Origin of the sequence: uncultured Campylobacter sp., from assembly GCF_938041645.1 — a bacterium.
Lineage (GTDB): Bacteria > Campylobacterota > Campylobacteria > Campylobacterales > Campylobacteraceae > Campylobacter_B.
In genome coordinates this window covers 1-57,671 of sequence record NZ_CALIST010000033.1, presented here as the reverse complement: position 1 = coordinate 57,671, position 57,671 = coordinate 1, and the positions used below count along the sequence as shown (strand labels likewise).

54 protein-coding genes, 1 tRNA gene and 3 pseudogenes (1 of these 58 running past the window's edge) are annotated in these 57,671 nt (G+C 47.3%); 33 read left to right on the top strand and 25 right to left on the bottom strand.

The genetic code is table 11. The features are described from left to right. Positions 1–601, top strand: partial view of a response regulator transcription factor gene (locus Q0600_RS05415; protein ID WP_298757816.1) — the 3' portion only. It extends 62 nt beyond the left edge of the window; 601 of the gene's 663 nt are visible here — the last part of the coding sequence; its start codon lies beyond the left edge, outside the window; its stop codon occupies positions 599–601. Continuing rightward, positions 594–1,766 (top strand): HAMP domain-containing sensor histidine kinase, encoded by a 1,173-nt coding sequence (locus tag Q0600_RS05410; protein ID WP_298757813.1) that lies wholly within the window; start codon positions 594–596, stop codon positions 1,764–1,766. Before Q0600_RS05415 ends, Q0600_RS05410 begins: the two co-directional genes overlap by 8 nt. Positions 1,767–2,010: 244 nt before the next feature. Here the strand turns inward: Q0600_RS05410 and Q0600_RS05405 are convergent, their stop codons facing one another. After that, positions 2,011–2,634 carry a hypothetical protein gene (locus tag Q0600_RS05405; protein WP_298757810.1) on the bottom strand — a complete coding sequence of 208 codons (624 nt, stop codon included), beginning with the start codon at positions 2,632–2,634 and terminating at the stop codon, positions 2,011–2,013. 158 nt (positions 2,635–2,792) lie between these two features. On the opposite strand from Q0600_RS05405, the gene Q0600_RS05400 reads away from it, so the two are divergent. Then, positions 2,793–2,969, top strand: coding sequence for a hypothetical protein (locus Q0600_RS05400; protein WP_298757808.1), 177 nt, complete (start codon positions 2,793–2,795; stop codon positions 2,967–2,969). 185 nt (positions 2,970–3,154) lie between these two features. Here Q0600_RS05400 and Q0600_RS05395 read toward each other — a convergent pair whose 3' ends face one another. After that, positions 3,155–4,387 (bottom strand): acetate kinase, encoded by a 1,233-nt coding sequence (locus Q0600_RS05395; RefSeq protein ID WP_298063249.1) that lies wholly within the window; start codon positions 4,385–4,387, stop codon positions 3,155–3,157. Further along, positions 4,387–5,985 carry a phosphate acetyltransferase gene (gene pta / locus Q0600_RS05390; protein WP_298757805.1) on the bottom strand — a complete coding sequence of 533 codons (1,599 nt, stop codon included), beginning with the start codon at positions 5,983–5,985 and terminating at the stop codon, positions 4,387–4,389. The genes Q0600_RS05395 and pta overlap by 1 nt, the downstream gene beginning before the upstream one ends. 113 nt (positions 5,986–6,098) lie before the next feature. Here pta and Q0600_RS05385 point away from each other — a divergent pair, with 113 nt between their 5' ends. From Q0600_RS05385 to Q0600_RS05360, 6 genes are all read left to right on the top strand, one after another. Next, on the top strand, positions 6,099–6,818 hold the full coding sequence (locus Q0600_RS05385; protein ID WP_298757802.1) for a helix-hairpin-helix domain-containing protein: 720 nt from the start codon (positions 6,099–6,101) through the stop codon (positions 6,816–6,818). Positions 6,819–7,273: 455 nt separating this feature from the next. After that, positions 7,274–8,968, top strand: coding sequence for an acetolactate synthase large subunit (locus Q0600_RS05380; RefSeq protein WP_298757799.1), 1,695 nt, complete (start codon positions 7,274–7,276; stop codon positions 8,966–8,968). Position 8,969: 1 nt separating this feature from the next. Next, a complete protein-coding gene (gene ilvN, locus Q0600_RS05375; protein ID WP_298757796.1) occupies positions 8,970–9,440 on the top strand; it encodes an acetolactate synthase small subunit in 471 nt (156 codons plus the stop codon). A gap of 32 nt (positions 9,441–9,472) precedes the next feature. Further along, positions 9,473–10,423: a UDP-3-O-(3-hydroxymyristoyl)glucosamine N-acyltransferase gene (gene lpxD / locus Q0600_RS05370; RefSeq protein WP_298757793.1), complete on the top strand. Its 951-nt coding sequence runs from the start codon at positions 9,473–9,475 to the stop codon at positions 10,421–10,423. Positions 10,424–10,806: 383 nt separating this feature from the next. Then, on the top strand, positions 10,807–11,427 hold the full coding sequence (locus Q0600_RS05365) for a Type 1 glutamine amidotransferase-like domain-containing protein (RefSeq protein WP_298757791.1): 621 nt from the start codon (positions 10,807–10,809) through the stop codon (positions 11,425–11,427). A gap of 137 nt (positions 11,428–11,564) precedes the next feature. Beyond that, positions 11,565–12,143 (top strand): NAD(P)H-dependent oxidoreductase, encoded by a 579-nt coding sequence (locus Q0600_RS05360; RefSeq protein WP_298757789.1) that lies wholly within the window; start codon positions 11,565–11,567, stop codon positions 12,141–12,143. 90 nt (positions 12,144–12,233) lie between these two features. Here the strand turns inward: Q0600_RS05360 and Q0600_RS05355 are convergent, their stop codons facing one another. After that, the gene (locus tag Q0600_RS05355; RefSeq protein WP_298757786.1) at positions 12,234–13,139 is read right to left on the bottom strand and encodes an AraC family transcriptional regulator; all 906 of its coding nucleotides are present in this window, start codon (positions 13,137–13,139) and stop codon (positions 12,234–12,236) included. Positions 13,140–13,365: 226 nt separating this feature from the next. Here Q0600_RS05355 and Q0600_RS05350 point away from each other — a divergent pair. Both Q0600_RS05350 and Q0600_RS05345 read left to right on the top strand, forming a co-directional pair. Then, positions 13,366–14,390 (top strand): annotated as a pseudogene (locus tag Q0600_RS05350) (alpha/beta hydrolase). A 54-nt stretch (positions 14,391–14,444) separates the two neighbouring features. Beyond that, the gene (locus tag Q0600_RS05345) at positions 14,445–14,861 is read left to right on the top strand and encodes a cyclophilin-like fold protein (RefSeq protein ID WP_298757783.1); all 417 of its coding nucleotides are present in this window, start codon (positions 14,445–14,447) and stop codon (positions 14,859–14,861) included. Positions 14,862–14,949: 88 nt separating this feature from the next. Here Q0600_RS05345 and Q0600_RS05340 read toward each other — a convergent pair whose 3' ends face one another. The 7 genes from Q0600_RS05340 to Q0600_RS05310 form a co-directional block, all read right to left on the bottom strand. Then, on the bottom strand, positions 14,950–16,668 hold the full coding sequence (locus tag Q0600_RS05340) for a proline--tRNA ligase (RefSeq protein WP_298757780.1): 1,719 nt from the start codon (positions 16,666–16,668) through the stop codon (positions 14,950–14,952). Then, positions 16,658–18,211: a glutamyl-tRNA reductase gene (gene hemA, locus Q0600_RS05335; protein ID WP_298757777.1), complete on the bottom strand. Its 1,554-nt coding sequence runs from the start codon at positions 18,209–18,211 to the stop codon at positions 16,658–16,660. The genes Q0600_RS05340 and hemA overlap by 11 nt, the downstream gene beginning before the upstream one ends. Next, the gene (locus Q0600_RS05330; RefSeq protein ID WP_298757774.1) at positions 18,211–19,203 is read right to left on the bottom strand and encodes a polyprenyl synthetase family protein; all 993 of its coding nucleotides are present in this window, start codon (positions 19,201–19,203) and stop codon (positions 18,211–18,213) included. The genes hemA and Q0600_RS05330 overlap by 1 nt, the downstream gene beginning before the upstream one ends. A gap of 1 nt (position 19,204) precedes the next feature. Next, positions 19,205–19,450, bottom strand: a complete 246-nt coding sequence (locus Q0600_RS05325; RefSeq protein WP_291936998.1) for a DUF2018 family protein — start codon at positions 19,448–19,450, stop codon at positions 19,205–19,207. 593 nt (positions 19,451–20,043) lie between these two features. Continuing rightward, positions 20,044–20,259, bottom strand: coding sequence for a hypothetical protein (locus Q0600_RS05320; protein WP_298757771.1), 216 nt, complete (start codon positions 20,257–20,259; stop codon positions 20,044–20,046). A 127-nt stretch (positions 20,260–20,386) separates the two neighbouring features. After that, positions 20,387–21,301, bottom strand: coding sequence for an HAD family hydrolase (locus Q0600_RS05315; RefSeq protein ID WP_298757766.1), 915 nt, complete (start codon positions 21,299–21,301; stop codon positions 20,387–20,389). Continuing rightward, the gene (locus tag Q0600_RS05310) at positions 21,302–21,661 is read right to left on the bottom strand and encodes a hypothetical protein (RefSeq protein ID WP_297882019.1); all 360 of its coding nucleotides are present in this window, start codon (positions 21,659–21,661) and stop codon (positions 21,302–21,304) included. Between the two features lie 191 nt (positions 21,662–21,852). Between Q0600_RS05310 and Q0600_RS05305 the strand changes: the two genes are divergently transcribed. The 7 genes from Q0600_RS05305 (at position 21,853) to Q0600_RS05275 (ending at position 27,872) form a co-directional block, all read left to right on the top strand. Next, entirely contained in the window at positions 21,853–23,124 is a 1,272-nt protein-coding gene (locus Q0600_RS05305; protein WP_297881994.1) for an aminotransferase class I/II-fold pyridoxal phosphate-dependent enzyme, read from the top strand. Beyond that, positions 23,124–23,537 carry an Rrf2 family transcriptional regulator gene (locus tag Q0600_RS05300; RefSeq protein WP_177387438.1) on the top strand — a complete coding sequence of 138 codons (414 nt, stop codon included), beginning with the start codon at positions 23,124–23,126 and terminating at the stop codon, positions 23,535–23,537. The genes Q0600_RS05305 and Q0600_RS05300 overlap by 1 nt, the downstream gene beginning before the upstream one ends. A gap of 9 nt (positions 23,538–23,546) precedes the next feature. After that, entirely contained in the window at positions 23,547–24,461 is a 915-nt protein-coding gene (gene cysK / locus Q0600_RS05295; RefSeq protein ID WP_298757764.1) for a cysteine synthase A, read from the top strand. Positions 24,462–25,161: 700 nt separating this feature from the next. Further along, complete coding sequence (locus Q0600_RS05290; protein ID WP_298757762.1) at positions 25,162–26,364, top strand: replication-associated recombination protein A; 1,203 nt, start codon at positions 25,162–25,164, stop codon at positions 26,362–26,364. Further along, positions 26,361–26,717 (top strand): MmcQ/YjbR family DNA-binding protein, encoded by a 357-nt coding sequence (locus tag Q0600_RS05285; RefSeq protein WP_298757759.1) that lies wholly within the window; start codon positions 26,361–26,363, stop codon positions 26,715–26,717. Before Q0600_RS05290 ends, Q0600_RS05285 begins: the two co-directional genes overlap by 4 nt. Before the next feature lie 115 nt (positions 26,718–26,832). Beyond that, positions 26,833–27,267, top strand: coding sequence for a hypothetical protein (locus Q0600_RS05280; RefSeq protein WP_298757756.1), 435 nt, complete (start codon positions 26,833–26,835; stop codon positions 27,265–27,267). 53 nt (positions 27,268–27,320) lie between these two features. Next, entirely contained in the window at positions 27,321–27,872 is a 552-nt protein-coding gene (locus Q0600_RS05275) for a hypothetical protein (RefSeq protein WP_298757753.1), read from the top strand. Positions 27,873–28,134: 262 nt separating this feature from the next. Here Q0600_RS05275 and Q0600_RS05270 read toward each other — a convergent pair whose 3' ends face one another. The 5 genes from Q0600_RS05270 to lolA form a co-directional block, all read right to left on the bottom strand. After that, positions 28,135–28,899 carry a hypothetical protein gene (locus Q0600_RS05270; RefSeq protein ID WP_298757751.1) on the bottom strand — a complete coding sequence of 255 codons (765 nt, stop codon included), beginning with the start codon at positions 28,897–28,899 and terminating at the stop codon, positions 28,135–28,137. A gap of 94 nt (positions 28,900–28,993) precedes the next feature. Beyond that, positions 28,994–29,923: a hydroxymethylbilane synthase gene (gene hemC / locus Q0600_RS05265; protein ID WP_298757748.1), complete on the bottom strand. Its 930-nt coding sequence runs from the start codon at positions 29,921–29,923 to the stop codon at positions 28,994–28,996. Beyond that, a complete protein-coding gene (locus Q0600_RS05260) occupies positions 29,920–30,372 on the bottom strand; it encodes an FxsA family protein (RefSeq protein ID WP_298757745.1) in 453 nt (150 codons plus the stop codon). The genes hemC and Q0600_RS05260 overlap by 4 nt, the downstream gene beginning before the upstream one ends. A gap of 65 nt (positions 30,373–30,437) precedes the next feature. Then, positions 30,438–30,998, bottom strand: a complete 561-nt coding sequence (locus Q0600_RS05255; RefSeq protein WP_298757742.1) for a low molecular weight protein-tyrosine-phosphatase — start codon at positions 30,996–30,998, stop codon at positions 30,438–30,440. A 6-nt stretch (positions 30,999–31,004) separates the two neighbouring features. Continuing rightward, a complete protein-coding gene (lolA, locus tag Q0600_RS05250; protein WP_298757739.1) occupies positions 31,005–31,517 on the bottom strand; it encodes a LolA-like outer membrane lipoprotein chaperone in 513 nt (170 codons plus the stop codon). Positions 31,518–31,637: 120 nt separating this feature from the next. Here lolA and secA point away from each other — a divergent pair, with 120 nt between their 5' ends. The 14 genes and pseudogenes from secA (at position 31,638) to Q0600_RS05180 (ending at position 45,104) form a co-directional block, all read left to right on the top strand. Next, a complete protein-coding gene (gene secA / locus Q0600_RS05245; RefSeq protein ID WP_298757736.1) occupies positions 31,638–34,256 on the top strand; it encodes a preprotein translocase subunit SecA in 2,619 nt (872 codons plus the stop codon). A 9-nt stretch (positions 34,257–34,265) separates the two neighbouring features. Then, complete coding sequence (locus tag Q0600_RS05240; RefSeq protein WP_298757733.1) at positions 34,266–34,493, top strand: hypothetical protein; 228 nt, start codon at positions 34,266–34,268, stop codon at positions 34,491–34,493. Positions 34,494–35,018: 525 nt separating this feature from the next. Next, positions 35,019–36,209, top strand: coding sequence for an ABC transporter permease (locus Q0600_RS05235; protein WP_298757730.1), 1,191 nt, complete (start codon positions 35,019–35,021; stop codon positions 36,207–36,209). A 355-nt stretch (positions 36,210–36,564) separates the two neighbouring features. Then, on the top strand, positions 36,565–36,699 hold the full coding sequence (locus tag Q0600_RS05230; RefSeq protein WP_297917552.1) for a hypothetical protein: 135 nt from the start codon (positions 36,565–36,567) through the stop codon (positions 36,697–36,699). Positions 36,700–37,000: 301 nt separating this feature from the next. Then, complete coding sequence (gene folD, locus Q0600_RS05225) at positions 37,001–37,858, top strand: bifunctional methylenetetrahydrofolate dehydrogenase/methenyltetrahydrofolate cyclohydrolase FolD (RefSeq protein WP_298757727.1); 858 nt, start codon at positions 37,001–37,003, stop codon at positions 37,856–37,858. Continuing rightward, a complete protein-coding gene (lepB, locus tag Q0600_RS05220; RefSeq protein WP_297882772.1) occupies positions 37,859–38,704 on the top strand; it encodes a signal peptidase I in 846 nt (281 codons plus the stop codon). Positions 38,705–38,713: 9 nt separating this feature from the next. Continuing rightward, positions 38,714–38,881 (top strand): annotated as a pseudogene (locus Q0600_RS05215) (RpiB/LacA/LacB family sugar-phosphate isomerase); the annotation flags it as partial. Positions 38,882–39,187: 306 nt separating this feature from the next. Continuing rightward, a pseudogene (locus Q0600_RS05210) lies at positions 39,188–39,433 on the top strand (RpiB/LacA/LacB family sugar-phosphate isomerase); the annotation flags it as partial. A 626-nt stretch (positions 39,434–40,059) separates the two neighbouring features. Beyond that, entirely contained in the window at positions 40,060–40,302 is a 243-nt protein-coding gene (locus Q0600_RS05205) for a hypothetical protein (protein WP_297882774.1), read from the top strand. Then, positions 40,299–40,847: an adenine phosphoribosyltransferase gene (locus tag Q0600_RS05200; RefSeq protein WP_298757723.1), complete on the top strand. Its 549-nt coding sequence runs from the start codon at positions 40,299–40,301 to the stop codon at positions 40,845–40,847. Before Q0600_RS05205 ends, Q0600_RS05200 begins: the two co-directional genes overlap by 4 nt. A 2-nt stretch (positions 40,848–40,849) precedes the next feature. Further along, positions 40,850–41,473 carry a DedA family protein gene (locus Q0600_RS05195; RefSeq protein ID WP_298757716.1) on the top strand — a complete coding sequence of 208 codons (624 nt, stop codon included), beginning with the start codon at positions 40,850–40,852 and terminating at the stop codon, positions 41,471–41,473. Next, entirely contained in the window at positions 41,442–42,902 is a 1,461-nt protein-coding gene (locus Q0600_RS05190; protein ID WP_298757714.1) for a leucyl aminopeptidase, read from the top strand. The genes Q0600_RS05195 and Q0600_RS05190 overlap by 32 nt, the downstream gene beginning before the upstream one ends. Beyond that, positions 42,903–44,006, top strand: coding sequence for a redox-regulated ATPase YchF (gene ychF / locus Q0600_RS05185; protein WP_298757712.1), 1,104 nt, complete (start codon positions 42,903–42,905; stop codon positions 44,004–44,006). It begins immediately after the preceding gene. Positions 44,007–44,654: 648 nt separating this feature from the next. Next, a complete protein-coding gene (locus Q0600_RS05180; protein WP_298028485.1) occupies positions 44,655–45,104 on the top strand; it encodes a hypothetical protein in 450 nt (149 codons plus the stop codon). 513 nt (positions 45,105–45,617) lie between these two features. Here the strand turns inward: Q0600_RS05180 and Q0600_RS05175 are convergent. The 9 genes from Q0600_RS05175 to murA form a co-directional block, all read right to left on the bottom strand. Beyond that, positions 45,618–48,668 carry a TonB-dependent receptor gene (locus Q0600_RS05175; RefSeq protein WP_298757709.1) on the bottom strand — a complete coding sequence of 1,017 codons (3,051 nt, stop codon included), beginning with the start codon at positions 48,666–48,668 and terminating at the stop codon, positions 45,618–45,620. 576 nt (positions 48,669–49,244) lie between these two features. Further along, a complete protein-coding gene (locus Q0600_RS05170) occupies positions 49,245–49,832 on the bottom strand; it encodes a hypothetical protein (RefSeq protein WP_298757706.1) in 588 nt (195 codons plus the stop codon). 313 nt (positions 49,833–50,145) lie between these two features. Continuing rightward, positions 50,146–50,772, bottom strand: coding sequence for a dTMP kinase (tmk, locus tag Q0600_RS05165; RefSeq protein ID WP_298757703.1), 627 nt, complete (start codon positions 50,770–50,772; stop codon positions 50,146–50,148). An 818-nt stretch (positions 50,773–51,590) separates the two neighbouring features. Beyond that, positions 51,591–52,694, bottom strand: coding sequence for a hypothetical protein (locus Q0600_RS05160; protein WP_298757700.1), 1,104 nt, complete (start codon positions 52,692–52,694; stop codon positions 51,591–51,593). Positions 52,695–52,767: 73 nt separating this feature from the next. Continuing rightward, a complete protein-coding gene (coaD, locus tag Q0600_RS05155; RefSeq protein WP_298757697.1) occupies positions 52,768–53,244 on the bottom strand; it encodes a pantetheine-phosphate adenylyltransferase in 477 nt (158 codons plus the stop codon). Beyond that, entirely contained in the window at positions 53,244–53,798 is a 555-nt protein-coding gene (locus tag Q0600_RS05150; RefSeq protein ID WP_297987790.1) for a UbiX family flavin prenyltransferase, read from the bottom strand. Before Q0600_RS05150 ends, coaD begins: the two co-directional genes overlap by 1 nt. 76 nt (positions 53,799–53,874) lie before the next feature. Next, positions 53,875–53,949: transfer RNA gene (locus Q0600_RS05145), tRNA-Gly, on the bottom strand. A gap of 61 nt (positions 53,950–54,010) precedes the next feature. Then, positions 54,011–55,192, bottom strand: a complete 1,182-nt coding sequence (locus Q0600_RS05140) for a molybdopterin molybdotransferase MoeA (protein ID WP_298757693.1) — start codon at positions 55,190–55,192, stop codon at positions 54,011–54,013. 236 nt (positions 55,193–55,428) lie between these two features. Continuing rightward, on the bottom strand, positions 55,429–56,697 hold the full coding sequence (gene murA, locus Q0600_RS05135; protein ID WP_298757690.1) for a UDP-N-acetylglucosamine 1-carboxyvinyltransferase: 1,269 nt from the start codon (positions 56,695–56,697) through the stop codon (positions 55,429–55,431). 125 nt (positions 56,698–56,822) lie between these two features. On the opposite strand from murA, the gene Q0600_RS05130 reads away from it, so the two are divergent. Then, the gene (locus Q0600_RS05130) at positions 56,823–57,458 is read left to right on the top strand and encodes an NlpC/P60 family protein (RefSeq protein WP_005870540.1); all 636 of its coding nucleotides are present in this window, start codon (positions 56,823–56,825) and stop codon (positions 57,456–57,458) included. The last annotated feature ends 213 nt before the right edge of the window (positions 57,459–57,671 follow it).

Genomic DNA, 57,671 nt, shown 5'->3' with positions numbered 1-57,671 from the left:
AAAAGACGCGGGCTTTGACGTATGCGTTTGCAGCGACGCTCAAAGCGCCGCGGATCTTGCTTATGAACAAAAATTTGATCTTTTTATCTTTGACGTAAAAATCCCCAAAGGCGACGGATTCTCACTTTTAAAAGAGCTACGCAAGAGCGGCGATCGCACCCCTGCGATATTCGCCACGTCGCTAAATACGCTTGATGATCTTGAGGTTGGTTTTAAAAGCGGCTGCGATGATTATCTCAAAAAACCATACGAGCTAAAAGAGCTGTTGCTGCGCGTTAATTCTCTCATAAAGCGAAACTTCAGCCACAATTTTGATGATTTTGTAACTATTGACGACGAGTTTAAATTTTACTTTGCAAGCAAAGAGCTACGCAGATCGGGCGTGCCCGTCGCGCTTTCAAACAAAGAGCGCGAGCTGCTGGCACTTTTTTTACAAAATAAAAACAGGCTTTTAAGCAAGGATGAAATTTTCTCCGCGATCTATACATTCGATGAGACGCCGAGCGAAGAGGCGCTGCGAACTTATATCAAAAATTTGCGCCGCGTTCTAGGCGAAGAGCACATCATAAATCGCCGTAACGCAGGGTATCTGTATGTCTGAAAAGACTGCTTTAACGCTTAAAATTCTATCTTTATATCTCATTTCAAGTGCGTTGTTTTTGGGATATTTTTTCAAGATAAATTACAGGATGAACGAAGCCGCGCTACTTTCGCACAGGATAAAAGAGCTAAAAGAGATCAAAATGATGATCTATATGAAAGCAAGCATGGACGGGCTGGAATCGCTAGCGGACTTTGAGCGCGAAAAGGGCGTGAGTGCGTGTATATTTAAGCCAAACTCTGATGAAATTTACGGCTGTGACGGCGAACTTGGCGCACTTGATAAAGCGAAGCTAAAGGCGGAATTTATAAGTGGCGGTAGGCTAGGAATTTATGAGAATCTGCAAAATATGGAGGAGCGAAACGCCTTTTCCAAGGCTAAAATCATTCTGCTTGGAAGTAGCGTGCAGGGCGAAATTTTAACGCTTCGTATCAAAACCGCAGCGATGATGATAGCGCTTTTGGGCGTGATATTAGCCGTGGCGTTTTATCTGGTGCGGCTAGGCACAAAGCCGCTTTACGACAAGATAGACACGCTAAATCGCTTCATTAAAGATAGCACCCACGAGATCAACACTCCGCTTAGTATTATTTCTATGAGCGTCGAGACAATGCGGCACGCAGAGCTTGGAGAATACAACGCCAAGCGCGTCGCCAATATCGATCTTGCCGCTAAGACGCTTTCGCGCATCTACGAGGATCTCGTGTTTTTAACCTTCGGTATGAATAAGGAGGGCGAGATTAGCTCGATCGATCTAAAAAGCCTCGTCGCTTCGCGCTGCGAATATTTCGCGCCGTTTATCCAAAAACGCAGACTAAGCCTTAAAACCGATCTTTCGGATGCGAGCATGAGCGCGAACGTTTATGAAATTTCGCGCCTGATCGACAATCTGCTAAGCAACGCCGTAAAATACGCCGATGCAGGCGGCTACGTGGATGTGCGGCTAAGGCACGGCGAGCTAGCGATCTCAAATAGCGGCGAAGGGATCGACAGGAAAAAGGGCGACGAAATTTTCAGGCGCTTTGCGCGCTTTAACTCAAGCGAGGGCGGCTTTGGTATCGGGCTTAGTATCGTAAGCGAGGTCTGCAAAAAATACTCCTTTTCTATCTCCTACGATAGCGTGCCGGGCGAGATAACGACCTTCCGCCTTACGTGGCGAGAGTAAAATTTTAAAATTTAGTGAAATTTTAAAATTTAAAAGCGACCGCCTGCGGTTTAAATTTAATCGTCGCTTGCTCGCTTAAATTCCGCGCAAAAAGGGTCTAATTGCCGGAGCATTTAAATTTAATCGTCGCTTGTTTTTGTTCTAAAACGGAGCGCGGAATTTTATCAGTCGTTCGCTTTGCGCTCGTAAAATGACCCTAAAAGTTATGGGTGCGGAATGTTATTCGTCCGCGATTTTATAAAATTTAGCTTTTATTTCTCGATAGATATATCCAGTGGACTATATCGCTAAGCGAAATCACGACAAGCATACTCATAAACATCGAGGTGGCTGTGAAAAATGATATCCAGCCAAATAGGCTCTCTCTGCTCGCAAAAGTAGGAAATATCCGTCCGCTGCCTACTCTGTGTGGGATGCCGTTTATGGCAAAATCGGCGTAGAAATAATTGTTTAATGCCCAGTAAGCAAAAGGTATAGCGAGCAATATCACAAATAGCTGCGTCTTGACGGCGGGAAGCTCTTTTTTGTATAAGAATGTGGCGATCGGACAATACGCGCAGCTTAACGCGAAAGCCGTTAAAATAGGTACCCACAATGCCGCGACGTAAAATTCCGCAAGCTGCGTATGCGGGCTGATTTTGCCGATTGCGGCGATGTTTGGAAAAAACCGCTTCATAAATCCAACGAAGTCCGCGCATGCCGCGCTTACGTCTAAAATTTTTTCGGGTAGCACGAATATGCTAAGCGCCGTGATCGCAAACAGCGCAAAAACCGCCGCGTAAAGTCGTCCAAAAAATTTAGTGAATTTCGTATCGGGATACGGCGTATCTTGCTCTTGCGCGCCTTGTGAATTTAGCAAATCGCTCATCGTTCGCTCCTTTAATAAAATTTGCGCCTCAAAACCCGACTCGCGCTAAATTTTAAAATTTTATGCCTTATTATCCGGTAAATTTCACAATAAGGACCTGTTTTGGAATTTTGCGGTCAAATTTGAAATAAAATTTATTAAATTTAACCAGCAAAGCTTTGTTTAAAAATAAAATCTCGCCGCTTCTAACGCGTAGTGATCTAGGCGGGGTTTGGGCGGTAGACCTGCTTGCGGTTGCTAGCCGAGGCAAAGTAAAAGGGCGCTTCGCAAGTATAGCCCCTTCCGCTCCGCCTCTTCCGAGCAAGAATTTAAGCCTTATCGGAAGCGACAAATAAAATTTAAACCCGCGCGTAGCGTAGCAATTTCTCGTATCGTCTTAGCCAGAAAGCCTCTAAAATAAAAGGCTCTTTCATTTCGCGTAGACTTGCAACCAAAGCCTAAAATTTAATTAATTGCCTAACGAAAAAGGCAGTTGGTATCGCTGCTCGCAAAATAACCGCGGAATCCCGCTAGATCAAATTTAAAATTCCGAGTATTTCTGATAGTCGATCTGCGCGGAGTTTTTGTTGATCGTATCGACCGTAGCTTCAGCGATCGCAAGTTCCTCGTTGGTGGGGATTACGAGTGTTTTGATTTTACTATCCGCCGCGCTTAAATTTCTAATCGAGCCGGTATTTTTTGCGTTTTTTGTCGCATCGATTTCGATGCCGATATGAGCGAGCTTCTCGCAGACATTTTGTCTAAAATGCGGCGCATTTTCGCCGATACCTCCGGTAAAGATCAAAGCGTCCACGCGCCCAAGCACGGCGTAATACGCTCCGATCATCTTAACGACGCTGTACACGAGCATCTCAAACGCTAGTTTCGCGCGCGGCTCGCCACCCTCCATCTTTTCATATACCTTTCGCAGATCACTTGCGCCGCAGATGCCCAAAAGTCCGCTTTTTTTGTTCATTATGACGTCCATATCCTGCGCGTTGTAGCCCGCGACGCGCTCGATGTATGGGATGATCGCAGGATCGATCGAGCCGCATCTGGTGCCCATGATGATCCCCTCAAGCGGCGTTAGCCCCATCGAGGTGTCGATGCACTTGCCGTTTTCTATGGCGCTCACGCTCGAGCCGTTGCCGAGATGTAGCGTAATGGCGTTGAAGTTTTCGTATTTCTTACGTAAAAATTTCGCCCCCATCGTCGAGACAAACCAATGCGATGTGCCGTGCGCGCCGTAGCGGCGAACCTTATATTTTTCGTAGAATTCATACGGCAGCGCGTACATATACGCATACGGCGGGATGCTTTGATGAAAGATCGTATCGAAAACCGCGACATTCGGAATTTTAGGAGCGATCTTTAGGCAGGATTTGATGCCTGCTAAATTTGCGGGATTGTGTAGCGGTGCAAGCGGCGCAAGCTCGGCGATTTTAGCCATTACGTCCTCATCTATGAGCGCGGGAGCGTCGAAATAATCCGCACCCTGAACGATGCGGTGTCCGATGCCGCCTACTTGAGTTAGATCTTTGATTACTCCGCTTTGTTTTAAAAGATCAATCGCGATTGCGATCGCGGTTTCGTGATTTGGAATTTGCTCGTTTTCAACCTTTATGCTTCGTCCGTTGGCGCAATTGATGCTTCCGCTTGCGTGCGTCGAGCCGATCTCCTCGATGAGCCCACTTGCGATGCAGGCGTGATTTAGCATATCGTGGAATTTAAATTTAACCGAGCTCGAGCCGGAATTTATGACTAGGATATCCATTAATTCTCTCCTGCTTGAATGGCGCTGATAAGTATCGTGTTTACGATATCGGCGACCTTGCAGCCGCGGCTTAGATCGTTTACCGGCTTTTTTAAGCCCTGCAGAATCGGCCCGATCGCCACGGCGCCTGCGGTGCGCTGCACGGCTTTGTAACAGATATTTCCGCAGTTAAGATCGGGGAAGATAAATACGTTCGCGCGCCCTGCGACCGCAGAATTCGGCATTTTTTTCTTGGCAACCGCCGGATCGACCGCAGCATCGAATTGTAGCGGTCCGTCGATAAGAAGCTCGGGCGCCTTTTCGCGTGCTTTTTGTGTCGCCGTTTTGATAAATTCCACGCTATCGCCGCTGCCGCTATCGCCGCTGGAGTAGCTTAACATCGCCACACGCGGCTCAAACCCGAACGCCTTTGCGGTCGCGGCGCTTGAGATCGCGATACCCGCCAGATATTCCGCGCTCGGGCTCGGCGCTACGGCGCAGTCGGCAAAAAGCAGAGCCTGCGTATCCAGGCACATTATAAACGCGCCGCTAACGGTTGCGATGCCCGGCTTGGTCTTGATGATCTGAAGCGCGGGGCGGATCGTCTCCGCAGTAGTCGTGCTGGCACCGCTTACCATCGCATCGGCTAGCCCCTCATACACGAGCATCGTGCCGAAGTAGGTGCGATCGCGCACTAAATCGCGCGCCTGCGCCTCGCTCATGCCCTTTGCCTTGCGAAGCTCATATAGATCGCGCGCAAATTTTTCTAAGCTCGCATCCGTCTGCGGATCTAAAATTTTAACGCCGCTTAGATCGAGACCTAGCTTGCTTGCGCTTTTTTGCACTTCATCCTCGCGCCCCAGAAGGATCAAATTTGCCGCTCCGCTTTGCTTAATGATCGCAGCCGCGCGCAGAATTCTCTCGTCATCGCTTTCTGGAAGCACGACGGTTTTAACGTTCGCGCGAGCCTTGGCGTAGAGCTTGCTTTCAAATTTCAATGGGGTTAGAATTTCACAGCGCGTGGAGTTTGCGGCGTCCGTGAAGTAGCTTTTGTCGGCAACGACTTTATCAAGTTCTATCGCGCCGCTTTGGCAAGCGGAATTTTCGTCGTGAAATTTTGCGCCCTTTTCGCAGGCGGAATTTTTACCGCAAAGCTCCGATTTTTTAGAATTTGCACCCTCTTGTGCAGATCTTAGCACGGAAAATGAAATTTTATCCTCATATATGCTGGCAAAGCTTACCGCTTTTGCTGCGGTGATCAAGCGCGTGCCGATGCGCGCGGCAATTTCGTTAGGATAAAATCCGCAAACAGGGATATTTAGATCCTTTGCGATTTGTAAATTTAGCTCGCGCAGATCAGCTCCCGCTACGCCGCGAACCAGCACAAAATTACACTGCTCTAAAATTTGTGCGAAGCGCTCTATCGCCGCCTTTCGCACGCGCTCATCTTGCCCGTTTGCGAGCGCTTTTTCAAGTTCGCTCCTGCTAAAAAGGGCATTATCGCCAGCGATGCAAAGTTGCAAAACGTTGTGAAAGCTCATGGATAAAATTTTATCTAGTTTTTTTAGCTCGGATTGGTAGGCGGCTGGTTCGTCGCATAGGAGCAAAATTCCGTTCATCGGTTGATCCTTTTGAAATAAGATAGGCAATTGTAGCAAAATTTTGCTTGCGTGTTAATCAAAGATTTATCGTGAGGGTTTAGAATTTGGTAACTTCCAACAAAGGAGCGCACATGAAAAATTTAGTGATTTTGGCTCTTTTAGTGAGCCTCGCCGCGGCGAAAATCAACATAAATGAAGCTAGTCGCTATGAGCTGATGACGATCGGCGGACTTGATGCGGGTAGGGCGGATATGCTTATGCAATACCGCCAAAAGCGCGAAATTTCAAGTGCAGATGAGCTAAAGGGCATCAACGGCTTTGCAAGTTACGATACCGCCAAATTGCAGAAGAGCTTTGAAATATCGCCTAGAGCTAATGTGCAGCAGCCGGTGCAGCCTGAGCGCGATATAGTCGTGGTCGAAAAGACCCGCACCCGCACGGTTTACGGAGGCTCTACTTACAGACGCGTTGAAAATTACGGCAATGGCATCACGATCACAGAAACCGGCACTTTACCGCCACCTCCTCCGCGAGGATATGGTAGGCACGGCGGCATGATGCCGCCTCCTCCCCCACCTCCTGGCGGTATGCCACCACCTCCGGGAGGTATAAAACCACCTCCTCCGCCACCGCCACCTCCGCGCGATGATTATTCTCGCAAGAGAAGTTCTAATAGTATGAGCGATAGCGAAATCGGCGGAAGCTCGCGCCGTAACATGCCGGTGCCTATGCATATGGGAACGATCCGCTCGAAAAGATCCAGCAGCGTCACAAGCTTCGGCGACTGCGATCCGCAAAGCGGTAACTGCGCTAGCGTAGGCGTAGGCGTGCAGGTAGATAGAGGGTTTTAAAATTTAATTTTACGTGGGCGGAATTTTAGAATTTTATAATCGAGATTCCGCCCGCCCTAAATTTACGGCTAAATTTTAAAATTTTGTAGCGATGGAATTTAAAATTTACGCTGGCATCGCTCTGCGCTACGATAAAATTTCAAAGAATTTTGTAAATTTAATCGAGCCTAGCGTGGTAAAATTTCAATCTAAAATTCTATGTTAAAACTGATGCGCTGTGTTTTGTCAAGATAAAATCTGCACTTTAAAATTTTAAATCCGAACATCCCGTCCGTTTTAAATTTATGACTAAATTTTAAATTTGCCTTTTCCACTCTCGCTAAATTCCAAAATTTTGCTTCGTCTACGCCGCTATTAAATTTGAAATTCGACCCGATTTAGCGCCTTAAATTCGTGAAATTTAATTTACAAAATAATATAATCACAAAATTATTCCAACTAAACAGGATGGGCGTATGAAAGAAATTAGCGGATCGCAGATGATCGTGGAGGCGTTGCGGCAGGAGGGGGTCGAGGTTGTTTTCGGCTATCCCGGCGGCGCGGCGCTGAACATATACGATGAAATTTACAAACAAAAATACTTCAGACACATTTTGGTGCGCCACGAGCAGGCCGCAGCGATGGCTGCGGACGGATACGCGCGCGCTAGCGGCAAGGTCGGCGTGGCGTTCGTCACAAGCGGTCCTGGATTTACAAACGCGCTTACGGGGCTTGCTACGGCGTATAGTGACAGTATCCCGATCGTGCTTATCAGCGGACAGGTGGCGACCTCGCTCATCGGTACCGACGCCTTTCAAGAGATCGATGCGATCGGAATTTCACGCCCCTGCGTCAAGCACAACTATCTGGTAAAAACGATCGAAGAGCTGCCTAGAATTTTAAAAGAGGCTTTTTATATCGCTCGCAGCGGCAGACCGGGGCCCGTGCATGTCGATGTGCCGAAGGACGTGACGGCAAAGCTAGGCATTTTTGAATATCCTAGCGAAATCAAGATGCAGACTTACAAGCCGAATTATAAGGGCAACGCTAAACAGATCAAAAAAGCCGTCGAGCTAATCGCAAGCTGCAAAAAGCCTATTCTTTACATCGGAGGCGGCATTATCAGCGCGGGCGCAAGCGAGTTGGTGCGCGAGCTTAGCGAGTTTGCGCAGATCCCGGTCGTTGAAACCCTTATGGCACTAGGGGCTATGCGAAGCGATGATAAAAACCGCCTCGGCATGGTAGGAATGCATGGCAGCTACGCCGCAAATATGGCGCTTAGCGAGTCGGATCTGATAATTTGCCTGGGCGCGAGATTTGACGATCGCGTCACCGGCAAGCTTAGCGAATTCGGCAAAAACGCAAAGATCATCCACGTCGATATCGATCCTAGCTCGATCTCAAAGATTATAAACGCGGATTATCCGATCGTGGGCGACGTGAAGTCGGTGCTAGAGGAGATGCTGCCGCGCATTAGAAGCGAGGTCAGCCCTAAAAATTTCGAGCAGTGGCGCGAGCTCATCCGCAAATACGATGAAATTCACCCGCTTAAATTTAACGACAGCGATGAAATTTTAAAGCCGCAGTGGGTTATACAAAGTACCGCAAAAATCGCGGGCGAGGACGCTATTATTGCTACGGACGTGGGGCAGCATCAGATGTGGGTCGCGCAGTTTTATCCGTTTTGCAAGCCGCGCACTCTGCTAAGTAGCGGAGGGCAGGGTACGATGGGATACGGCCTGCCCGCGGCATTGGGCGCGAAGGCTTATGCGGGAGATAGACCCGTTATAAATTTCAGCGGCGACGGCTCGATTTTGATGAATATCCAAGAGCTGATGACTGCGAGCGCGAGCGGTCTAAACGTCGTAAATATCGTCTTAAACAACAATTTCTTGGGCATGGTGCGGCAGTGGCAGAGCCTATTTTACGGGCAGCGTTTCTCATCGACCGATCTTAGCTCGCAACCTGATTTTGTAAAGCTTGTCGAGGGCTTCGGCGGCGTGGGCTTTAGTGTTAGCACCAAAGCGGAATTTGAAGATGCGCTGAAGCAGGCTCTTGCGAGTAAGAAAGTAAGCATCATCGAGGCTAAGATCGATCGTTTCGAAAACGTCTGGCCGATGGTGCCCGCAGGCGGCGCGCTTTATAATATGATTTTTGAGCAGGAGTCGTAGGATGAATAGCATAAGAAGAATAATCTCGGTCGTCGTTACTGATGAGCACGGCGTTTTGTCGCGGATCTCGGGGCTTTTCGCGGGGCGCGGCTATAATATCGACACCCTCACTGTTGCGCCGATCCCAAACACCGGTCTATCGCGCCTTAGCATCGTCACTTCGGGCGACGAGCGCGTTATAGAGCAGATTACTAAGCAGCTTCATAAGCTGATCCCCGTCTACAAGGTCATCGATGATGCAAAATTCGTCGAAAAGGAGATGGTTTTGGTAAAGATCGCGCTGGGCGAAAATTTAGCGGGGCTCGATGCCGTTTTAAAAGCCTACAACGGCAGCATCGCAAACAGCGACGACAGCAAGATCGTCATTATGGCGTGTGACGACGCAGACCGCATCGACGGATTTTTAAAGACGATAAAAAAATACAATCCGATCGACATCGTCCGCGGCGGCAGCGTCGCGCTGGATATGTAAGCGGCGATAAAAATTTAATCAAAGGAGCGCAAATGAAATTATCAAAAATTGCCGAAATTTTAAACATAGAGCTTAGCGGAGCGGATGCGGAGATTACTGCGATAAATTCGCTTCAAAACGCAAGGCAAAGCGAGCTAAGCTACTGCGACAGCGACAAAAACGAGAAATTTTTATTCGCCACCAAAGCGGCCGCCGTATTGGTAAAGTGCGGCACCGCAGTTCCAAACGGCGTGCGAGCGCTGGAGTGCGAAAACCCGCATCTAGCCTTTGCGATCTTAAGCGCGCATTTTGCCAAGCCCCTCATTCGCAGCGGCGCGCCCGCAAAGATTGCCGCCAGCGCGCAGATCGGGCAGATCGTGCATATCGGCGTAAATTCCACGATCGGCGAGGATTGCGTCATTTTAAGCGGCGCGTATATCGGTGATGACGTGCATATCGGAAGCGGCTGCATAATCCACGCAAACGCCGTCATCTACAATGACACGATCATCGGCGAGCGCTGCATAATCCACGCAAACGCCGTCATCGGAAGCGACGGCTTCGGCTACGCGCACACCAAAACGGGCGAGCACGTTAAAATTTATCATAACGGCAACGTCGTACTGCAAGACGAGGTCGAGATCGGCGCATGCACGACGATCGATCGCGCGGTATTCGGCTCGACGATCGTTAAGCGCGGCAGCAAGATCGACAATCTCGTTCAGATCGGGCACAACTGCGAGCTAGGGCAAAACTGCCTCATCGTCTCTCAGGTGGGGCTTGCGGGCTCGACGACGCTCGGGCGCAACGTCGTGATGGGCGGACAGAGCGGCAGCGGCGGGCACGTAAGCGTGGGCGATTTCACTCAGATCGCGGCGCGCGGCGGCATAAGCAAGGACTTAGCGGGCGGTAAAAACTATGCGGGACAGCCTATAATGGAGCTTAGCGAGTGGTTCAAGCTGCAGGCTAAGATCGTTAGATTTTTTAGAGATAAAAAGCACTAGCCGTTTTGCCTTAGCTAACTTGCTTTGATCGGTTAGATTGATCGGCTTAATTTGATCATTTTGATCGTTCGCTCTGATCGACTCCTCTAGCCAGCTTAATCTAGCAGGCTCGCGTCGTTTCAGTGAAGTTTGAAATCGCCAGGCAGTTGGCGATTGTGGAGTGATTTGCGCTGCGTTCGGTTTTTGCATAGTTTGCAAACTGCTGCGGCGGTAAATTTTGCCCTTTTATCGACAGAATTCCGCCCGCGCCGTTTTTTGTCGTGCGCTTGCTTTGTGGGCGCGGTAGAATTTACTCTGCTAGTTTGGGTCGCATTGCTCGCAGTCATGACGCCCGAGCTTTACGAGCGCTTTAAATCAGCGCAAATTTAATTAAAGGAAAAACTATGATAGAGATGTTTTTATGTTCCTATTTTGCGGGTGCGGCGACGCTTTTTGAGGACTATGCGAGGCAAAATATCCGCGCCAAAGAGGTGCTTTTTATCCCGACTGCGGCAAACATAGAGGAGTACCGAGACTACGTGGACGAGGCGAAAGAGGCGTTTGCTAAAATGGGCTTTGAGGTTCAAATTTTAGACGTTTCAAAAGCGAGCGAGACCGAAGCGAAGGCAAAGATCGGCGCAGCGCAGGTGCTTTACGTAAGCGGCGGCAACACCTTTTATCTTTTGCGCGAGCTTAAAAAGAAGGATCTCGCAGGTCTGATTGCCGAGCGCGTCCGAAGCGGCGAGCTCGTGTATGTGGGCGAGTCGGCTGGCGCTATGATCGCAGCTCCCAGCGTGGAGTACGCAGCCATGATGGATGATGCGAGTGGTAGTGAATTAGTATCAGCGCAAACCGGGCTAGATCTTGTTAAATTCTATCCAGTAGTGCACTACGGCGAGGAGCCTTTCGTGCAAAGCACGGCTAAAATTTTAAAAGCTTACGGCGGCAAGCTAAATTTGGCGCCGATAAATAACGCCGAAGCGATCGCGGTGCACGGCGATAAATTTGAAATTTTAGGGCGGTAAACTGCGGCGTGAAAGCAAAATTTAGTAATTAAACGCTTCATAAAATTTACGCTTATATTTTCGCATAGGGCTGCGAGGTGGAATTTGAACTTAGGCGCGGTGAGTCGCTAACGAATAAATTTAATCAAAGGATCAAAATGAAAATACTACTTATTAACGGTGGGGCACCTTTTAACGGCAAAGGCGGCAAGCTAAACAAAACTTTGCACGAGTTAGCCAAAAAAACGCTACAAGCCCTAGGGCACGAAACGCGCGAAACTACGATACATGAGGGCTACGATATAGAGGGCGAGGTAGAAAAATTTCTATGGATGGATGCTGTGATCTGGCAGATGCCCGCGTGGTGGATGGGCGAGCCTTGGCTAGTCAAAAAATACGTGGACGAGGTGTTTATGGGCGGCATAGGCAAGATAGTGGCAAACGACGGGCGGCACAGCGCGAGTCCAAACGACGGATACGGCACAGGCGGGCTGATAAAGGGCAAATCGCACATGCTAAGCGTTACTTGGAATGCTCCGCTTCAGGCGTTTGAGAAGCCGGGCGATTTTTTCGAGGGCGTGGGCGTGGACGGCGTTTATTTGCATTTTCATAAGGCAAATGAATTTTTAGGCACGAAAAGGCTGCCTACTTTTATGTGCAACGACGTCATTAAAAATCCCGATATGGAGCGCTTTATGAGGGATTACGAAGCGCATTTAAAAAGGGTTTTCGGCTAAATTTAAGCAGACTTTAGCGCAAATTTATAAGCTAGACAGTAGAAATTTTACCCTGCCCTTTGTGCCGTTAAATTTGATCTAAATTTAAACTCACGCCACGCCGGAGCGTAGAATTTCGCTGTGAATTTTAGGCGGTACGCCAAACATCCTGGTGTATTCGCGGCTAAACTGCGACGCGCTCTCGTATCCTACGTCAAAGGCGGCCTGCGCAACGCTGATATTTTTAGTCGCGAGCAGATTTTTTGCCTCTTCTAGGCGGATCTTTTTTTGAAAAGCGATAGGACTTAGCGAGGTTACGATTTTGAAGTTATGATAGAACGACGACTCGCTCATATCGCAAGCGCGCGCGACCTCTTTCATATTTAGCTTTTGCGAAAATTCGTTTTTTATCTTTGCGACGGCATGCAAAATTTTATTAGAAACGCTTCCTTGCATAGCAAATTTATTTAAAAAGTAGCCGCTTTTATCGCTTGTTACAAGGGTGTAAAGTATCTCTTTTTTAGCAAGATCTGAGAGAAATTTGATCTTCTCTTTCGGCTTTTCTAGCAACCAAACAAACCTCAAAATAGGCTCTAGTATCTCCTCCGTAAGATCGCCGAAAAATACCCCCTTTTGGCTCTTTTGCATGTTATCTTCTTTTATCTCGACGTTTTTTAGCACTTCATAAATTTCATCCATGCTAAAATTAAGGGTAAGCGAGATATATGGCCTCTCTTTTGAGGCGTCGGTTAGGCTCACTCTTAGAGGCATATATGTAGATGTGAGCAGATACCTTTGCTCGTTGTATCCGCTCATCTCATCGCCAAAGCCCACCGACTTTGCCCCCTGCAAGATAATACACAAAGACGGGTTGTAGATGACATTGATAAAATCATGCGTCTTTTCACTGATGTAAAAATCAAGCGAGTCGATGTCGCTTTGAACAAGGCCGTTTACGCCGTATCTATTTAGTAAAAACTCTTTTGTCTGCTCTTTTAGTAAATTTAGCTCACTCATCTTGCTCTCCGCCTCAAATTTTATGAAATTATGCTCCTTTTTAGAAATTTTGCAGAATTAGGCATGAAATTTGGAGGATCGTTCTAACGCAAAATTTAAAACCCTGCTAGAATGCACATTACAAAACAGCTTGTAAAGCTAAATCAAAACCGAAAGGACAAAGATGTATCTTAAGAAATTTGCGGCGGCGCTTATAGCGTCAAGTTTTATTTTAGTAGGCAATGCAATGGCAGGTGCAAACGTGGCAAAATCACCGCTAGAGGCGGTTTCTATGGTTAGCGAGTGGGATAAAATTTTCGCCAAAAGCGATAAGGTAGATCACAAGAAAGTCAAATTTAAAAATCGCTACGGCGTGGAGCTAGTAGGCGATCTTTATACGCCTAAAAATTTAAAAGGCAAAGCAGCTGCAATCGCAGTTAGCGGGCCTTTTGGCGCGGTAAAGGAACAATCAAGCGGACTTTATGCGCAAACGCTAGCTGAGCGCGGTTTTATCACGCTTGCCTTTGATCCAAGCTACACAGGCGAGAGCGGCGGCGTGCCGAGGAATTTAGCAAGCCCAGAGATAAATACCGATGATTTTAGCGCGGCGGTTGATTTTCTAGGGCTTCAAGACAATGTAGATCGCGAACGTATCGGCATTTTAGGCGTATGCGGCTTTGGCGGTTTTGCTCTAATCTAAATGCAGCTCTTAGCGATCCTCGCATAAAGGCAGTTGCAACCAGCACGATGTATGATATAACGCGAGTGGCAGCAAAAGGCTACAACGATAGCATAGGCGTGGATGAGAGATATGAAAATAAAAAGAAGCTAGCCGAGCAACGCTGGGTCGATGCTAAAAATGGCAAACCGGCACTTACTGGTGCGATAAACGTTGATCCAAAAAAGATAGACGCAAGCACGCCACAGTTTATAGCTGAATATGCGGACTTTTACCGCACGCCGCGCGGATATCACAAACGCTCTGTAAATTCAAACAGCGGAGAGAGCGGCTGGATCGTTACAAATCTTATCTCGCTTACAAATATGCCGATCCTTGCTTACGCAAGCGAGATGAGAACTCCGACTCTTATCGTAGCTGGCGAAAAGGCGCACTCAAGATACTTTAGCGAAGACGCTTTTAAATCGCTTGGCAACAAAAATAAAGAGCTAGTTATCGTCCCTGGCGCCGTGCACACAGATCTATATGACAATAAAAACAACAAGATCCCATACGATAAATTTGAGGAATTTTTCAAAGCAAATTTGAAATAAACAAGCAGCCCCTGCGCTTTGCAGGGGTAAATTCGAGAGATAAGGAAGGTAAAAATGAGAAAAATTTTAGCCATCTTTATGCTTTTTGCAGGGCTAAATTTAGTGGCTGGGGAGAAAATGCGTAATTTAAAGATAGTTTTAAAAAGCTCTAGCGGCGAAGCCACTGCTGTCGTAGACGACACGGCGGTGGCTAGGAGCTTTGCCGCACAGCTACCGCTAACGCTAAATTTAAGCGACTACGGCGGACACGAAAAGGTCGCCAAACTGCCAAAACCGCTTGACGTAAGCGGCGAGCCAAAAGGATGCGATGGCAAAAAAGGCGAGATCTCGTACTTTGCTCCGTGGAATAACTTCGTCATCTACTACGGCTATCAGCCCTATTACGAGGGCATCGTGCGTCTAGGCGTGATAGATGGCGATGTGAGCTTGGTCGCAAAAGACGGGCAGATCAGGATAGAGCCAGCAAAATAAATCCGCCGTAGCCGCAAAAGCGGCTCGCAAATTTTCAAATATGGCGGCAAAATTTAGCCCAAATTTAGGGCTAAATTCCATACGCTTACTAATTTTTCTCGGCTAATTTTTTCTCGATAAGCTTTAAAATTTCATCCGTGCTTACGCTCTGCCGCTTTAGACCTGCACGGGTGATAAACTCGACGCTTCCCTCCGCTAGGGCTTTGCCCGCGAGCACCGCATACGGAAAGCCCATTAGCTCAAAGTCGTTCATCTTCACGCCGAAGCGCTCCGCGCGATCATCGAGTAGCACGCGGATGCCACGCTCGCGGCACTGCTCGTATAGTTTCTCGGCAAATTCTACCGCAGCCGCGTCTTTGTGATTTGAGATGATGATCTCAAGCTCGAAAGGCGCCAGCTCGCGCGGCCACACGCAGCCTCGCTCGTCGTGGCTGCTTTCGATCGCCACGGCGATGAGACGGCTTGCGCCGATACCGTAGCAGCCCATAAAAAACGGCTGTGCCTTGCCGTTTGCGTCCAAAAATCGCGCTCCCATCGGCTCGGAATAGCGCGTACCGAGCTGAAAGATATGACCCACCTCGATGCCTTTTGTGATGCCAAGCTCGCCGCTGCAGCATGGGCACGCATCGCCTGCGCCCACGGCCGCGAGATCCACAAAGCGCGATTCGTTAAAATTTATCACGCTTGCACCAACGTAGTGGTAATCCGGCTCGTTCGCGCCCGCGATCATATTGCGCGCTCCTTTTAGCTCGGCGTCGATATAAAATTTCGCTCCCTCGCCGAGCCCGAAAGGTCCGCAAAAGCCCGCCGTAAAGCCAGCTCGCGCGATTTCATCTTCGCTGGCATCGACTAGCTCAAGCGCGCCTGCGGCATTTTGCGCCTTGGTCTCTTGCAGCTCGTCGCAGCCGCGGATAAAAAACGCTATGATCTCGCTGCGATCCTCGTATAGCGCTTTTTTGATCACCGCCTTGATGGTGTAGAATTTATCCACTTTGAAAAATTCCGCCACCGCATCGATCGTTTTCATCGCGGGAGTTTTAAATTTCATCATGCCATCGGTTTCGGGCGCGGCGGCGTTCGTGGTTTTGGGCGCGCGGCGCGCAGCCTCGATGTTTGCGGCATACTCGCAGCGCTTACACACGACGATATCGTCCTCGCCGTTATCCGCTAGCACCATAAACTCTTTGCTGCCGCTGCCGCCGATCGCGCCGCTGTCCGCATCGACCGCGCGAAAATTTAACCCAAGTCGCGTAAAAATCCGCGAGTACGCCTGCCTCATCACCTCAAACTCGCGCTTCATATCCGCAGCGTCTGCGTGGAAGCTATAAGCATCCTTCATCGTAAACTCGCGTCCGCGCAGAAGCCCGAAGCGAGGGCGCGCCTCGTCGCGGAATTTCGTATTGATCTGATAGATATTTAGCGGCAGCTGCTTGTAGCTCGTGATCTTATCCGCTACCATCAAAACCGCCGCCTCCTCGTTGGTAGGGCTTAGCACGAAGTCGTTATCCTTGCGGTCTTTGAAGCGCAACAGCTCCTTGCCGTATTTGGCGTAGCGACCGCTTTTTTTCCACGCATCAGCGGACGTCACGACGCTAAAAGAAACCTCTTGCGCGCCCGCAGCGTCCATCTCCTGCCTGATGACGGTGCAGATCCGCTCTAGCACTATCTTTCCTAGCGGCAAAAAATTATAAAGCCCGCTGCCCAGCTGCTCGATAAATCCCGCGCGGATCAAAAGCGCGTGGCTAGGTAGTACCGCGTCTCTGGGAGCCTCTTTTAGGCTCGGAGCGAAAAGCTTGCTAAATTTCATTCTGTCTGTCCTTTTTCTCATTTTCTTGATTTAAAAATTTTTCGTAGCTTTCTTGCAGTTCAAAAATTTCGACCAGCGCGTTTACCGCGTTATCGGCATTATCTGCGTCGCCGAGGTTTTTTAAATTTACCGTCGGAGCATGCAGAAACGCTTTAAAAACCTGATGGATCAGCCTGCGCGCCTCCTCCGCATCGCTGTGCTTTAGATAGCCCTTTTTAAGCGCCTTGGCTAGCTCTAGCTCGGCTACTTGTTTAGCGTTTTGGCGCAAAGCCTTGATGATCGGCGTGGATGCCGCTGCCTTGAGCCATTTGAAAAATTCATTCGTGCATTTCGCCACGATGGAGTAAGCGATCTGCGCCTGCTCCTCGCGAAGGATCAAATTTTTCTTTACGATCTCTTCCAGATCATCGACGCTGTAAACCTCGACGTCCTCGCTCTGGCTAAGCTCTACGTCGCGCGGCACGGCTATATCGAAAAAATATCGCTTAAAGCTTTTGGGCTCAAGCAAGCTATCGGTAATGATCGGCTCTTGCGAGCCCGTAGCGCTGAAAAATAGGCTATTTACGTTTAGATATTTTTTGAGATTATCCAGCGCGTCGGTCTTGATGCGAGCCGCGTAGCCATTTGCGCCGCCTCTTAAATTTGCGCCGCTCGCGTTATCGAAGCTCGCACGGCTGCCCGTCGTAGAAATTTTATTCGTAGCCGCGCAGCTGCTCGCGTCGCCGTTTGAGCCAGCTTCCGCGCAGTTTAAATCTGCGCCGGCGTCTAAATTTACGCCACAGTTCGCACTTGCGTTATTTAGATTAACATCCGCGCGATTTAAATCCGCACTATTTTCCGAATTTGCGCCGGACTCCGCGCTGATCAAAGAATCCGCCAGCCTTCGCGCGCCGGCTAAATTTCGATTTAAGATCGTGATATTAGCGCCGTTTGCGAGCAGGTGTTTGCACGCTAGCTCGCTCATCTCTCCCGCGCCCACTACCACGGCGTCCGCGCCCTGCAAGGAGCCCAGTCTATCCTTTGCCATTGCCACGGCGACGCTTGAGACCGAGATCGGATTTTTTGAAATTTCGGTTTGGTTGCGGATGCGCGCCGCGCACTTTAGCGCTTCATCTATCGCTCTTGCGATCTGCGCGCCGGCGCGAGCGTTTTGCATCGCGAATTTATAGGCGTCTTTGAGCTGGCCTACGATCTGAGTTTCGCCCACTACGAGGCTATCAAGAGAGGCTGCGACGGCGAAAAGGTGGTGTATCGCGCCGTAATCTTCGTAAATATCGGCACGCTCGGCTAGCTCGTCGTAGCTCACGTCGCTAATGCGCGAAAGTGCCAAAAGCACGAACTTTTGCGCTTCATCAAAGTCGCTTACGACGGTAAAAATTTCTACGCGGTTACAAGTGCTTAGCACCAAACACTCCTCTATCGCGGAGTTTGAAGCCAAAAGGCGCAAAATTTCTTTCTTGCGCACATCGTTTGAAAACGAAAGTTTCTCGCGAACCGTGATATCCGTGTTTTTGTGGGTGAAGCTCACGCTCATATACGCCATCAAAACTCCCTATCTATCATATCTCGCACGATTTGCTCCAGCTTGTCGTTTTTAAATTCCGCCACGGCTTCGAGCGCCTTTTGCCCGTAGGCACGAGCTTCGTTTATACAGCGCTCGATGATGCCGTGCTCGCTAAGCTTCGCTTTGATCCATGAAATTTCGCTCTCGCGCAACTGCTTTTTAAAAAACGATTTTAGCTTTTGCCGCTCGGAATCATCTAAATTTTCGTATAAATAGATGTAGGGCAGGGTGGTTTTACCCTCCGCAAAATCGCTCAGGCTCGGCTTACCGAGCGCTTCTGAGCTTTGCGTGACGTCTAAAATATCGTCGATGATCTGAAACGCAAGCCCAAGGTTTTTGCCGTATTCGCCGAATTTTGCGCTCGCGCTTGAAATTTTATCGTGATCTTTCGCGGCTTTTGGATTCCTGTCCTCGTTTTTTGCGCCGTTAATATCTGAAATTTCGCCACGATTTTCTGCGCCGCCGAATTTTAAAAACGCCCCGCAGCGCGCGACTTCTTCGATCAAAGCGGAGGTTTTTAGATAGATCATTTGCAGATATTTGCTCGCATCGTCGTTGAAATCATTGCTTAAGCTCACGTCCATCAGCTCGCCCACGGCTAGTTTCGTGACGGCGAGTGAAAGCGCGGCGGCGATGCGGCTTTCAAATTTGCTAAGCTCAAAATACGCCTTGGAATAGAGTATGTCGCCCAGCATCACGGCGTTTTTGGAGCCGTAAGTGGCGTTGATCGAGGGTTTGCCGCGGCGCACCGAGCTTTCGTCGATGACATCGTCGTGCAGCAGGCTTGCGGCTTGAATGAGCTCGATGATCGCGCACAGACGCAGCGATTTTTCATCTTTTTGCGCGATGTTTAGTAGCAGTTTGGAGCGCAGTTTTTTGCCGGGGCTTAGCCTATCAAACATCTCGTTAGCGGGCTCGTAGCCGCAGTCTGCGATGAAGCTTTTCATAATTAAATCAATTTGATCTAGCATTTTACTCGTCGTTACTTAGGATATTTCCGCTTATTTGCAAAAATTTGTCGTTTAGCTCGTCTTGTAGATCCTGCTGCGCGATGAAGCTTTCGATCTCGCGCTCGCTAATGCCGCGCGCTTCGCAGAGCCGCTCACAGGCGATGAGGCGGATTAGAGCTTCTTCGATTTCGTTTTGCACCAAAGTAGGGCTTGCAGCGGATAAAATTTCAAAAAATTTCTCTCTTGGGCTGCCTTCAAAAATATCCATTTACCTTCCTTAAAATTTCGCGATTATAGCAAATGTAAAATTTAATTTAGGTTAGGGCGCGGCAAACTATCGGGGGTTTTAAACAGGAGCGATTGCGCATATTTTGCGCTTGCGTGCGGTAAATTTTAAGCTTAAGCGTGGATTTTGGGCTTTTAGATTTCGCAATTTTAAAATTTTACTTGTTTGCGAGATAGGCAGAGCGAGCGGAATTTAAAAATTTAATCTTGGTCGCGTGGCGGATTAAACGCAAAGCTTTGCAGATAGGTGGAATTTTAAATTTACAGATAAGCGGCTTGATTTTTTGCGGAAATTTTAAAATTTTGTGGCGCGAGTGAAATTTTAGATTTCGATTGAGTGGATAGAATTCCGCTTGGCTTGAGCGCTAAAATTCTTGAATTTCGCGCAGGCGGAGATAGTTTTCGCTTTGCTTGTGCGGTAAAATTTTGATTTCTGCGTGGCGGATAAATTCTATTCTCACAAAATCTAATCGTGTGCATAACACAGATCAGGCTTTTTAAAATTTTAAAATTCCGCCGCTTTGCGAGAATTTGAAATTTCATGGATGCGGTAGAATGCTAAAATCGCGTTTGACATTAAATTTTAAGTCTGGCTTTCGAGGCAAATTTTAAATTAAGCCGCGAGAGGGCGTCTTTAAATTTTAAAATTTCGTCACCTTTTACAGATAGAATTTCATTTTTCACGCAGATAAAATCGCGCACTACAAAAGCTACTTTTAAAATTTTAAATTCCACTCGCGCAGATGAAATCCCGGTTTCTCGTGCTAGTGGAATTTTTCGCGCAAGGATCATTTTTAAATTTTAATTTCGCTTGCGTTGCACGCGAAGATGGAATTCGCTCCGGTTTAAGAGCCTAAGCGTGATTTTACCCTGCTACAATACTACTTTTAATTAGCTATGCCTCAAAAGCCAGGCTACTTTAAATTCCGCCGATGATTTCGCGCGCTTGCGTGATGCTTAGGGCATTGCGACTTAGTTCGCTAGGCTCGCCAAACCCCCAGCATACCTGCAAATACTCAAGTTTTGCGCTTCTTAGATCTGCCAAGTTTGCCTGAAAGCATCGCGCTGCAGCAGCTTGTGCCTCCTTTGTCGCTTCTGCTTTTGCGGAAATTCTGGCGCCTTTAAAGCTTAGGGTTGCCGCCTCGCCAGCGTCCGAGTCGTTAGGGCGGAATTTTTCATCTGCGTTAAGATTTTCGCCGCAAGAGCTTAAGCTTCCGCTGCTAGCGCTGAAATTCTTTCTATTAGTGCCACGGCTAGCATTTAAGCTCTCGCCGTCATTGCCACCTTGAAATTCTAAATTTTGTAAGAATTCTGCGCCGCGGAGTGCGGCTAGCTCATCTTTTTTGCTATCACCTAAAAAAATCGCGTTTTTGTGCGGTGAGCGCGCGATTACGTGTAGCAGCATCGCAGGGTTGGGTTTTGATGGCATCTGCTCGTTCGCGCCTACGACCAGATCAAATAGCCTGCGCACCCCCGTTTTTTCTAAGATCGCACTTAGGGTATAGGAAGGCGCATTGGAGGCGACTGCAAGAAAAAATCCTGCTTTTTTGCATGAGTGCAAAAGATCTTCGATACCTTCGTAAAGCACGGCGAAATCGCGGTAATTGCTTACGAATTCCTTCTCGAAAAAAGCAAGCTCTTCAGCGCTTGCTTCGGTTTTGCCGTAAAATTCCAAAAAGGCGTTTTTGCTTGGATCGTTGATGGTGCGGACGATGAAATTCTTTTGCAGCGGTGCTAGACTGTAGAGCTCGCGGCGAGTGTTATTGACGCTGATTTCGATCGCGCGCGAGGAGTCAAGCAGCGTGCCATCCATATCAAAAATCACGGTTTTCATCTAATAATCCTTTAAAAAATCGATTTTGTGCTTGTCTTTTTTGTAACTCTTATTATTTTTGAGCTTTTGCAGAGCGTTTGCTTCATGCTGTAGCGCTGATCTAAACGCGGCATCGCTGATCTGTCCTGCCTCGCTAGCATCAAGGACGTTTTTAGCAAAGCTCTCAAGCGCCTTAGTGTAGGGACTATCTAAATTTACGGCGGCCGCTTTAGATAAAATTTCGTAGTTTTTAGCTATTCGCTTCGCAAAAAGCTCTGCGTCGAAATCCTCGCGCTTTAGCAGTGCTACGGCGGATTTTACGAAGCGTTCTAACGCGCGGATATATTTAACGCGCTCATCTTTTTCTTTGATTTGCATAATTTTTCCTTAATTAAAGCGCGCATTATAGCAAAATTCGAAATTTTGGTAAAATTACGCATATTATAAAACTATATTTTAATAACATTTTTTCTATAAATCCTGTATTATAGGCATTTTAAAATCATATAAAAATACTTGACTTTATTTTAAAATTTAGCTATTATTCGCCAAATTTTTTACAAAGGATAAAAATGCAAAAAGAAACCCTTGCAACTCATTTCGGTTACGACTCCGTCGCAGGCTACGGCACGATGGCAGTTCCCATTTATCAAAGCACCGCGTTTAACTTCGGTTCTAGCAAAAAGGCCGCCGATCGCTTCGCACTGCGTGATCTAGGGCCGATTTATGGGCGTTTGACAAATCCTACTACTGATGTTTTTGAGGCGCGACTTGCGGCGCTGGAAAATGGTAAAGCCGCAATCGCGGTCTCTAGTGGGCAGGCGGCAATATTTTTTGCGGTGGCAAATTTAGCCGCAGCGGGCGAAAATATCATCATCGCGGAGAAAATTTACGGCGGCGCAACTACGCTTTTGGCGCATACGATCAAGCGTTTCGGCATCGAAGCTAGGGTTTTTGACTCCGAAACAGCAGATAATTTGGAAGGTTTAATCGACGATAAGACTAGAGCGATCTTTTTTGAGACGCTTTCAAATCCTCAAATTTCGGTTGCAAATACCGCTAAAATCGCTACAATCGCAAATAAGCACGGCGTAGTAACGATTGCGGATAACACGATCCCAAGCCCTGCGCTTTACAATCCGCTTGATGACGGCGCCGATGTCGTAATCCACAGCGCTAGCAAATACATAAGTGGGCAAGGTCTTAGTATCGCTGGTGCGATCGTTTCGGGCAAAGGATTAAATTCCAAACTCAAAGGCAATCCGCGTTACGCACATTTCAACGAGCCCGATGAGAGCTACCACGGCTTAGTTTATGCGGATTTAGTAGATAATTTTGATATTTATACGCTTAGGATTCGTTTGTCCTTGCTTCGCGATATTGGTGCGACTCTATCGCCGTTTAACGCGTTTCAGCTCATCCAGGGACTTGAAACACTGCCGCTTCGTATGCAAAAACACTCGCAAAACGCGCTAAAGATCGCGGAATTTTTGCAAAATCATCCGAAGGTAAAGCAGGTCAATTATCCGGGGCTTGCAAGCTCGCCGTTTAATGCCGCGATTAAAGCGAAATTTAAAAACGGCTATGCAAGCAGTCTGATGAGTTTCATCGTAGATAGCGAAGAAACAGCGCTAAAGGCGGTTAGCAAGGTTAAAATTTTCTCTGTCGTAGCAAATATCGGCGATACTAAGTCGATCATCACTCATCCTGCGAGCACGACGCATTCGCAGCTAAACGAGGAGCAACTAAACCGCGCTGGTGTGCCTGCGAGCCTAATCCGCCTAAGCGTGGGTATAGAGGATGCGAACGATTTGATTTCCGATCTTAGCGAGGCACTGAAATAATGGCACTTTTAAGCACAAAGGGCGTTTATGGGCTGGCTGCGATTTTGCAGATCGCCAAAGCTAGCGAAGTAGCGCCGATAAGTATAAAAGAGATCGCCGAGCGCACGGGAGTTTCTAAGAATTATTTGGAGCAAATTTTAAATACCCTTAGAAACGAAAAGCTAGTGTGTAGCATCAAAGGTAAAAACGGCGGTTATCACCTAGCCAGAGATGCTAGCGAGATTACTTTCGGTGAAATTTTTACCGCTCTTGAAAAGGATCTGCGGATGACTAGCATTCAGATGAGTGATCCCGGACTGCGGGCGTTTTTTGAGAAATTCGACGTTAAGCTGGCAGAGATATTTAACGAGCCTCTAAGCAGCTACGAGGAGATGATGGCGCGAAGCGTCCAGTATTTAAATTTCAGCATTTAAAGGAAAAATATGAAAATAGCAAACGATGTTACGGAGCTCATAGGTAATACTCCGTTAGTCAGAATCAATACGTTTGGCAAAAATGCCCTTATCCTAGCCAAGGCGGAATTTTTAAATCCAAGCCACTCGGTCAAAGATCGCATCGCGTGGCAGATCGTAAAAGACGCGCTAAGCTCGGGCAAGATCGACAAAAATAGCGTTTTGATAGAGCCTACCAGCGGAAACACGGGCGTGGGGCTTGCAATGATCGCGGCAAAGCTCGGTATGAAGCTAATTTTAACGATGCCAAGCTCGATGAGTATCGAGCGCCAAAAGCTCATCGCCGCATTCGGCGCTAAAATCGAGCTGACCGATCCGAAATTCGGAATGAAAGGCGCGGTAGATAGGGCAAATGAGCTGGCTGCGAGCACTCCAAATAGCTTCATTCCGAGCCAGTTTGATAACCCGAGCAATCCAAAGGCGCATTTTCAAAGCACTGGACCTGAAATTTGGGAGCAAAGCGGCGGCAAAGTAGATATTTTAGTCGCGGGATTTGGCACCGGTGGTACGCTCAGCGGTACGGCGAAATTTTTAAAATCTAAAAATCCAAACCTCAAAGCCTACGGCGTGGAGCCTGCTAGCTCGCCGCTTCTTACGTGCGGTAGCGCGGGCGGGCATAAAATTCAGGGCATCGGCGCAAATTTTATCCCTGATAATCTTGATAGAAGCGTCATCGACGGCTTTTTGAGCGTTGAGAACGACGATGCGTTTGCGGCAGCTAGACAGCTGGCACAAAAAGAGGGCTTGCTTGTGGGCATCTCAAGCGGTGCGAACGTTTACGCAGCCGCACAGATCGCCGCCAAGGCCGAAGACAGGGGCAAAGTGATCGTTACGGTCCTCTGCGATACCGGCGAGAGGTATCTTTCTACCGAGCTTTTTAAATAGACAGCAGTTTTGCGCCAGTGAGGCGTTAGCGCGGTAATTTTACGCATTTTACGCTGGCGTACAGCTTCGCGAGATTAAATTTTATGCTGGCGCCGAAATTGGCACGACGAGTTTTGCGCGATCGCGCGGGTTATTGCAACGATTGAGCGACCATATTTTACATTTTCGCGTTACGTAGGCGCGAGAATTGATACGATAGTTTCTCTGCGCGAGTGAAGCGATAGTCGCAATGATTGCGCAATGATTTTATGAGAGCGAAACGATTTTTAACTTTGCTGATTTTGCGTTTATTGATTTGCTAATTTAGCGGCTCGTCGCGAGATAAAATTTAGTCCCAAAATAGGGCTAAATTTTAAAATTTTATCTTACGCGCCGAGCTGATTTTTTTGGGGAGGGGGGCTATGTATGACGGTGCGACCGCGAAACGCAGGGCATTAAATTTAAAGCCGCCAAGCTCGCCAAATCTGCGCGATCCGTTCTTGAAGCAAAATTTTAATCGCCGTCCGTACGCGCGGCACAAAATTTTAAAATCCTACTGAAATTTTTAAGCTCGCTTTCGCGGCTAAAATTCCAAATTCGCGCCGTGCATAAATTTCAAATCCTCGCCGTATAAAACCCAAACCGCTCTTTAAATTTAGCCGAATTTCAAAATTTAATCATAAAAACGCTATCATCGGGGCAAAATTTTTAAGGTTGCAAAATGAGTTTGAGCTTAAAATTTCGCCCCAAAAGCCTTGATCAAATCGCGGGGCAGGGCAAGATCGTAGCGGTTTTTAAAAAATTCGTCGCCGCAGGCAGCATTCCGCACAGTATATTTTTCGGCGCCGCAGGCAGTGGCAAAACGACGATGGCGCGCGTGATCGCAAGCGAGCTGAATTACGATTTTTACGAGCTTGACGCCACGAGCCTGAAGGTCGAAGATATCCGCAAAATTCTATCCTCGCACGCAGGCTCGCTCATCAAGCCGCTCATTTTTATCGACGAGATCCACCGCCTCAGCAAGACGCAGCAGGAGGTGCTGCTCATCCCGATGGAGAACTACGCCGCGATCATCATCGGCGCGACGACGGAAAATCCGCAGTTCGTACTAAGCAGCGGCATCCGCTCGCGCTCGATGATCTTTGAGTTCGAACCGCTTAGCTATGAGGATTTGGAGTCGCTTTTGGCGCGGGTGCAGGGCGAGATCGGCTTTGAGATGGACGAGGAGGCGCGAAAATACCTGCTAAACTCCAGCAGCGGCGATGCAAGGAGTATGCTAAATCTGCTGGAATTCGCGCTTTTGGCAGACAGTGCCATTACGCTGGATACGCTTCGCACGCTGCGTGCAAATGCCGTAGCTGCGGGCGTTAGCAGCGACGATCTGCATTACGAGCTTGCCAGCGCAATGATCAAAAGCCTACGCGGCAGCGACGCCGACGCCGCGCTGTATTATGTCGCGAGGCTGATAGATGCGGGCGAGAGCGCGGATTTCATCGCACGCAGGATGGTGATCCTAGCTAGCGAGGACATCGGCAATGCCAATCCAAACGCCCTAAATATCGCCGCCAGCACGCTAAGCGCCGTCAGCAAGATCGGCTACCCCGAGGCTCGCATTATCTTGGGGCAATGCGCGATCTATCTGGCGCACAGCCCCAAATCAAACGCCGCGTATTTGGGCATCAACGCCGCTTTGAAGTTCGTCCGCTCCGCCGCTCCGCTGCCTACGCCGCGCTATCTCATCAACTCCGACAAGCAGATCGCAGACTACAAATACCCGCACGACTTTGGCGGCTGGGTCGAGCAGGCCTATATGAGCGAGGCGGCGAAATTTTACGAAAGCAAGGGGATCGGCTTTGAAAAGACGCTGGATGAGTGGCTGGCGCGATTGCGCAAAGAAAACATCGATATTAAGGAACGAGAATGAACTTCAGCAGCGTCCTAAAACTAATGAAGCAGCGCTACGGCGCGGATGGCGAGTATCTGTGGGATGGATATCCGAATTTTGCGGTTTTTCGTCACGCAGGAGGGAAGCGCAAGTGGTTTGCGCTTTTGATGCGCGGGCTTGCAAACGAAAAGCTCGGTCGCGCACTTCCTGGCTCAAGTGACGTGATAAATTTAAAAGTTTCGCCCGATTTGGCGGCAATTTTGCGTGACGAAAAAGGAATTTTTGCAGCCTATCATATGAATAAAAAGCACTGGATTAGCGTCTGCCTTGATACGGTGCCGCGCGAGCAGATTGAGGATCTAATCGAGCAAAGTAGGGAGCTTACGAGGTAGAATTTGCGCCTGGGCTCGGTTTAAATTTGCGTGCGAAAGAGGCTAAATTTGAACCGAGAGCGCAGATTTTAGCGGCTCGTGGGCTTAAATTTAAAAATATCCGCAAGGAGCGCGAATGAATGAGCAAAATTTGAAATATATCGCAAATTTAAAAGCGCAGGACGTGCCGTGGAGTAGGCTCACGACCGCTTACGGCAGGGCGAGCGGATTTGTTGAAATTTTTGAAAAACTCGCGCGGGCAATCGAAGCTTGTGATGCGGCGCGCGGCTTGGGCGGCGAGCAAAATTTAGACAGAGTGTTAAATTCAACAACCGAGTCCAGCGCAGGGCAAAATTTAAAAAGCGAACCCGGTTGCGGGCAAAATTCTACGGATGCGGCAAGATGCGGCGCGGCGCAAAATTCCATAAATTTAGCGCAAAAGAGTGAGTCTAAATTTAAAAAGGCAGATAGCGAGGCGGAGAAATTTAAAAAGGGCGGAGAGACGGAGCTTAAAACAGACGCGGCGAAGTGCAGCGAGGCAGAATCTAAAAGTGCGGATAGCCGGCGATAAAATTTAAAGCGAGCCAGGCGAGTAAATTTAAAGCGAGCGCGGCAGATAAGGACTTGGATGCGAGCGAGCGAGAGAAATTTGGCGCCAAAACTATCCAGGGCGCGCTTAGTAAGATTTTTAACGAGATAGAGCATCAAAGTACGCTTTGGCACGTAACCCCTTTTGCGCTGCTGTTTTTGGCGCGCATCTTTATGCGGGCGCGGGCGGCTGCGGGCAAAAACGCGAATAAAAATAATCAAAACGCCGCGGCAGACGAAATCGACGGAAATAATCAGAACGCGGCGGATAGAAATGCGGATAAAAGCCGGCAAAATGATGCGGCAGGCTTTATCGCGGCTCGGCTCAGTGGATTTTTTGCGTTTATGATTGAGATTTGCGATGATGCCGATAAGATCTCGCACGCAGCGCCGCTGGCGAACTTTTCGGATATGCTTGCGGAAAAATATCTGTGGCCGCAGAGCGATGAGAATGACGAGGAGCGCTGGGAGGAGCATTTTTACGACGATGAGCTATTTTACAGCCTCTATTTTTATTCGCGGATGGTTTTGGACGCGACGGGAGTGGACTTTGCGCAGTTTAAGTCTAAGCCAGACCGGCGTTTTTAGGTGCATCGTTTGAGCGCTATGTTTAAGCCTCTTTCGCCGCCATGTTTAAATTTATCGCGGCGTGCTTTGGCGACGCTTTGTTTAAATTTAGACTTCAAAAAATTTTAAAATTCTTTAAAAATTTACGGCGTGCGGAATTTACAGATCGTCTTTTTAAATTTAAAATTCGCGTGATTTTTGATCGGCGGTGTGGTTAAGGCGCGGGTAACGCTTTTAAATTTAGATCGCCGCGAAGCTTCAAACTCGCTTGTGGCAGGGTTTTTTATGTGGTTTTAAAAAGATACCAATTCGGCGCAATTTTTTCTATCATTATAAACTCGCTAGGACTCATTTGCGGCAGATCCGCCTCGTCTTGCACCCGCAAAAAGCCCACGGAATTATCGGTGATTCCGCCGATAAGTAGTATAAATCTTTTGCCCTCCGTCTCGGCGTGAGAGAGATGCAGGCTTTTGATCTCCGCCTTTGCGCGCTCGGACTCGCCGCCGGCGTAAAGCTCGTAAATTTTTTCAAATGCCGCTAAGTTTTGTTTCCCAAACTCCATAAGCTCTTTATCGGGCGCTAAGATTAGCTTTAAATTTAGGGTATCTGCATCGGTTCTTTGCTCAAATTCGCGTTTTTGCGCCTCGCTAAATTTTTCATATTCGCTTACGATAGCCTCAATAATGGCGGTTTGCGCTAAAACTCGCACGGCGTAGATCCCGTCCTCTTTAGTATAGACGTAAAGATCGAAGTGCTTCTTTTTAGAGCCCAAAAATACGTGAAAAATCTCGCTAAATTCGCTGCTGCGTCCAAGCGGAGCAACCGTGATTTCGCTATAATTATCCGCCGCGTAGAATTTGCGCTTTAAATAGCTTCTCATCTCGCCTTTAAAATAAAGATTTTTATCGAAGTTTGCGTCGCTAAATAGCGAGCGGACGAGCTCTTCATTAGAGCTCGCGTTTAGGTTTAACGCGCAGCTTGCACAAAGTATGAGCGAGGCAAAAATTTTTGAAAATCCCGCTGTTTTAAAAAATCTAAATAAGCTCAAAATTTAACCTTTGGAAATTTTATAAATTTAAAAAGTCCATAAATTCTAGAAATTTCAAAATTTTGCAAATTTTAAAACTCCGTAAATTTCGTTTTTATAGGCTCGCCATCTCCTCAGCGCGCGCGAGAAGCTGTTTTGCGCCCTTTTCGATAAAAGCGCGCGCGAGCTCCGTGCCTACGCTTCGGTATTGCGATTTTTGCGCGACGATGCTTTGGCGGATGCTTTCGCTGCCGTCGGGTAGACCTACGATCGCGCTGATATGGATATTTTCGCCGTCAAGGCGCGCGTTGATGCCGATCGGCACCTGGCAGCCACCCTCTAAAACTCTGACGAAATCCCGCTCCACGGTCGTTTCGATAATCGCGCGCTCGTCTTTTAGAAATTCTATCGCGCGCAGGATTTGCGGCTCGTCCACCGCCTCGATGCCGAGTGCTCCTTGCCCCATCGCAGGGATCATCTGCGAGACCTCAAAGGGCGCTACGTGTCTAACTTCGGCGCGTAAATTTAATCGGTTGATGCCCGCCATCGCTAAGATGATCGCGTCGAATTCTCCGTCTTTGAGCTTTCGCAAGCGGGTTTGGACGTTGCCGCGCAAGGAGATCACCTCTAAATCAGGTCGCATGCTAAGCAGCTGCATCTTGCGGCGAAGGCTCGTGGTGCCGACTTTTGCGCCGCGAGGTAGCTCATCAAATTTAGAGTATTTTTCACTGATCATCGCATCGCGCGCGTCCTCGCGCGCACAGATCGCCGCTAGCACGAGTCCTTGCGGAAACTCCACGGGCACGTCCTTTAGACTATGCACGGCGATATGTGCTTCGCCGCGAAGCATACTCTCCTCAAGCTCCTTTGTAAAAAGCCCCTTGCCGCCGATCTTTGCAAGCGGCGTGTCTAAAATTTTATCGCCTTTAGTTTTCATACTTTTTAGCTGCGCTTGGATGCCATGCGCTTCAAGCAGCGATGCGATGTGCTCGCTCTGCCACAGCGCAAGCACGCTGCCGCGCGTAGCGATGATCAAATTTTTCATTTTTCCTCTCCTATGCTTTTTCGAATCTCGATTTCATTCTCTTCGATCACCTCTACGTCGATTACGTCGTCGCTTGCGTGGCTGCGTCGCCAAAATTTTCGCTCTCTTTTTTCGGAATTTTCGCTGCTAGCGTTAAATTTAGGCACATCGCTGGTGACGCAGTAAAACGACGCAGTGATTATGCAAACGCCCAAAATATCGCCGAAAATGCCAGGTGCAATGAGAAAAACGCCGCCTACGACGAAGCCCACGCCGCTTAAAATTTCTTTCGGCGAGATTTTCATTAGATTAAAAAAGCCCATCCACGAGCGATTTGCCACGACGTAACCGCCTAAAATCGCGCTTATGACGATCTCCACCGCATACGCCGCGAAGCCGTTTGCGCTTACGAAATAATAGGTCGTAAATGCCTCAATTATCAGATATGGAACGATCAAAAGCCTAAACATATTTTTCCTTGAATTATCACTTTAAGCCGCGCCTTTTTAAAGACGCTAAAATTTAATCGCGAATTTTAGCAAATTCCGTCTGAATTTTTAATGTATCGCAAAAGTCCCTCGCAGCCACGCTTGATATCTGCGTAGCAGCGCTCAAAATCGCGCGTGTAGTAGGGATCGGCGATTTGTAGGCGTTCGGAGGCGGTTAAATTTGAACCGGCGCCTTTTAAATTTAAGCTGGCTTGTTTTAGCGCGCCTTTAAAATTTAGCGCGGTGTAGTCTGTAAAATTTCCCTCTTTAAATTCCAAAAGAAATTTTACCTTAGCCATATCCTTGCCGCGAAAAATTCGCCACAGCGAGTGCATATTTTCATCATCCATGCAAAGTATCAGATCGTAGCGCTCGTAGTCTGCGGGCGTGACCTGCACGGCGCGATGCGCTACGAGCGGCACCTTTTGCTCTTTTAGCACGCGCTGCGTTTCGTAGTAGGGCGGCGAGCCGATCTCGTCGGCGTGCGTCGCCGCAGAATCCACGCTCACGCGCGCACTTAGGCTGCTTTGATTAATAAAATTTTGCATCACGGATTGCGCCATTGGCGAGCGGCAGATGTTGCCGTGACAGACGAAAAGTAGCCTCACGCGCACCTACTGCGTGATGATGTCGTAGTTTTTGGGGATCGAGGGCTTGAAGATCGCCTCATTTACCGGCGCGTTTTTACGGACGTTGCTTAGATTTATGACGACCTTATTGTCCATTTTGTCGGTGTAGCTGATCTTGCTCGGTAGATCACCCTTCATCTCGATGAGATATTTTACGTCGTCGAAGCTCGCCTCATAAACGCCGTTTTTATTGGGTTTCGCGTTCGCTAGGATCGCGGTTAAATTCGGCGTTTCTTTGATATTCGTGATGATAGCCTGCTCGAGTTCGGGCTCGATTACGACGACCTTTGTGAAGCTAAAAAATATATTTTTTATCGTAGGGGTCTTGTAATGCCATACGGCGTGCTCTTTCGTGGCGCTAAAATCGCCGCCGTAGCTGATTTTCGCATCGTCGCTCTGCACGGTTTGCGAAAAATTTGCGCTCAGAGTGTTAAATTCTATCCCGCTTGCGAATGCAAAAATGCAGCTTGCCGCTAAAGAAATAAGAGTTTTTTTCATAAATTTTGCCTTTATTTTTGAAAATTTGCGCGTATTATAGCCGTTTTTCTAGGATTTAATTAAATAGAAACTAAAAATATGTTAATATGCGCGGTTAAAATTTTAAAACTAAGGTTTGAGATGTTTAAAAAGGTCATCCACGGGATTTTTGGTACTAAAAACGATAGGATCGTCAAACAATACGCCAAGCGCGCAGCACAGGTCAGTGCGCTTGAAGAAAACTACGCGGCGATGGACGATGCGGCGCTTAAGGCGGAATTTGAAGCGTTAAGAGCGCAAGTTCGCGCGGGCGAAAAGAGCACGGATGACGTGCTTAACGAAGTATTTGCTATCGTGCGAGAGGCGGGCAAAAGAGTGCTAAATATGCGCCACTTCGACGTTCAGCTGATAGGCGGTTTGGTGCTAAACGACGGCGCGATTGCCGAGATGAAAACGGGCGAAGGAAAGACCCTCGTAGCGACTTTGGCGGTAGTGCTAAATGCGATGGAGGGCAAGGGTGTGCATGTCGTAACCGTAAACGACTACCTAGCTAAGCGCGATGCCGCACAGATGGGCGAGCTATATGAATTTTTAGGGCTTAGTACCGGTGTGATCGTAGGCGGCGAATACGATGACGCCAAGCGCAAGGCTGCATACGCGTGCGACATCACTTATGGCACAAACAACGAGTTTGGCTTTGACTATCTGCGCGATAATATGAAATTTAGCGCGGATGAAAAGGTGCAGCGCGGGCATCATTTCGTAATCGTCGATGAAGTTGATAGTATTTTAATTGACGAAGCCAGGACGCCGCTCATCATCTCAGGTCCTACGAATCGCACTCTAGACGGCTACGTCAAGGCAAACGAAGTGGCGCGTGCGATGATCCGCGGCGAGGCGCCTGCAGATCCGAAAGGCAAGGCGACGGGCGATTTTACCGTAGATGAGAAGAACCGCGCCGTTTTGATTACAGAAGCAGGAATCTCAAAAGCCGAGAAGCTTTTTGGCGTCGATAACCTCTATAGCCTTGAAAATGCAGTGCTTAGCCACTACCTTGATCAAGCACTTAAGGCGAATTATCTATTTGAAAAAGACGTGCACTATGTCGTGCGCGACGGACAGGTCATAATCGTAGATGAATTTACGGGTCGTCTTAGCGAGGGGCGCAGATTCAGCGAAGGCTTGCACCAGGCGCTTGAGGCAAAAGAGGGCGTGCAGATCCAAGAGGAGAGCCAAACCCTTGCCGACATTACCTTTCAAAACTACTTCCGTCTTTACGAAAAACTCGCCGGTATGACGGGTACGGCACAGACGGAAGCAACGGAATTTTCTCAAATTTACAAACTCGAAGTGGTCTCTATCCCTACGAATGTGCCGGTTATCAGAAAGGATCAAAACGATCTTATCTACAAAACCGAGCGCGAGAAATTTGATGCCGTCATAAATGAGATCAAGCGGCTAAATTCTAAAGGTCAGCCCGTGCTAGTGGGTACGGCGTCGATTGAAAAGAGCGAGAAGCTGCACGAGCTTTTGGTTAAAGAAAACATCGCGCACTCCGTGCTAAACGCCAAAAATCACGAGCGCGAGGCGCAGATCATCAAAGACGCGGGCGTAAAGGGCGCAGTTACGATCGCTACGAATATGGCGGGACGCGGCGTGGATATCCGCATAGACGACGAAGTGCGCGCTTTGGGCGGGCTGTATATTTTAGGTACCGAGCGTCACGAAAGTCGCCGTATCGATAATCAGCTCCGCGGTCGAAGCGGACGTCAGGGCGATCCCGGCGAGAGTAGATTTTTCTTAAGCTTGGAGGATAACCTGCTTAGAATTTTCGGTAGCGATAAGATTAAAAATATCATGGATCGCTTAGGGCTAAAAGATGGCGAGCATATCGAATCAGGCATGGTTTCGCGCGCAGTAGAGAACGCGCAGAAAAAAGTCGAGAGCTTGCATTTTGAAGCGCGTAAAAATATCCTAGAATACGACGACGTCGCAAACGAGCAACGCAAGACGATCTATAAATATCGCAACGAGCTTTTGGATCCCGACTACGATCTGAAAGATAAAATCATCCAAAACCGCGAGGAGTACATCTCTAGCGTGCTTGAGGAGCTTGAAATTTTCGACGGCGTAAATATCAAAGAGATCGATAAATTCCCGATTGTCGCCAAAATCGCTCAAGAAACGGGCGAGGTACTCGAAAACAGCGAGCTTGAGAAGGTCGATGATTTCAAAGAGCTGAAAGAAAAGATCATCGGCGCGCTTGCCGTTTCGTATGAAAACAAGATGGCGCCGATCGATCCGCAGCAGCGCAAAAGTATCGAAAAGATGCTTTATCTGCAGATCGTCGATCGTGACTGGCGGGAGCATCTGTATCAGATGGATATCCTAAAAGCGGGCATCGGACTTCGCGGCTACAACCACAAAGACCCGCTTACAGAGTATAAAAAGGAGAGCTACAATCTTTTTATGGAGCTTGTAATGCGCCTCAAATCCGACAGCATCCGCTTGCTGCATTCGATCCAGTTTAAATCTAGGGAGGAGATCGAAGCCGAACAGCGCGCGATGCAGGAGCGCATGGAGAGCTCAAACGCCAAAGAACTCGCCGCCGCAAGCACGAATGAAGCGCAGCTAAAAGGCTCAGACGAGTTTGGCGACAAAAAGCCTAAGCGCAACGATCCTTGCCCTTGCGGTAGCGGCAAAAAATACAAAGACTGCCACGGCAAGGGCGGTCCGAAAAAAGGCGGCTTTGCAAGGTAGGCGCGGCGATTGGTCGTAAGTATCGCGCGATCGGTGATCTTGATTGCGAGCATTGCGCAATCGGCGCTTCTCGATCTTGCTTTTGTATTTAGCGGATCGGTCGAGGGCGAAAGGCGTCATAAAATTTTAAAGAGGCTTGATCGCGAGGCGGTGCGGACGGAAATTTTAAAAGAGTTTGATTGTGAGGCGGCGCGGACGGCGCGCGAAGCTGCGCGATGGGGCGGAATTTTAGTTTGAAATTGTAAAATTTCAAAATATGCCTGATACTTTGCCGCATATTTTCATGGCGCTGTTGCGGCGCACCGTGCGGCAAAACGCAAGCCAATCAGCGCGTGATACTTAAATTTAGTGCGCTGCTAGGATACTGTGCGCATTTAAAATTTTAAATTATGCGATTACGAGCGAGCTTTTTAAGCGAAATCCGCTTTTTAAATTTTAAGAATTTCAAAATTCTAAAAAAGTTTTAAATTTCTAAAATTTTAAAATTTTAAGGCGTTTGAAATTTTAAAATTTATAATTCGGGTTTAAAATTTCGAGGTTTTGGCAAGACGATATGTTTGATTTGCCGTATCGGATATATTGGGGGCAAATTTCATTGCGTATAAATAGATTTCGGCGCGATTTTAAATTTTCAAAATTCGCTGGAGCTTCTATATTTGACGCCGCAAAACCCGTTTTTGGAATTTTAAAATTCCAAAATACTTAAAATTTCACATATAATTTAGCGCTAAATTTTATGTGAAATTTTACAAGGACGGCTTTTTGGTAAAGTATTTATTATTCAAATATCTCAGATTCGACCGCTCTCAGCCCTTCATTACGCTTTCGGCGCTGCTTGCGTTCTTGGGCGTCGGCGTGGGGCTTACGGTGCTCATCGTCGCAATGGCGATAATGAACGGCTTTGATAAAGAATTCGAGCGCAAGCTCTTTACGATGAATTACCCGATCACGATCCACAGCCATTTTCGCGGCGGTATTTCAAAAGACGACGTGGAGGGACTGCGGGCGGACTTTCCCGATTTGATCTTTAGCCCGTATATTAGCTCGCAAGTTATCGCTAAAAGCGGCGAGAAGCTCGAGGGCGGGCTGATTTTCGGCGTAAATTTAAACGACGAAAAGCGCATCAACTCCGTCGTCGCAGCAGGCGCCAAAGACGCCAATCTAACGGACTACGGCATCATGATAGGGCGCGGGATCAAGGACGAGTTTATGCTGGATGAGGGCAGCAAGATCACGATGATCTTTACGAAGAGCGATCCGGGCGGCTTTGCGCTAATCCCCAAGATGAAGCGTTTTGATGTGCGCGCGGATTTCAGCTCGGGGCTCATCGCCTACGACAAGGCGTATTCTTACGCGGATGCGAGCGATCTAGCCAAAATTTTGGGCTACGACGAGGGAACATTCGACGGCGTGCATGTTTTTTCAAACGATCCGTTTAAGGACCTGGAGCGCATCAAAAAAAGCCTTCCTAGCGGTGCTAGCGCCGTAGGCTGGTGGCAGCAAAACGGCAATTTTTTCAGTGCCCTTGCGCTTGAAAAGCGCGCGCTTTTCATCGTGCTGATGCTAATAATCCTGGTCGCGAGCCTAAATATCGTAAGTTCGCTTCTGATGACCGTGATGAACCGTCGCCAAGAGATCGCGCTTTTACTTAGCCTGGGTGCGAGCAAAAAGGAGGTTAAAAGGACCTTTTTCGCGCTCGGAGCCACGATCGGCGGCGGCGGCATCATATTCGGGCTTATTTTGGGCCTATTTGGCGTATGGCTGCTCGGAAGCTTCGACATCGTAAATCTGCCGGCCGACGTTTACGGAAGCTCGAAGCTGCCGATGGAGCTTTCGCTAGGCGATTTGGCGATGATTTTAATCGGCGCGGTGCTTATCGTAGCGCTTTCGTCATGGTATCCGGCCAAAAAAGCCACGCAGATCGACGTATTGCAAACACTGCGCAACGAGTAAATTTAAACGCGGCTCTTTAAAATTCGGCGAAATTTTAAAATTCCAAAGCGGCGCGGTTGTATTTAGCAGTGTGTTTTGCGCGGCATTTCGGCGCGCAAGACAGAAGCTACACGACCTTGAACGACGCGCATCGTGTAAAATTGCACTAAATACGATTTGCGTCGCCAGAATTTTAATTTTTTAGTGAGATTGTAAGCTGCGCGAAGCCTAAATTTTGACGAAATTTGTGTCGTTAGAATTCGCCAAAATTTTAAATTTCAAAGGGGATAAAATTTTTATGAGTGCTTTGAAAAATTTTATGAAATTTTGCAACCAATCAAAGATAAAATTATAAAAATTTTGAAAAGGATATATGGTGCAAAAGATCGTTTTATTTCTGTGTGCGGCGCTGTTTATATGCGGCTGCTCTAGGAGCAGACCGCAAGATGTCCCAAAGCCAGAGCAAAATAAGGCACCGAGCCACCATTATACAGGCTACTATTACGCATAGCGTATATTGCGCGGCGGGCGACGATACGAGACGTTTAATGGCGAGAAAATGGAAACATTGTAGTTTTTGCTCATTCGTGGACAAAAGTTCTCAAGCCTGCAATACGAGCCTTAGCAGCGTCTCGGCCTGAGCGTAGCGGCGCCAAGGCGTTTGTCCGTCTATAATGACGATAAAATTTAGGCTTATTTGAGCAGGACGAAATTCTTTTTAAAATTCTTTCAAATTCCCATAAATCCCGCGAAATAAATCTAAATTTTATAAATTTTAGGGTAACATTCCCTATTTCTCAAAAAGGCTTTAAATGACTTTAATCGACGGCAAAAGCATAAGCGCGAAGGTAAAAGATGAGATCAAATCGGCCGCTTCGGATCTTGCCGCAAAGGGCGTAAAGCCCGCGCTGGCGGTCATTTTGGTGGGCGAGGACGCGGCGAGCAAGACCTATGTCGCGAGCAAGGAAAAAGCCTGCGCCGCCTGTGGGATCCGCTCCGTAGCGCACCGCTTGAGCTCCGACGTGGGCGAGGCGGCGCTTTTAGAACTGATAGAAAATTTAAACGAGGACGAAAGCATCGACGGCATCTTGGTGCAGCTGCCGCTTCCAAAGCACATTGATACGAATAAAATTTTAGAAAAAATAAGCCCGCAAAAGGACGTGGACGGATTTAGCGCGATAAACGTAGGCAAGCTTACTAGCGGGCTTGCGGACGGTTTTGTGCCTTGTACTCCGCTTGGCGTGATGCGCCTGCTTGAGGAATACGGCGTGCAGATAGCGGGTAAAAACGCCGTCGTGCTGGGCCGCAGCAATATCGTCGGAAAGCCGATGGCGAGCCTGCTGCTAAATGCCGACGCCACCGTCACTATCGCTCATAGCAAGACGAAAGACTTAAAGCGGATTTGCGCAGACGCCGACATTTTGGTCGCGGCGGTCGGTAAGGCGCATTTTGTGGGCGCCGATATGATAAAACAAGGCGCGGTAGTGATCGATGTAGGGATAAATCGCGGTGAAGATGGCAAGCTAAGGGGCGACGTCGATTTTGACGCGGTAGCGCCAAAATGCTCGTTAATTACTCCAGTGCCAGGAGGCGTGGGGCCGATGACGATTGCGATGCTTTTGAGCAATACGATAAAATCGGCGAAAAATCGCTTAAGACAAAGAGCCTAAATGAAAATACTAAGCAAAATTTATCACTTTTTATCAAGTTGGACGGGGACGGTCATCGTCGTTTTATTCGTCATTCTTTTTGTGGCGCAAGCCTTCGTGATCCCTAGTGGATCGATGCGCACTACGCTTTTGGAGGGTGATTTTTTATTCGTTAAAAAATTTAGCTACGGCATCCCGACTCCGCATATTCCCTTTGTAGAGTGGCAGGTAGCTCCTGATAGCGACGGAGATGGGCATATCATCCGTGGCGAGGGTCCGAAACGCGGCGACATCGTGGTTTTTCGCTATCCGCTTAATGAAAAAATGCACTTTGTAAAGCGAAATTTTGCCGTAGGTGGCGACGAGGTGATATTTGATCTGAATAATTTCTACCTTCGTCCACATGAAGGCGACGAGTTCATTGCCGCAAACTACGATGCTCGCGACATTGTGATTTTAGGTGGCGAAAAATATGTCAAAGAGCCGTATAAATTTAAGGGCATTCACTACGACCCTAATGCTAGAAACTCAATGCTAACAAATGTCAAAATCGCACTTGAGAAGGGTGAATTTTCTATGAAGCCCATTAGTTTAAGTGAAATTCCTCATAGCTTCGAAGCTGCGGGGATAAGCTTCAATGCCTTTTACATCAAAGTGCCGCAGGATGAGTATTTTATGATAGGTGATAATCGAAATAATTCCGCCGATAGCCGCTTCTGGGGTCCGGTACCTTATCGTCTGATCGTCGGCAAGCCATGGTTTACCTATTTTAGTATTGACGCCGATCGCAAGATCCGCTGGGAGCGTATCGGGCGCTTCGTCGATACCTTGCAAAACGACGAGAGCCTAATCTATGAGCAAAAATAAGGAGCGGCAATGCAAATAAATAAAATTTTCATAGCGAGCGATCATGCGGGCTTTCATGCCAAAGAGCAAGCCAAAAAAGCGCTCGCCGCTTTAGGTTACGAAGCAGTCGATCTTGGCACGCATAGTGCCGAAGCGAGCGTGGACTATCCCGATTTTGCGAACACGTTGGCGGATAAAATTTTAGCCGAATGTGAAGCTTGCGCGCGAAGTGAAAATTTTAAAGAAAACGACGGCATAAATTCCGCTGCAGCCGCGGAAAATTCCGAAGCAGGCGGCAGTGAAAATTTCGGCGCAAGTATAAACGGCTGCGGAAATTTTAACGACGCTGTGCAATGTAGTGGGAAAAATGAAAATTTTAACGCTGCCAAAAACACTAGTCGTCAAAATTTTAACGCTAGCGAAAGCATGACTATCAGCGTAAACGCAGCCGTAAGCTCGAATGTGAGCAAAGATAAAATTTTAAATTCCACCGACTACGGCATTTACGGTGTTTTGATTTGCGGTACGGGCATCGGTATCAGCATCGCCGCAAACCGTCACGCTCACATCCGCTGCGCGCTGTGTCATGACGTGACGAGTGCGCGGCTGGCTAGAGAGCACAACGACGCCAACGTCCTAGCCTTCGGCGAGCGATTGATGGGCGCGCTGGTGATCGAAGATATGATTAGGGCATTTTTTAGTACCGATTTTGCGGGCGGCAGGCATATTAAGCGCGTCGCAAAGCTAGGTGCTTGCGGTAGTGTGAATTGCGCGCATGGATTTGATGGGGAGAATTCCATGCAGAACTCCGCTCAAAATTTTGCGGAACAAAACTGTAGCGCTAATTTAAACGGGCGGAATTCCAAATTAAGCTTCGGTGGTAAAAATCCTTCCGACAAAAATCACATCGGCACGAATTTCACGCCAAATTTTGCGCGGAGCTTTAACGATAAAAATTCCTTATTTACCAGCGAGAATTCCTTGATGAGCTTTTGCGGTGCACGTCATATAAATTTAGATTCGACGCACGCAAAGATAATCTTTAATGAGAAAAATCCGCTAGATAAAAATTCCACTAGCACAAATTCTACGTTAAATTTTACGCGCGCGAGCGTTTGCAAGAAAAATTTCGCTCAAAAAGCTAGCCGCAAAGATTTTGTCGGTTTGAACCCCACAATTATAAATTTCAAGGTTACAAATTCCTTCTTTATGAACGTTAAGCCAAAAAACGCAAATTGCGCCAGTACGGGTTTAACAGATGCGAATTTTGCTATTACGAGCGTAAATTTAAAGGGAGCAAATCTTTCTAGTGCGTATTTTAACGCAACACTCGCTACTATGCGCCGCTTTGCAAATCCAAATGAAGGAGGCGAGCAATGAGCGTAGCATTGGGTGTTTTAGCGCTATTTTTTGCAGCGCTACTTATTCTATCGATCCGAAAAAATTCTAAAATTTACGCCCTTCTTCGTAAAAGCGAGCAGAAAATTTCAAAGCTTAAAAGCGATAACGAAAAGCTCAAAACTGCCCTTCGCTTCGGCATTGAGGCTCTGCAAAACGAGGAGAGCGAAAACTGCAGCTTAAAAATCCAAAACGCAAGATTGAAAAGAGGTAAGCTATGAAAAGCCTAAGCAGCGAGCAAAAAAGCTATTTATTTCGCTCGATCCGCACCGTGCGCGACTTCCCAAAGCCCGGTATTTTGTTTTACGATATCACGACGCTCGTAGGCGATCGCGAGGCGTTTAATTTCCTGATTGATCATCTAGCCGAGCGCTATGCTGATTACGGACTTGATTACATAGTAGGCATAGAAAGTCGCGGATTTATTTTTGCAGCGGCGCTTGCTGCGAGGTTGAGGGTCGCTTTTGTGCCGATTAGAAAGCCAAAGAAGCTTCCTTATATCACGATTTCGCAAAAATACAGCCTTGAATACGGCTTCGATCAGGTCGAGATGCACGTGGATGCATTCTCCGGCGTGCAGGATGCCAAGGTGCTTCTAATTGACGATCTTATCGCCACCGGAGGCACCGCACTAGCGGCATTAGATCTCATCGCGCAGACGCAGGCCAAGTGCGTCGAGGCGTGCTTTTTATTAAATTTGCGCGAGTTAAACGATCTAGGCGAATTTTCGCGCCGCACAAACGTTTATTGCGTTTTAGAGGCGTGATTTTGGAAGAGCTACTTAAAAATTTATTACAAGAATACCACCAATACGCCTATATCGTGCTTTTTGTTTGGTGTATTTTAGAAGGCGAAATCGCACTGATTTTAGGCGGCATAATGGCGCACGAGGGACATATAAATTTGCCGCTAGGTATCTTTGTTGCGGGGCTTGGGGCATTTTGTGGCGATCAGTTTTATTTTTATATCGGTCGCTACAACAAAAAATATATCAGTAAAAAGCTCGCGGCACAGCGCCGAAAATTTGCGATCGCGCACCTGCTTTTGCAACGCTACGGCTGGCCGATAATTTTAATGCAGCGCTATATGTATGGCTTCCGCGTCATCATCCCGATGAGTATCGGTATCACTCGCTACAGCGCAAAGAAATTTGCGATTATCAATCTTTTTAGTGCTTGGTGCTGGTCGGGTGCGACGATGGTTTTGGCGTGGTATTTCGGCGAGGAGATTTGGAGTGGGCTGCGGCTAATCGAGAAACACTGGTATTTTGCGATACCTATTATAGGCGGAATTTTATATTTATTTTTTAGGTTATTTAAACGTATGGAAAATCACTTTATGAACTCACGAAAGGAACGAGATGAAAGTAAAACTGCTAGATCGCAAAATTAACGAGATAGAGGCGGATTTTGAAGTTATTTTAGTCGTGGATAAAAATTTAAATCACGAATTTATCAAAGACGCGGATAAGCTTGCGCTTTTTAACTACAAAGGCGAGGGCAATCTACTCCTTGCCGAGAGCGGGCGGTTGTACGTGGGCGTTAAGGAACTTAGCTTCGATAGGCTGCGAGCGGCGCTTGCGAGCGCATACAATGCGCTTAAGGGCTACGCGATCAAAAATTTCAAAATCGCCTTTTACAAATGCGGCTGCGACCGCAGAAGTACGATGGCGATGGTCGAGGGCGTGCTTTTGGGCGGCTATGAGTTTAACAAATACAAAAGCGACAAGAAAAACTCCAGCTTGAATGAAATTTTAATCTCGACGCAGGAGTACGGCGGCAGTAGCCCCGACGTGCAAAAGATGAACTACGGCGTGCAGCAGGGCACCGTGATGGCAAACGCCGCAAATTTTGCGCGCGATGGCGTCAATGAGATTCCTGAAATTTACACGCCCGAAAAGATGGCGAGCGAGGCTGAAATTTTAGCCTCGAACTACGACGACGTGAGCGTTAAAATTTATGACGAGGACTTTTTGCGCGAGCAGAATATGAATGCGTTTTTGGCGGTCAATCGCTCCAGCGCTCATCCGCCGCGCCTAATTCATCTGATCTATAAGCCGCAGCGCTGCCTAAAGCGCGTCGTTTTCGTGGGCAAAGGGCTTACTTACGACAGCGGCGGGCTAAGTTTGAAGCCGAGCGATTATATGCTTACGATGAAAAGCGACAAAAGCGGCGCGCTAGCTGCGATGGGCATCATCAAGGGCGCTGCCGAGCTCGAGCTGCCGTTTGAGATACACGCGGTCATCGGCACTACCGAAAATATGATCGGCGGCGATTCGTATAAGCCCGACGACGTGCTACTTAGCCGCAGCGGCGTAAGCATTGAGGTTCGAAACACCGACGCGGAGGGCAGGCTCGTGCTTGCCGACTGCCTAAGCTATGCACAGGATCTTGAGCCAGGTCTGCTAATCGATATGGCTACGCTTACCGGCGCTTGCGTCGTGGGGCTTGGCGAATACACGAGCGGCATCATGGGAAACAGCGAGGAGCTAAAGCGTAAATTTAAAGATCTTAGCGATTGTAGCGGCGAGCTATTTAGCATTTTGGAATTTAACGATTATCTGCGCGAGCTAATCAAAAGCAGTATCGCGGATGTCTCTAACTGCGCTTCCAGCAGGTACGGCGGCGCGATAACCGCGGGGCTGTTTTTGGATAAATTTATAAAAGACGAGTATAAAGACAAGTGGCTTCACCTCGACATCGCAGGGCCTGCATATTTGGAAAAGGCGTGGGGATATTACGCTGCGGGCGCGACGGGTGCGGGCGTGAGAGCAAACTTATATTTTTTGCAGGCTCTAGCCAAAGAGCTGAAGGACGCGTAGATGGGGCTGTCAGTAGGGATCGTAGGGCTTCCGAACGTCGGTAAATCCACCACTTTTAATGCACTTAGCGGCGCGCAAAACGCGCAGGCGCAGAACTATCCGTTCTGCACGATTGAGCCTAATAAAGCGATCGTGCCCGTGCCCGATGCCAGGCTAGGCAAACTTGCACAGATCGTTAAGCCCGGTCGTATCGTACATTCGACCATCGAGTTCGTCGATATCGCAGGCCTCGTGCGCGGAGCTAGCAAGGGCGAGGGGCTAGGGAATAAATTTCTTTCAAATATCCGCGAGTGCGAGATCATCCTTCATATCGTGCGTTGCTTCGAAAGCAGCGACATAACCCACGTCGAAGGCTGCGTCGATCCTATCCGCGACATCGAGATCATCGAAACCGAGCTTATTTTATCGGATATCGAGCAGCTTGGCCGCAAGATCGAGCGCCTCGGCAAGGAAGCTAAAGCAAATCAAAAGGGCGCTAAAGAGGCACTAGCCGTAGCAAGCGAGCTTTTGGCGCATCTAAACGACGGTAAGCCCGCTTCAAATTTCGCGCTCAAAGAGGACGAAAGCTACATCACTTTAAATCGCGAGCTGCGCCTGCTTAGCGCCAAAGATGTAATCTACGGCGCAAATGTGGATGAAGACGGTATCGCGCAGGATAACGAATATGTCGCGCGCGTAAGAGAATACGCAAACGCCCGCGGTGCCGAGGTGATCAAGCTCTGCGCCAAGATCGAAGAGGAGCTCATAGGGCTAAGCGACGAGGAGACGCACGAGATGCTGCAAAGCCTGGGCGCACAGCAAAGCGGGCTGGAGCTCATCATCAAGCGCTCCTTTGCGAAACTCAGCCTCATCAGCTACTTTACCGCGGGCGAGATGGAGGTGCGCGCGTGGACGATCACGAAGGGCTGGAAGGCTCCGAAGGCCGCGAGCGTGATCCACAACGACTTTGAGCACGGGTTCATCAGAGCCGAGGTGATCGGATTTGATGATTTTATCGCGTGCGGCGGCGAGAGCAGGGCGAAAGAAGCGGGCAAAATGCGCCTTGAGGGCAAGGACTACGTCGTGCAAGACGGCGACGTGATGCATTTTAGATTTAATGTTTAAATTTGCGCTGCATTCGAGCGAAATTTAAAATTTTACGGAGTTTTAATTTACGCCGAATTTGCACACCCGATTCAAATTTTTAAATTTGCGAAATTTGAATTTCTATGGCGTGTGAGAATTTGAAAATTTAAAAATTTTAGTTGAAAGCAGCGATTTAAAATTTTGAAATTTCATAAAAAATCCCCGGGATCGAACGTATGCTCGGGTTCGGCTCGATTTTAAAATTATATAAATTTAACTCGCGCAGGATGGAACTTTGAATATTATCGTAAGCAAGCTCAACTTTACAATTCTATGCACTTTAATCCGCCGTACCTTTCGGTGGGCGAATTTCGCGCACAGACTATAGATATGACCTTCTGCCAAAATCTGAAGCTAAAAGCAAAATCACAGGCAGAATCGAAAATTTGAGCGTCCAGACATTGCGAAAAGTATCGACACATTCGTGCTTTTTGAGATTAAGGGTGTATGTTTTCGCATACGCTGCTCGGTTTTAGAGAATTTCTATGATTGCGTATCGTTAATATTTATTTTAATGGGGCTTCTCGCCTATCTTAACGCGAGTGTGCAAAAATTAAAATTTTAGTGCGAATACCACAGAAAGTAGCGCGTATTTTACGAAATTTTACCGAAATTTGGAGGAAAATAATGTGGCATTTAAAAAAGAAAGCTTCAAGCAAATTGAAATTTTTCACAATTATCGGCAAGATGGAAAACTTAGAAACAGACTGGGGGCGAGACGGACTCTATGTAACATTTGAAGTAAAAGGAATAAGATTTTTCGACTATCCCGATCAATGGTTTGCTGATAACGGCGATATAGTCGAGGTAACGTATTGTTATCTTTCACCTGAGTCACCTAGCGTAACGCATGTTTTGATTTTAGCTAAGTATTCAAATTATATGGGAGTGAAACAGGCCCTAGCTATAATTTGGGATTTTATATTAATAGCCTTTTTAATCGTAGCGTTTCTCATATGGTTTTACGGCATTAGTAAGTTGTCCATTTTATTATATATTGCCTTGGGGTTCTGTATCTTACAAAGAGCTTGTAAAAAAATCAAAATTTTATATGAAATCGAGAAAAATAGAGGCTAATTCGTCTTTATTTTTCCGCGTATTAAAGCATAAATAAAAAACATTTGTCTTAAGCATCGTCTTGTACGCCTTATCGTAGGTCTCATTCTGCCGCCGTAGTTTTGCGTGCGGTTGTTAAATGTCTTCGGTGCTTCTAACTCGTCTTTATTAGGATCATACGGCGAGCAAATTTAGGTGATATGAAAGTTTGTCTTTGACCTTAATAAAAAAAGGCTTTATCGATAGAAATGTAAAATTTATACCGCACGGCGGTAGGTTCTGAGTCAAAACCACATAAACGAAAGCGGCGATATACAAATTTAATGCGCGCGCAAAATGTTACCGTTCGGCGAAAATTATATCGCTAAAAATTTTATCGAAATGCCAAAAATACGAAGAGATCTTGCTCTTGCGTTGCAAAGGCTCATTGGATATAAATTTAAAGCGTTAAATTGCAAAGCAGGGCTCAATTCGATCAAATCGAGACTTCGATCCAAAATTCGTTTTAAATTTTGGATCGAAACACACCAAGAACTAAAACGTTATCTCCCAGTTAAATCTAAAATTTCTGCGCGGCGCGTAAAACCTGCCGATGCCCGCACCCGTCGCCTGATCGATCATATTGACCGTTCCAAAAGCCCTGATCGAGCGCGCGCTATCCCAAGTGATATATTTGGCATTGGTTAGGTTGTAAACTCCTAGACTAAAGTTAAAATTTTTTTGCGGCTTTGCATAAGCAATAACGTCCACTACCGTATAATCACCGCTTCGCCAACCTTTGGTATTATCGGTTACGGGCTCTCCGTTTACTATAGAAGCATCGATGTGCCCCCAATATGGATCCGTTCTTTCGACTTGGCTTTTCCAATACATATTGTAGGTATCTTTGCGCTTCTTGGCTCCTACGTCAGTTATGAAAAGATCAATGCCATATTTGTCGCCGGGCGTAGAATAGCCGATATTATAGACGGAAGTAGGCGGTTGGATCGCATTCATCGGCACCTCTTCGCCCCTACTGCATCCGGAGTTTGAATCATTGGCGTTTGAGCCGTTGCTGGCGCACGACATTCTGCCTTTTTGTCTGCTGTATTTATATCCCAGCCTAAATCCCTCCAGGCTCTCCGATACATCGCCGAGCTCCAGATGGGTATTTATCTCAAATCCATGCACTTTGGCGCTATCTCGGTTTACATTTTGATAAAACGGATACGGTATCTGCTGATCTACGACTTGTAAATTTCCCAAAAATTCAAGATCGATAAAATTTTTATAATCCGTCTTAAAAACATCGAAAGTTATGCGGCTTCTCTCGCTATAAAAAGTAAGAGCGATCTCTTTCGTCCTTGCGATTTCTGGTTCTAAAAATATATTAGGACGGATAGAAAAGTCCGGATGCTTAAAGGTCATATACGCCTCATCCGATGTTGGAGCGCGGAAACCCTTGGAGCCTTTTAGCTGAATTCTTATCCAATCGAGCGGGTCTAAATTTAGACCTAGTTTGTATGAGCCGCTTTTGTATTCCTTCTCTCTTAGCAGGAATTTTAAATTTTGCTGATAATTTTCCTCTCCATAAGGAGTGTAGTAACCATGTATTCCGTCATAGGGATTGTAAGGATACGGCACCCACAAACCGGTTATGATGCCTCTGGGCACTTCGGGATAGCCGGTATATTTCGGTTTATGTTTTACCTTGTCGTAGCGATAGCCAAGATCAAAGCCTACATATTTGGTTATTTGAATTTCATCTCCGATATAGCTTGCCGTAGTCGTAGTTTGTACCGGGATCAGATAGGTGCTCACCGCAGTGGTATTGCTTCTTAGATTGCCATTCATATGCCAATCTGGATTTGGCACATTATTTACATTACCGAAAAATATACTATCCCACCATTGTGAATTGCCTGCATAAAACCCGTCTTTGTTCGTCATCGATTTATCGGTCTTATCTAAAAGTCCGCCGTATGATATGGAATTATCGATGATGTTAAATAGGCTAAGCTCTTTCTCAAAATCCAAATTTAATTGTTGCGTTTCGGTATCCAGTGTCCTATCGGTATATTGTATGGAATTATAGCCGTCCGTTCCTGGAGTTAAAAAAGATAATTTATGGTATTTTGTTCCATCATCTGCATCGCTAGAATCTCTTTTTATGGTTCCGTAAGTTCTTCCGTCGGGAAGAGTATGTTTTTCCAGCTCTCTTTCTACGAGTTCATAATTATAATTCCAAGTATTCCCATCGTATGTTTCTTTTAATACTTTAAATTTTTTATTGCAATCTATTTTGGAGCAATCTACATAAGTTGAATGATAAACATCTCCCCACATGTCAATTGCGGATCCAAGATGTGCTTTATAATCGTCGTTAAGCCTAAGCACATTACCCGAGCCATCTCTTACGATATAAGCTTCCTCCGCTACATCCCCGGGATCGACGCTTATAGGTCTATTATTTTTATCTACTAGATTATGCGTACCGGAGCTCGAGTCTAAATGCATTCCCGATGGATTTTGTGTTTGCTGGCAGGCGCTTCCTTGGCAGCCCTCTCTATTGATCGCGCGGTTTTTAATACTCTGCTTTGAGTATGAAATTTTAACGTGATCCCAAAGCGGCGTCTCGCTGAAATTTTCATAGGCAAATTGCACGTTTTTTCTAGTGGAGCTATCGTGGTTTGTCCTATTTCCATATCGTTCCGAAGCATCCGGACGGCTACCCATTCTTAACGTATAAGATAGATCCTCGCCGTCGGAATTTTGCTTCGAGTCATCTATCGCGACCGAAAATCTATTCTCATCGCCCGGCTGAAATCCCACCTTTACGAGCGTACTTTTTTTGGTTATGGTGTATGGATCCGCCTTTTCGCGAGTTTTTCCTATATGAAGTTTGTCCTCTTTACTATCATATATGTCGTAGAAATAGTTTTTTCTTTCATGACCGTGTCTATCGGTGTTTATAACCAAAAGATCAAACCAGCCGTATCTAGCTGCGCCGGTGAAGGAGTGGAAATTTTGACTATCGACGCTTTGATAGCCCTGCTTAAAGCCGAAATGATAGTTTTTTTCCGTCAAGAAATCCCTAGCGTCTTTGGTTTCAAACATAACCGATCCGCCGAGTGCGCCGCTTCCCGCTTTTATGGAGTCGGCTCCTTTGGTGATATTGGCCGTTTTGACGTTTTCCATCTCTACGCCGTTTCTTGTGTTATTAAAATTTCCATACCCCTCAAAGAGGTCTTTAAAGCCCTGCGAGCTTAGAGTCTCCGCTTGACGAAGCCCGTCCACCGTGATAGCCACGCGGTTTTCGTCCACGCCGCGAACGGCGTATCCGCTAGCGCCGAATCTGCCCGTCTCGACCGCTGTGATACCGGTTTGGTATCGCACCAAGTCTCTACTATCGGTGATCTGCTGCTTCTTAATAGTCTGCGCAGTAGTCTTAGTCTCGCCGACCTTTTGCTCGGCTACGCTTTGCGAATCGACATTGCCCGTTACCTGGATAGTTCCTAATTCTTGCGAATTTGCCTGGTCTTCCGCGTAAAGCGAGCCATAAAAGAGCAGCGAGGCATAGAGAGAGAGAGAGAATCTTCTAAACATTCATATTTCCTTACTTAATGATTATAGAATTGATTATTAACGCGGCGAATAATAATACAAAGATTTTTAATGTTTAATTAAATTGCAGTTTAAATTCAAGTATAAATTTTAAATGGCTAAAATTTTGATTTTTAAGAAGTAAAAAATTTTGAATAGTCAAAAAATGCGTAATAGGCGTATTTTAAGCTTTAATATAGCCTAAATTTTGCAAAGCGTTTTTGAAACGGCTAGCAAAAATACTGAAAATTATAAAAGGGTGAATGATAACAAAGCGCATTTTATAATATGTAACGCGCTTTTTAAATCATGATATTTTTGCCGGTAATTTTAAAATTTTGTGCCCAATCGCTGCATTGTAAATTTATAATTTTATAGATTGTTGTCTCTCGGGATTTGTTAGCAGATATATTTATCGGTGCCGGAATAGGGCATAAATTTTTGTCGGACAAAATCCCACCACATAAATAAACTATACCGCCACGTTGCGGCATTGATAATTTACTCGTTTATTCCGCCAAATTAATTCATACCGCCGCAAATTTTATGTTTTAAAATTTCGCGCCGAATCTTTCGTGACTAAAAAATACCTCGCAGAGCCGCCGTGCCCTCTACATGCCTGTACGGCAAGAAATAATGCACAAACTTCGTGCAAGTGCCGTCAGGCACGCATATTTCGGCGCTCAGTCTGTGTTTGACATGCGTAGAATCGAGATCAGGTATCTCTAATTCGCCGCTTTTGTAACCGCTGTAGCCCATCTCTATCGGCACCTCTAGCTCATCCTTTTCAAACACGATGCGCCTGCTTTGCGCCTGCTCGAGTTTGATATTTTTTAGCACTATCCCGGGCGCGCTCACGTGCTCAAATTTTATACTTAGTTCATATGGGGCGCCGGTGGAGTTATCGTCCGAGAAGTCGGGCTTAGGCTCGCGATCATCGCGCCATAATCGTCCGCCGATAGTGGTAGCTCTTAAGCTAGCGCTGATGCTAAAATCCTTAAGATCCAGCGAAGCGCTGCTAAAATCGAGGATTAACGTCCATGATACGACGGTACGGCCGAAAAATTTATCGGCGATCATATATGTGCCGAAAAGCGAGCTTATGACCACCCAAAACAGAAATATAAATTTAAAAACCTTGCGTAAAACGAACTTTAACGTCCTCATCATTATCCTTTCAATCTAAAGCTTAAGCGGAATTCCGCCTGCAATCCGCGGATAAAAATTCCGCGCGGGATTTCGCTTATGAAATTTCGCGCTTTTTGGTCTGCGGCGGAATTTTAAGACAGAATTCTGTGACGAAATTTTACGGTTAAATTATAAAACAAAATTCCGCCCATGAAATTTTGCCAAAACCTCTCCTGTAAAATTCTATGACGAAAATTCGGAGATGAAAATTTATGGGCGAAATTTCATAGCTAAAATTTTACGGCAAGCCTCAGAAATCAACTTCTGCGGCAAAATTCCGCGCCTTAAAATTTTAAGAAAGTATGAAATTTTTTATCTGATCGCAGATCACTTCTTCAGATTGCGCGGCGTCGATTTGCAGGGTCTGAACGCCGCACGCCGCGCATGCCTGCGCCATCAGCTCCTGCACGCGCATTAGATATTTCAGACCGCGAGCCTCGATTATATCGCTGCTAGCGCGCGTTTTGAGCCGTTTCTTGACTAGCTGCTCGTCCGCCAAGAACAGCACGACTTTATCTGCAAATTTGCCCCCGAGCGCAAATTTATTAAGCCCGATGAGTTCGCTAAGATCCGCGTTTTCGTCGTTTGCCAGCGCATAGGCAAGCCCCGAGATGAAGCCGCGATCGCTTAGCACTAGCCTGTCCGCGCCGCCCTTTATCACGCGCTCGTAGTGCTCGGCGCGGTCTGCGAGAAACAAAAGCAGCTCGGCGCGTTTTGAAATTTCGCCGCAGGCCTCGCGCAGATTTACGCTACCGCGCGACCACTTAAAATCCTCGCCCAAAACGAGGCTTCGCACCGCCTCGCCGAGCTTCGTGCCGCCTGGCTCCTTGGTCACGATCGCCTGCGGGAAAGCCGCCGCCAGCCGCGCTATCTGCGTGCTTTTGCCCACGCCGTCGATACCTTCGAATATTACATACATTTTTCGCCTTTAAATTTGAGCGCTATTTTACAAATTTATATCTAAATAGCGGCTTTTTTAAACAGCCGGACGCTAAATTTCGCCTTCAAATCGGGCTTTTGCGCGAGCTTGCGCGAACCGCTTTTGATCTTTCGGCGTAAAATTTTATCGGGCGCTTTGTTGCTAAACACTTATTCTTTGCGGCACGGTTCGCGGTTAAATTTAGCGCTTGGGCGGATGAGCCGCATAACAGCAGGCGAGTAAATTTTGCACTTACGGACATGTACCGAGCGGAGCGCCGGTCGATAAAGACGGCGCGCGTAGATGAGGCGGACAGCGCGTCGAGCGACGCATAGGGTATGTATCGGACGAAGCGGGACGACACATCGGGCAAATTGGATCGGCGTATCGAAGCGAGCAAAGCAATGCGCCACGCAGTAGGGCGAGAGAGTATATGTCGGCAGAGCGGCGTGCCGAGCGAAGTAGGGCGTTATACGGGACATGGCGCGCGTCATGCGAGGTGGAAACGGAGCGGGGTATGCGCCCGGCAGAACAACGGGCGCTAGATAAACGAAAGGCGGCGCGTCGGTGAAGAAGGCGGTGTGAGGTAGCGTATGTTTTTTAGTAAAACAGATAGCGAGTCTGGAAGGCATCGGGCGCCGTATAAAGCATGGTATATTGTCCGATAACGCAGTAGATGCGGCGACGGGCGGACGCCGCGTGCGATGACAAAATATAAAATCGCGGCGCCGATAAAATTTTTAGCCGCCGCAGATCATGAAATTTTGCCGCAATGAGCGAAGGCGCAAAACTCGTCCTACGCGCCGAAAGATGAAATTTTAAATTTTGCCCTTATATGTACTTACAAGCTCGGGATTTATCGCTTTGAAATTTTTCCGCAGATCGCTAAGATCGCAATCGGTAGCCGTGATCGTAAAATCATCCGTCATATCAAGCGCAAATTCGCCAAGACCTGCTTTGAGCTGCTTCACGCACTCCCAAATGAGCTTTTTAGCCTGCGCATATTTATCATTTAGCTGCGTTTCTTGATTGAAAAGATCAAAAATTTTCGCCGTTTCGTAGTCTACTTCGACCTCAGCTCGAAACTCGTAATCAGGAACGAGCCAAAGAAGCCAGCCATCTTTTCGCGCAAGCCACTGCGCGCGCTGTTCTTGCGAACCGAATCCGATGATCGGCGGCAAACTCCTATTGTCGCAAGCTAAATTTATGCAGTAGAGTTTACGGGCGGGCGCGTGCTTTTTGATCGTCTCTTTAATCGCGGGCAGCAGCCTTTGCGCGGCGAGCTCATAAAGCTTTTTGTAGTTCATATCCTTATCGGGCTTTTGATAGCGCACATAACTATTTTCGGTTATTAAGCTCAGCTCGCCCATTGCGTCAAATTCATAGTTTGTTACGTCATTCCTTCTGCCTGCGCGAGGGTGCTCTACATACTCCCGTCTTTGTGCGAGTTTGCCGCCTTTGTAAGTAAAATTTTCTATCCCATAGGCGTTGTTGTCAAAGGCCGAGTAGATGGACTTTAGCTCGCCATCCTCATAGATAAATCTTTTTATATTGAAGCATCCTACGCATCTTTTATTGTAGCAACCGAAATGATATTTTAAAACTTCGTCCCTCCCCCAAAAATAAAGGTTTTCAAAGAAATGTTTTTTGCCGTCATGTTGTCTTTCAAAAACGACGCGATCTTGCGCATCAAAGCCGTATTCGTAGGCGTTTACGATCTTTTTTGGTTTAGCTTTTAAAATTTTGCCCTTAAAGAAGCGGTTATATTCGAAATAAAACGGCTCTAAATTGATATAGCTACCCGACGCCCAGCGCCTGCTTACGACCTGCGCTTCGGCTATTTTATTTAAGGCTTTGTATTCATCTCTCACGCTTTTTAAAAACGTTCGCAGTCTTTCTATCTCATCCATTGCTTCGCTCATTTTTATCTCCCGTGCAGCTTGCAAATTTTGAATTTAGCCGCGCCTGCGGGCTAAATTTCAGTCGCTTGCAAGCTCATTTTTTTAAAAATTTTAAAATTTCGCTTGGCACTAGGTGCGAAACATCGCCGCCGTGGCTCAAAACGGAGCGGACGATCGAGCTTGAGATGAAGGCGTTTTTGAGCGTCGGCATCAAATACACGCTCTCAAATTCCTCCCATAGCGAGGCGTTTGCATAGCCGATCTGCAGCTCGTACTCAAAGTCGCTAACCGCGCGAAGCCCGCGGATTACGAAGCGCACGCCGCAAGATTTAGCAAAATCCACGAGCAGATTATCAAAGCTTTGCACGCGCACGCTGCAAAGCCCGCGCGTCGCGGCTCGCGCCATCTCTAGTCTGGATTTTAGGCTGAAGTAGGGCTTTTTGCTCTCGTTTAGCGCGACTGCGACGATGACTTCATCAAAAAGCCCCAGCGCGCGCTTGATGACGTCCAGATGGCCGTTCGTAATAGGATCGAAAGTGCCCGGATAGATACATTTTCTTGAGTTTTGCATTATTGCCACCTTTTAAATAGCTCGTTTTGCACGCCCAGCACGTCGCACCACTTGCCGATTATGAAATTTTTTAAATTTTGCACGCCGCAGTAGCCTGCGATCACGGGCGGAGCGATGATGACGCCGAGCGCGGCTAGCTCGCTCATTTGTCGCAGGCTGATCGCAGAAAGCGGCATCTCACGCACGCCAAGAACCAGCCGCTTGTGCTCTTTTAACGCGACTGCAGCGGCGCGGGTGCTTAAGCTGTCGCAAAGCCCGCCATAAATTTTAGCCAAAGAGCCAATAGAGCAAGGCGCAAAGATTGTGGCGTCAATGCCGAATGAGCCCGAAGCGGGCGGCGCACTAAGATCGTCGTCGGGATAAAATTTTACGTTCTTAAATTCCGCGGATTTTAAGACCTCGTCCGCATCTATGCCGCTTTCGGCGCGCAGGACGCGGCGCGCACCCTGCGTAAGCACGGCGTGGATTTCATGCGGCGAGCTAGCAAGAAATTTAAGCAGATCAAGCCCGATCTCGCAAAAACTCGCGCCGCTTACGCAAACTAAAATTTTCATTTCAAGGCTTTCATATCGAAATTTTGTGCTTTAAAAGCGAGCGGAACGGAAGGAATTTTAAAATTTGAAGTTGAAATGGAGCGGGAAACGAGAGTCGAACTCGCGACATCAACCATGGCAAGGTTGCGCTCTACCACTGAGCTATTCCCGCATGCGGTAAAAATAAAGCGCGATTGTAGCCTATAAATTTTCATTTGTCAATAATTTCTCGCTTAAATTTCATAAATTTTTACGATTTCTCCAGCGCGAACTTTGTCGCATTCGGGATCAGCCAAGAAAAAATGCGATGCCGCAGCCAGCGGCCTGATGCGCCCAGAAGGCGACGGCATAGGCGTAAAAACTCCGCCTTCATATGCGCCTACGGTTAAATTTACTCTGCCGCTTTTTAGCTTCAGATCGCTTGCGAGCTTGGCATAGATCGCCGCTTCTGCGCTAAAAGCCCCACCTGCGCCGCTAAGCTTAAATAGGATCGGTAGTATGACTGCGCGCGTAAGCACGAAAGCAGCCATCGGATTGCCTGCCATTGCAAAGACGAATTTGCCGTCTTTTGCGAAGCACTTGCTGGGGCGGCCGGGCTTGATATCAATGTGATCGAAAGCCTGCAAAAATCCAAGTTCACTCATAGCGCTTTGCATAAAATCCGCCTCCCCGGCACTTGCTCCACCGCTGGTAATTAGCACGTCAAATTTACGCGTAGCAGCGTCTAGCGCCTCGCACACCGCGCTAAAATCATCCTTTAAAATCCCTAAATACTCATTTTCAAAACCGTATTTTTGCAGCAATGCAGCAATACCACTAGAGTTGGCGTTATAAATTTCGCGCTCACTTGCGCTCTGCCACGGCTCTTTTAGTTCGTTTCCACTGGAAAATAGAGCGATTTTAGGACGCGTGTAAACGCTTGCTTCGTAAATTCCTTGCGCGGCAAGAAGCATGATTTTAGCAGGGTTTAAAATTTCGCCACGGCGCAATAAAAGCTCGCCCGCGCGCACCTCCTCGCCTTTTTTACGAAAGCCGTCGTGGGCATGAACGGAAGCAGGGATTTTTAGAGTTCCGTCTTGCACGTCTACATCCTCTAGCCTCGCGACAGAGTCCGCGCCTGCAGGCATTGGCGCGCCAGTCATTATCTTCTGAGCCTGCCCGGCCTTGATTTCGTAGAATTTCTCATCTCCTGCAAAAATCGTAGGCTCTACGATCCTTAGCTCTTCGTCTTTGAATTCCGCCGCGTAGGCATAGCCGTCAAGTGCCGAATTATCGAAGCAGGGCAGGTTTTTAATCGCAGAAATATCGCTATAAAGGATGCGGTCTAGAGCGCTGGGAAGAGGTACCATTTCGCTCCGCCTGCTTGATGTGATTCTGGCCGTAGCCAAATCTATAGTCTCATTTATTCCTATCATTTTAAGTCCTTTTTATCATTTTTACATTTAAAATCTGCGCAGTTAATATCTCGCGTGGTCTTAAATTTTATGTTGCGCCAAAGCTTGCAAAGCAAAATTTTATCCAAATAAATGCGCGAAATTTTACGGGCTCAAACTTGCCTTATTTTAATGCTAGTGTTACTTAAAATTTCAAAACATATCACTCGTAAAATTCCACTTTGCTTGCTTCCGCAAGATTTTTTATTTCGAAGTCCTCATTCCTCCAGCCTCTGTATATCGGCACCAAGCGCACCAAGCTTAGCTTCCAGTCTCTCATATCCGCGATCTAGGTGGTAAATTCTATGTATTTTGCTCTCGCCGTACGCCGCAAGAGCGGCTAAAACGAGTGCCGAGCTGGCGCGCAGATCGGTCGCCATCACGTCCGCGCCGTTTAGCTTACCGCCGCTGATCGTCGCGATGTGGCCGTTTAGGCGGATATCTGCGCCCATTCTTGAAAGTTCGCTTACGTGCATGAAGCGGTTTTCAAAAAGCCTCTCGTCGATGGTGCTGACGCCCGAGGAGATGCACGCCAGCGCCATAAACTGCGCCTGCATATCGGTAGGAAAGCCCGGATATTCGCTCGTGATAATCTCAACTGGTTTGATCTTTGAAGCGGGCAAGATCGTTATCTCGTCGCCGCCGCTTGAAATTTCAAATTTAAAGCCCATATCTTCAAATTTTGCAAGCACCGCGCCAAGATGAGCCGCGCAAGAGTGCGTGATCGTGATACGAGAGCCCGTGATTGCGCCTGCGCACAGATAAGTGCCCGCCTCGATGCGATCAGGAATGATCGAAATTTCATCCAAGCTTAAAAGCTCGCCGCCACTTCCTTTAATGAGAATCTCGTTCGTGCCGATGCCATCTATGTCGATGCCTGCGCTTTTTAATGCGTTGCAAACGGCGATTACTTCGGGCTCTTTTGCCGCATTTATGATATGCGTGGTGCCGCTTGCTAAAGCCGCTGCCATTACGATATTTTCGGTGCCGGTGACGGTAATTTTGTCAAAATTTATAGTCGCGCCCTTAAGCCCCTTTTTTGCGGTGCAAACGACATAGCCTTGCTCGATCTTAACCTCCGCGCCCATCTTTTCAAGCGCGCTAAGGTGTAGATCGATCGGTCTGGCGCCGATCGCGCAGCCTCCCGGAAGGCTTACCTCGCAGTGTCTAAACCGCGCTAAAAGCGGCCCTAGCACCAAGATCGAAGCGCGCATTTTGCGCACTATATCGTAGATCGCTTTGGTCGAGTTTATCTCGCGCGGATCGATTTTGACGGTGTTGGCGTCGAGAAACTCGCATTTTGCGCCTAAATTTGAAAGCAGCTGAATTAGCGTGTGGATATCGGAAACCGCGGGTAAATTTTTAATTACGACTTCATTTTTTGAAAGGATAGATAGAGCTATGAGCGGCAGTGCAGCGTTTTTTGCGCCGCTTATTTTGACGCTGCCGCTTAGTTTTTTGCCCCCGTTAATTCGTAGATAATGCATGATTTCTCCGTGTAAAATTTCGGCGATTATACAGAATTTAGCTTTAAAGTTACCATTTTGTTACCACTGAGCGCTAAAATTACGCCCAAATTTAATCGTTACATAATTTTATAAGGATTTTTTATATGAAACAACTAATTATTTGCGCTTTGGGTGCGTTTTTGCTGGTCGGTTGCTCCTCAAAAGCCCCGTCTGCCGGCAGTCAGCAAGCGTATGTCTTAAACGATCATGAAGAAGGAATAACTTCGGTGCCGGGAAGCGAGTTTAATCGTCCGCTAATCGCATCTGTAGACGATTACACTGGCACTCGCGCGGGAGGGGACTGCAGCGGATTTATCACCGTGCTAAATGATAAATACGATGATCTGTTTTTTAACTCAAAAGATCTGCCGAAATACTTCACAAACGGACGCAAATCCCAAGCAATATATAATTATTACAGCCGTAAAAATTTACTCAGCAATACGCCGCGAGTGGGGGATTTGGTGTTTTTTCAAAACACTTTGCGTTCTAACAAAGGCAAGGTCAATAACGAGATCAGCCATATCGGTATCGTGCGTGAGATCTATGCTGATGGTCGCGTGAAATTCGTCCACAATACTCGTGGTAGAAATCAAGCGGACTTCGTAAATTTAAATAAGAAAAATGTCCATGTAGCGGGGCAAAAGATGGAAAATAGCTATATCGTGCGCTGCGGCAAAGACCGCATAAGCTGCCTAGCATCGAACCGCTTCGCAGGATACGGACGGGTGAATAACTAGAATTTTGAAAATTCTTTCGCCGTATTTTTTGAAAAATTTCTCATAACTTTTGGAATTTATTAGATTTTATGAAATTTTGTTAGACCTTTTAAAAATTCGCGGCGGTTTGATTTATGCTCTAGAATTTCAAGTAAAATTTTTCAGATAATTCGCTTGTAATTCTAGCTGTGACCTAGTTTTGCAGAATTTATTGAATCCCTAAAATTCTAATCA

Coding starts and splice junctions, on each gene's coding strand:
- Q0600_RS05410 (WP_298757813.1), top strand. CDS start 594: ATGTCTGAAAAGACTGCTTTAACGCTTAAAATTCTATCTTTATATCTC.
- Q0600_RS05405 (WP_298757810.1), bottom strand. CDS start 2,634: ATGAGCGATTTGCTAAATTCACAAGGCGCGCAAGAGCAAGATACGCCG.
- Q0600_RS05395 (WP_298063249.1), bottom strand. CDS start 4,387: ATGGATATCCTAGTCATAAATTCCGGCTCGAGCTCGGTTAAATTTAAA.
- pta (WP_298757805.1), bottom strand. CDS start 5,985: ATGAACGGAATTTTGCTCCTATGCGACGAACCAGCCGCCTACCAATCC.
- Q0600_RS05385 (WP_298757802.1), top strand. CDS start 6,099: ATGAAAAATTTAGTGATTTTGGCTCTTTTAGTGAGCCTCGCCGCGGCG.
- Q0600_RS05380 (WP_298757799.1), top strand. CDS start 7,274: ATGAAAGAAATTAGCGGATCGCAGATGATCGTGGAGGCGTTGCGGCAG.
- ilvN (WP_298757796.1), top strand. CDS start 8,970: ATGAATAGCATAAGAAGAATAATCTCGGTCGTCGTTACTGATGAGCAC.
- lpxD (WP_298757793.1), top strand. CDS start 9,473: ATGAAATTATCAAAAATTGCCGAAATTTTAAACATAGAGCTTAGCGGA.
- Q0600_RS05365 (WP_298757791.1), top strand. CDS start 10,807: ATGATAGAGATGTTTTTATGTTCCTATTTTGCGGGTGCGGCGACGCTT.
- Q0600_RS05360 (WP_298757789.1), top strand. CDS start 11,565: ATGAAAATACTACTTATTAACGGTGGGGCACCTTTTAACGGCAAAGGC.
- Q0600_RS05355 (WP_298757786.1), bottom strand. CDS start 13,139: ATGAGTGAGCTAAATTTACTAAAAGAGCAGACAAAAGAGTTTTTACTA.
- Q0600_RS05345 (WP_298757783.1), top strand. CDS start 14,445: ATGAGAAAAATTTTAGCCATCTTTATGCTTTTTGCAGGGCTAAATTTA.
- Q0600_RS05340 (WP_298757780.1), bottom strand. CDS start 16,668: ATGAAATTTAGCAAGCTTTTCGCTCCGAGCCTAAAAGAGGCTCCCAGA.
- hemA (WP_298757777.1), bottom strand. CDS start 18,211: ATGGCGTATATGAGCGTGAGCTTCACCCACAAAAACACGGATATCACG.
- Q0600_RS05330 (WP_298757774.1), bottom strand. CDS start 19,203: ATGCTAGATCAAATTGATTTAATTATGAAAAGCTTCATCGCAGACTGC.
- Q0600_RS05325 (WP_291936998.1), bottom strand. CDS start 19,450: ATGGATATTTTTGAAGGCAGCCCAAGAGAGAAATTTTTTGAAATTTTA.
- Q0600_RS05320 (WP_298757771.1), bottom strand. CDS start 20,259: ATGATCCTTGCGCGAAAAATTCCACTAGCACGAGAAACCGGGATTTCA.
- Q0600_RS05315 (WP_298757766.1), bottom strand. CDS start 21,301: ATGAAAACCGTGATTTTTGATATGGATGGCACGCTGCTTGACTCCTCG.
- Q0600_RS05305 (WP_297881994.1), top strand. CDS start 21,853: ATGCAAAAAGAAACCCTTGCAACTCATTTCGGTTACGACTCCGTCGCA.
- Q0600_RS05300 (WP_177387438.1), top strand. CDS start 23,124: ATGGCACTTTTAAGCACAAAGGGCGTTTATGGGCTGGCTGCGATTTTG.
- cysK (WP_298757764.1), top strand. CDS start 23,547: ATGAAAATAGCAAACGATGTTACGGAGCTCATAGGTAATACTCCGTTA.
- Q0600_RS05290 (WP_298757762.1), top strand. CDS start 25,162: ATGAGTTTGAGCTTAAAATTTCGCCCCAAAAGCCTTGATCAAATCGCG.
- Q0600_RS05285 (WP_298757759.1), top strand. CDS start 26,361: ATGAACTTCAGCAGCGTCCTAAAACTAATGAAGCAGCGCTACGGCGCG.
- Q0600_RS05280 (WP_298757756.1), top strand. CDS start 26,833: ATGAATGAGCAAAATTTGAAATATATCGCAAATTTAAAAGCGCAGGAC.
- hemC (WP_298757748.1), bottom strand. CDS start 29,923: ATGAAAAATTTGATCATCGCTACGCGCGGCAGCGTGCTTGCGCTGTGG.
- Q0600_RS05260 (WP_298757745.1), bottom strand. CDS start 30,372: ATGTTTAGGCTTTTGATCGTTCCATATCTGATAATTGAGGCATTTACG.
- lolA (WP_298757739.1), bottom strand. CDS start 31,517: ATGAAAAAAACTCTTATTTCTTTAGCGGCAAGCTGCATTTTTGCATTC.
- secA (WP_298757736.1), top strand. CDS start 31,638: ATGTTTAAAAAGGTCATCCACGGGATTTTTGGTACTAAAAACGATAGG.
- folD (WP_298757727.1), top strand. CDS start 37,001: ATGACTTTAATCGACGGCAAAAGCATAAGCGCGAAGGTAAAAGATGAG.
- lepB (WP_297882772.1), top strand. CDS start 37,859: ATGAAAATACTAAGCAAAATTTATCACTTTTTATCAAGTTGGACGGGG.
- Q0600_RS05205 (WP_297882774.1), top strand. CDS start 40,060: ATGAGCGTAGCATTGGGTGTTTTAGCGCTATTTTTTGCAGCGCTACTT.
- Q0600_RS05200 (WP_298757723.1), top strand. CDS start 40,299: ATGAAAAGCCTAAGCAGCGAGCAAAAAAGCTATTTATTTCGCTCGATC.
- Q0600_RS05190 (WP_298757714.1), top strand. CDS start 41,442: ATGAAAGTAAAACTGCTAGATCGCAAAATTAACGAGATAGAGGCGGAT.
- ychF (WP_298757712.1), top strand. CDS start 42,903: ATGGGGCTGTCAGTAGGGATCGTAGGGCTTCCGAACGTCGGTAAATCC.
- Q0600_RS05180 (WP_298028485.1), top strand. CDS start 44,655: ATGTGGCATTTAAAAAAGAAAGCTTCAAGCAAATTGAAATTTTTCACA.
- Q0600_RS05175 (WP_298757709.1), bottom strand. CDS start 48,668: ATGTTTAGAAGATTCTCTCTCTCTCTCTATGCCTCGCTGCTCTTTTAT.
- Q0600_RS05170 (WP_298757706.1), bottom strand. CDS start 49,832: ATGAGGACGTTAAAGTTCGTTTTACGCAAGGTTTTTAAATTTATATTT.
- tmk (WP_298757703.1), bottom strand. CDS start 50,772: ATGTATGTAATATTCGAAGGTATCGACGGCGTGGGCAAAAGCACGCAG.
- Q0600_RS05160 (WP_298757700.1), bottom strand. CDS start 52,694: ATGAGCGAAGCAATGGATGAGATAGAAAGACTGCGAACGTTTTTAAAA.
- coaD (WP_298757697.1), bottom strand. CDS start 53,244: ATGCAAAACTCAAGAAAATGTATCTATCCGGGCACTTTCGATCCTATT.
- Q0600_RS05150 (WP_297987790.1), bottom strand. CDS start 53,798: ATGAAAATTTTAGTTTGCGTAAGCGGCGCGAGTTTTTGCGAGATCGGG.
- Q0600_RS05140 (WP_298757693.1), bottom strand. CDS start 55,192: ATGATAGGAATAAATGAGACTATAGATTTGGCTACGGCCAGAATCACA.
- murA (WP_298757690.1), bottom strand. CDS start 56,697: ATGCATTATCTACGAATTAACGGGGGCAAAAAACTAAGCGGCAGCGTC.
- Q0600_RS05130 (WP_005870540.1), top strand. CDS start 56,823: ATGAAACAACTAATTATTTGCGCTTTGGGTGCGTTTTTGCTGGTCGGT.